Genomic DNA, 52,099 nt, shown 5'->3' with positions numbered 1-52,099 from the left:
TAGAGCATACAACACCTGCGGCAAGTTTATACTTCTTATACTGCCTTACCGCAAAGTGGTTCGGGTTCTTCTGCTCCAGCTCCTCAAACAGCAGGTCAACCGCATTTTTGAAATTCTCATCATCTTCCCTTGCTTCACTGGCATCCACCAGATCAATCAGCATGGAAAAATTCTGTTCTTCCTCCGGTGCTTCGTACCAGATATATGCGATCAGTGCCGTATAATAGAGCTTTTCGGCTTTCACCCAGAAATCCTCAGAGGCTTGCTGTCCTTCCCCTTTGGTATTTACAATGATTGTGTTTACGAGTTTCAGAATGTCCTTTTCGCTCCGGATGTAAGCGAAAGGGTTGTAATGCATTGATTTTGCAAAGTTAATGGTATTAAGCACCTTAATCCGGTAATCATTCTTAGACAGCATCCTGCCGCATTCGACCAGCACAGTGCCTTTCGGATCAGTGACCACATAGGAACTGTGCATCTGCATAAGGTTCGGCTTCACAAAAAAGCGTGTCTTACCGGAACCGGAACCACCGATCACAAGAATGTTTTTATTCCTTGCATACTTCGGCTGCTTTGGTCTGCCGGACATCATAAGACGCTCCGTTGCCGTTAAAAGCACGTTGTTTTCAAATACCGGATCGACATAAGGCTCTATGTCTTTGGCAGTTCCCCACCTTGCCGAACCGTATTCTACTCCCTGCCGGAATTTCTTTGCATTTTTCGCTTTATAATATACTACCATACGAAATCCTATCCCACATCCCACGCCAACCAGTAAATCTCTCGGCATAAAACTGGGAAACGGGTTTGCAAACGCACCTCCCATCCCATTGATCGTGTCCAACACCTTCTGTAACGTGTTATCTCCTGCCTGCTGTCCATACAGCCATGAAACCTTATTAAAGACATATCCAAATATCACATAGGGAGCACATTTGAGGGCAAACTGTTTCCCATTTACCCCTCTGCACTTTTCTTTGACAGTTTTCGGGATTGACTGCAAATCCTTTACAATCCCGTCAATGACCTTGCTTATAGGCTCTGTCCCCTGTCCTTGTTTTTCTCTCTGCTCCGCTCCCTGTTCTTGTTCTGTGCGATCATCTTCTGAAGTCCTTTCAGTTTCTGCCGTAACGACGGACGCTGTTGCTTTTTCTCATTAACTTTTACAAATTCCTTGAACGCCTGTGCAATCACATCGGCATCCTTACCCTTAAAAAATACAAGGTATTTTGGCGGCTCCGTGGTCTTATCCCGCTTTACAGCGAAATCTACATTGTACTTTCTCGCCACACGCTCAAAAGCCTTAATGTTATTATCCGTGACCTCTATGGACTTCGCACCCGCTCCCTGACCTACCAGCTTTTTCACCGGTATTTTCCCGTGGGAAGGCTCTTTATGTTTCTGATGCTCCAGATACATCTTCATCGCCTTCTGGAGAACACTTGCGGTCAGTTTGGATGTCTTGATTGCAAGGGCAATCGTTTTTTGTGTTGTTTCCTCCTGCACAGTGTACCTCCTTCCTTATCTGCACCGATTGGATTCAAGGTGGAACCAACAGCCTGTGGATCTGTATTTTCATTCCCATATCTACAATTCCTCTCCTTCCTCATGTTCCCTGTCCCACCAGTTCAGTTCTTCCTCATAAAAATCATCCAAAACAGATCTGATTTCTTTCTCCTGCTTTTTTGCCTTCATGACATCCCTCACTGCCTTTACGACAACTGCCCCTACTGCAATCGCAATCAACAAATTCTTTCCATTTTTTCTACTCATTTTTGTTCCTTTCCACTTCTGGACGTTGTGACCAGAAGTTGTTGCAATAAAAAAAGGCAGCTACAAAATCTTTCGATCTCATACCTGCCTTAACGCTGTTACTTTTTCACTATCCTATAAAAATTGTATAGAGCTTAGCTTCAATCTCTCCGTCCCGCAGCACCACATCATCCAATAACAGACAATGTGCCAACACCTCTACATCCTCCATATCCATAAGCCGATTAACCACCTCATTCCCTTTGTCCGGTACTTTGGCTGAACATACAGCAAAATCCCGCCTAGCTTCCCTGCAATACTTATATAACCCCAAAATATACTTGTTTGACATAATAAATCCAAACGCTTCATTCTTCTGATACGTCATCTTGTGTGTATTCCATTCTTCCTCCGGCAAAGAAAAGTAACACCTTGCCGTCTCGACATAGCAGTCTCCCTGATAAGTCGGCTGTAACTTTTTCTCCTGCCGCAGCATCTGATGATAGATTTTCTCCCTGTCAAAAACACTTCTTGCCCTTGTAAAATCCGGTGTTTTTCCTCTCATAAACGTATAGACATTATTGATTATGGTCTTGTCCGCCAATGCCTTATATTCCCCCACTCTATGGAGATACTGCAATACCTCTGTCAATTTCTCTTTTGATGCGATCTCCTGATAACAGGTTGCGTCCAGTTCAATCCTTTCAAATTGAAGCGGTGTACTGCCTTTCTTAATCTCCCGCTCCATAATCCGTTTCGTATCACGCATTGATTCCATTTTATTTCCTTTCCACTTCTGGACGTTGTGACCAGAAGTTATAAAAAGGCAGTTACAAATCTCTCGACTCATAACTGCCCTATTGCTATTTTTACCTAATACTTATATATTCCCTTTTCTTCTCTTTCGTCCAATTTTTAATTGGTGCCACCCGATTTAGTAATGCAACCCCATGTCCATGTTTCCCAGAAATATATTCTTCAAACCATTTTATACCTGGTGCCACACCATAACTTCCCTCTATTTGATAATCAATAAATCTAAGTTTATTAGGAATAAATTCATAATTGTTCCGATAATCTAACATAATTGAACGAGCATCATTTATAACAATTCTGTAATCAGCATCATATAATAAAAATGCCAGTTCCACCACTGCATCTCTTTCAAGTCCCTCCAACATTAACTTTGCAGGGTAATTAAAGAAAATGGTAATCTGTATCAATTCCGTTTGAAAATCCTTAAACATTTTTAATGCAATATACTCTGTATTCTTACACTCTATATCTAATGTGTTTCCTTTGGCTACATTCTCATTTCTTGAGAGAAAACATAGGTTATTTATATTACAGTTAAAACCATCTCCATCCATGTGGTCAACAACAAAATTATCTGCTGTCATAGTATCAAGAATTTCCTTTGTATACCACTTTTCCATAATATATCTATGCAAATATCCCAATTTTGCATTGTAAAAGTATTTTCCGTTCTTTCCCCATGTGACAGACATCAATTCATCACGATAATCATCCCGTATAGATGCAACCGCATGAAACATACCATCTGCAGTGTGTATTCTAACCAGATCACCACTTATATCAAAACTATTATTACTCATGAAATATTCTCCCAATCTTTTAAGATAAGACCAATTATAGCATAAACGGGCTATTTTTTACATCTTACAAAATTTAGTATTTCGATAAATATACTTGTAATCTTAATAATAATAATTCCTCCGCCTATCACACCTCCAATGATACAATTTAATGCCAGAATTCCTATATTCCCAGCAATACCAAAGTTCTTCGGCACAATAAACATACACATTTTTCGGATACCATAGGGGCATCCAATCATAATCCAGTAAAGGAAAAAATCAAAGCCATCTGCCCTTATGCAAATCCAATAACACATATTCATCCACGCTGCAATCACAAGCAATGGCAGTATCACCTTAAACAATACCCTTTTCATGCCAACCTCCCCCATACATATCATGCTGCACTTCCTGTTGATAAAAATGACTTATCGTAGTGGGTGCATTATAAAGTGCCGTAACCATATATGCCTTGATATTTGTGATTTTAGTGGTGGTATTCTGCATACAGCCAATCACATATTCCAAATGGCTGCTTTCCAGTTTCAAAAACCTTGATTTCACAAGCTCATACGGATATTCTTCTCCTGCTACCCTGATTGTTGGACGCTTCACGCAGACTACCTCACAGATTACCTGGAACAGTTCATCGTAAAGCTCTCTCTTTCCATAACCATCATAATGCATATGGTGATCGTAACTGATATTTTCTTTGATTAGCTCTATGTATGTCTGGACATCATCCATCACATCCATCGTATCCTTTTTCCCTGAATCAGATTGAATGATAGGATTGATATAACTCTCCTCAGTATAGTTTAAATCCGTCTGATTATAGTTAGTATAATTAGGGTTCGATTCTCCGACTTCTTGAGGTTCGATTTCCTGACTTCCAGAGGTCTGATTTTCCGACTTCTTGAAGTTCGATTTCCGGACTTCCAGAAGTTCGATTTTCCGACTTCTTGAAGTCTGATTTTCCGACTTCTGTGATTTTATCAGTGTTTCCAGACTTTTTTTCATCTACATTTTCTGCCAGAGAAGCAAAGTTCTTCACATATATGATGTCCGGTTTGCCCAATCCTCTACGCACTTTCTCTACCAGACCAATTCCCTTAACAGAATCCAGCTCTGCAAGAACCTTAACCGCCTTTTCCTTTCCACACCCCAAATCTTCCATAATACTGTCTATGGTGTATATGATATATGCCCGGTTATCCTCATCGAACCATTCATTTTTCATAGATAAGGACATACGATCAAGCATCAGACCATATAAAAGTTTTGCATCGCTGGATAATTTCTTAAATCTTTCATCCTTGATCAGTAGGCGAGGAACACGATAGAATGAAAACTGTTCTGCTTCTATCCCGTAATAATAATCCAGTTGTAATATTCCACTCATTCCCGGCTCCTCCTTTCTACTGCGTATTCTTCCAATTCTCCAATAACTGATAAATAATGTTCTCTATTTGCTCCCTGCTGTATGTCGCAGGAAAATAATTGTTAATGCGCTGTGCTTTTATGATAACCTTTCGCTCCACAGGTTTTTCTTTTTCCAACAGCATACGAACCATCGGAAAGGTAAGTTCCCCTTTTTTGTCACTTTCCTTGAGCATGGCACTCTGCTGAGTTGTGATAGCAATATTTGTTTCCTGTATTGCAACCAAAACCCATTGCTGCGCATCCTCTGATAAAAATGATAAATCAACCGCCTGCATGATACCGATTTTCTTTGCGTCCACCATATCAAGCAGCGAATCCGACAGGCGTGAAATCCATATATATCTCTGAACCGTCTTTGCACTCTCTCCCGCCGCTTCTCCCAGTTCTCCGAGTGTAAGTCCGCCTTCCTTACTTCCCTGATGCTTCATTGCATCATATTTCATTCTGTATGCCTTTGCTTTCTCACTCGGAAGAATATCCTCCCTCTGAATATTAGAATCTACCATGATAATCGTAGCTTCATCATCCGTATAATCACGGATGAACATCGGCATTGTAACAAGTCCGACAAGCTCACAGGCGTGTCTCCGGCGGTGTCCGGCAATAATCTCATAACCGCCATCTTTCATCGGTCTGGCGATGCCTGGCATCAACACTCCATGCTCCCTGACGCTTTCCACCGTTTCCTGCATCTTTTCATCATCCAGTACCTTAAACGGGTGTCCTTTGAACTCATGCAGTTCTGACAATGCGATTTCCTGTACCTGCTCTGTTCCTGTCTGTGGCTGCTCCGTTCCAAATAAATCATCAAAACTGCTCAGCTTTACCTTTGCGGCACTCCCTTTCTTATTCATCTGCAAGCACCTCCTCTGTCAATGACTGGTAGGCACTTGCCACTTTTCCATTCGGATCGTGCTGATAAATGCTCACACCTTCCGCAGAAATCTCAGCAGCTCTTACCGACATCGGGATACTTTCTTTGAATATCTTCACCCGGCTTCCATAGTTCTCGATCAGCAATATACTGATGTCCTTTGCATAATTGGTACGGTTATCAACCATTGTCAACAAAATACCCTCTATTTCCAGTTTCGGGTTGATCTGACGCTTTACCTTTCCAATCGTCTTAATAAGCTGCTCCAGACCTTTTACCGGCAGATATGCCGCCTGTACCGGAATCAAGATACTGTCTGCACAGGCAAAGGCATTTATCGTAATCATACCGAGTGATGGCATACAGTCAATCAGAATGTAATCGTAGCGGTCTTTCTGCTGTTCTATGTAAGTACGAAGTACCGTTTCCCTGCTCATAACATTTACGAGCGAGGTTTCCAAACCGGAAAGCTCAATATTTCCTGGCATGAAGTCTATCCCTTCCTCATGCTTTAAAATGCCATATTCAGGGCTTTCTTCTTCATCATTGATAATATTTGACATAATGGTGGCAAGCGTGATTTCCAGTCTGTCCGGCTCCTGTACCCCAAGACTTGCCGTAAGACTTCCCTGTGCATCTGCATCTATCAGCAAAACTCTCTTTCCCTGTTTTGCCAGTCCGATTCCTAAATTGCTTGTTGTGGTGGTCTTTCCAACTCCACCCTTCTGATTTGCAATTGCTATAACTTTACACATGATAAAATTCTCCTTATTCTCTACTATTGATTTTTCACATTACTTTTCTGTACTTCTGCATAAGCTCTGTAATATTTGCTTGTTCCTTTGTTGCTATAAAGCTCTGATATTTCTAATACTTCAATTTTAGGATGACGCTGTAAAATTTTCTGAAACCATACAATGTCATTCTTTGTTCCCATCAATCTGACTTTTAACATTAGTCTGTTCCTCCAAATAAGGCATACAGTTCTCGGTTATAGGTCGCATACTCCGGATAGCGGATCTGTATCGCCTGCCAAAAGAAAGGTGCATAGGCACAGCAGAACAAGTCCTCCACTGTATACTGCCTGCACTCGTTTACCTGTTCCTCTGTTTTTGTGTAATCATCTACACTCGGTGTGCCGTTGCAATACAGGTTAAATGCCATTCGCACCACCTTCATACTGCCACTGGTCTGCCAGCCTTCATGCAGACACTCAGTTTTTACACATCCCGTCTTAAAATCATAGATGCTATTGATATTTCTTCTCGTATCATCACTGATACCAAGGCAATAGCAAAGTGCCTTGTGGTACACATCCTGATAGCGTACCTCTTTTAATTTTTCATAGTAGAATTTTTCATGTGCTTCACTAATAAAATTGATTGTCTGTTTCTTTTTGTTTTCTGCTCCTAACGCTGTACTGTTCATAGTGAACCTCCTTTAAAAAATTTTTATTTTGCATATAAAAAAGGACTAAGTCCTTTTTAAGCCATAGCTTTAAGGATTTAGTCCTAATCGAGAGATATAAGAAAGGGAAGCATTACGCTTCCCTTTCGAGTTATATATAGATTTTGCAAACAATATCTTTAAATCGGTTCGCTTTCGTGTACTCAGCATGATATTTCATGTACTCATTCACATCATCCCTTGTAACAATCAGCGTTGTGAAGTAAAAATATTTACGCTCTTCTACTTTCCTGCATTGGCAATTGCAGCCTGTGCTGCAGCCAGTCTTGCGATAGGTACACGGAAAGGTGAGCAGGATACATAATCCAGACCAATCTTGTGGCAGAACTCTACGGAAGAAGGATCTCCACCGTGCTCACCACAGATACCAACGTGCAGCTTAGGATTTACAGGCTTACCAAGCTTGATAGCCATCTCCATCAGCTTGCCGACACCGGTCTGATCCAGCTTAGCGAACGGATCGTTCTCGAAGATCTTGGTGTCATAGTAAGCGTTCAGGAACTTACCTGCATCATCACGGGAGAAGCCGAAGGTCATCTGGGTCAGATCGTTGGTACCGAAGCAGAAGAAATCGGCTTCCTTAGCGATCTCATCAGCAGTCAGAGCTGCTCTGGGGATCTCGATCATGGTACCTACTTCGTACTTCATGTCGATGCCTGCTGCTGCGATCTCAGCGTCAGCGGTCTCTACTACGATCTTCTTAACGAACTTAAGCTCCTTCACTTCACATACCAGAGGGATCATGATCTCAGGCTCTACATTCCAGTCGGGATGTGCCTTCTTAACCTCGATTGCCGCACGGATAACAGCCTTGGTCTGCATCTTGGCAATTTCAGGATAAGTAACAGCCAGACGGCATCCTCTGTGACCCATCATAGGGTTGAACTCATGCAGAGAAGCGATGATGGTCTTGATGGTCTCTACGCTCTTGCCCTGTGCCTTAGCCAGCTTCTCAATGTCAGCTTCCTCGGTAGGAACGAACTCATGCAGAGGCGGATCCAGGAAACGGATGGTAACAGGGTTGCCCTCCAGAGCCTCATACAGCTGCTTGAAGTCGTTCTGCTGATAAGGCAGAATCTTCTCCAGTGCTGCTTCTCTCTCCTCTACAGTGTCGGAACAGATCATTTCACGGAATGCTGCGATTCTGTCCTCTTCGAAGAACATATGCTCAGTACGGCACAGACCGATTCCTTCAGCGCCCAGCTCACGAGCCTTCTTAGCGTCTGCAGGAGTATCTGCATTGGTACGAACTTTTAACTTACGATATTTGTCAGCCCAAGCCATTACACGGCCGAACTCACCGGCGATGGTAGCATCAACAGTCTTGATCTCGCCATCATAGATGTTACCGGTAGTACCATCGATGGACAGCCAGTCACCTTCATGGAAGGTCTTGCCAGCCAGAGTGAACTGCTTGTTCTCCTCATCCATAGCGATATCGCCACAACCGGATACACAGCAGGTACCCATACCACGAGCAACTACTGCTGCGTGAGAGGTCATACCACCACGAACGGTCAGGATACCCTGGGAAGCCTTCATACCGGTGATATCTTCAGGAGAGGTCTCCAGACGAACCAGAACAACTCTCTCTCCTCTTGCATGCCATTCTTCTGCATCTTCTGCGGTGAATACGATCTTACCACATGCAGCTCCGGGAGAAGCACCAAGACCCTTGCCGATAGGAGTTGCAGCCTTCAGAGCAGCGGTATCGAACTGAGGATGTAACAGAGTATCCAGGTTACGAGGATCGATCATTGCAACTGCCTCTTCCTCGGTTCTCATGCCCTCATCTACCAGATCACAAGCGATCTTCAGAGCTGCCTGAGCGGTTCTCTTACCATTTCTGGTCTGTAACATGTACAGCTTACCATGCTCAACAGTGAACTCCATATCCTGCATATCTCTGTAATGATCTTCCAGAGTCTTACATACTTCCTGGAACTGAGCAAATGCCTCAGGGAATTTGTCAGCCATCTCAGCGATCTTCATAGGTGTACGCACACCTGCTACTACGTCCTCGCCCTGTGCGTTGGTCAGGAACTCACCGAACAGGCCCTTAGCACCGGTAGCCGGATCTCTGGTAAATGCAACACCGGTACCACAGTCATCACCCATGTTACCGAATGCCATAGACTGAACGTTAACAGCAGTACCCCAGGAATAAGGGATATCGTTGTCACGACGATAAACGTTTGCACGAGGGTTGTCCCAGGAACGGAATACAGCCTTGATAGCGCCCATCAGCTGTTCCTTGGGATCATCAGGGAAGTCTACACCGATCTTAGCCTTGTACTCAGCCTTGAACTGGCCAGCCAGTTCCTTCAGATCATCAGCAGTAAGCTCAACGTCCTGCTTAACACCCTTCTTCTCTTTCATTGCATCGATCAGCTGCTCGAAGTACTTCTTACCTACTTCCATAACAACGTCGGAATACATCTGGATAAATCTTCTATAGCAGTCCCAAGCCCAACGAGGGTTGCCGGACTTCTCAGCGATTACGTTAACAACGGTCTCATTCAGACCAAGGTTCAGAATGGTATCCATCATACCGGGCATGGATGCTCTCGCGCCGGAACGAACGGATACTAACAGAGGATTCTCGTGGTCGCCGAACTTTTTGCCGGTGATCTCTTCCATCTTAGTAATGTACTCGTTGATCTGACCCTGGATCTCTTCATTGATCTCGCGTCCATCTTCATAATACTGTGTACATGCCTCTGTTGTAATGGTGAAGCCCTGAGGAACCGGCAGACCAATATTGGTCATCTCAGCCAGGTTCGCACCCTTACCACCAAGCAGTTCGCGCATGTTTGCATTACCTTCGGTAAACAAATATACCCATTTCTTCATACTTCTTTGTCTCCCTTTTTATAATATTTTTGACAAAACTTTGTAACCCAAACCATTACCGGAGCATTTCGGCCTCGGTTTTTAGTACTTTGATATTGTAACAATCTACCAATATAATATCAAGCCGAAATTGATAATTTTTTGACAGACTACCGATTTTCGTGCATAATGTTGAAAATAGCTATTGTGTTTTTGTTTGTTTTGTCTAGTACTTTGGTATTATGTAACCGCTTACATTTGTTCAACTTTCTTTACATGCTTTTTACAGAAGCTTTTTGCATAAAAAAGAATATCGCTTGCGAGATTCTCCGCCTGCGGCGGGTCGCTTTTGCGACATATTTCATAACCGCCGCAGTGCGAAGACTCCCACCGGATTTTTCCGGTGGGAGTCTTTGCACTTTTATTCCATATACAATTCTAATCCAGCATGCCGTCTTTGATCACATTGTGGTCACGCAGCAGTTTTTCCACTACAGTGCCCTTCACTACGCGAAGCAGCGGCTTCTTCAGTGCATTTAAAGGTCCGGGCAGTTCAATCTCCAGAGGAGACATGCCATCCATCAGCTTCACGCTGCTGTCCAATAACTCTCTGACATCATATACACTTCCCCATACCTCAGGCACACCTCTGTCTACACCTAACAGTCCGTAGACAGCCTCCATAGCGGTTCTCACGGAATACTCTGTGGTGAACACGGTGTCTCTCGGGGTCTCTGCAAACTGGCCTAAGAAAGCGAAGTTCACACAGCCGTCAGGAATGACATCGGGACGGTCACCCTTGGTTCTGGGCATGAAGAATGCGGTAATATAAGGCATCATGGTAGGTACGCAGACTGCGCTGTGCTCTGCCAGATCCTCGATATCTTCTACGGGCACACCTAAGTGATACAGCCACTCTTCGGTGATCTCTTTACCGGTACAATCCTTCATGGGCTTCTTAATATAATCGCCGGGTACGTCGGTAAACAGACCGTATACCCATACACATACCTGATTTTTGTCCTGTTCCTTGAACTGTCCCTGACGGTTGATTGTCCAGCTCATGAGCCACTTGGAATCCTGGCAGCTTACGATACCGCCGGTTACGACCTTACCGCTTCTGGGGTCTCGCTTGCAGATATTGGTGATATAAGGAATGATCTTGTCATCCAGTGTGGTCACGGTAGCGGATTCCCAGTTAGTCTTGGAGACATCAGAACAGAACTTCTCGGGATGTCCGAAGGAAGGATCCTGTTTTGCGATATTTTTCCACAGGCTCCATACGCCGCTGGTGCGAACCTCCGCGTCACCGTTGGGTGCATGGTTCTGGTCACCGTAGATAGTACCCTCGGTACAGCTTCCGTTGGTAACGAATACCAGGTCGTTCTCGGTGAGGACAATGCCCTTCTCTACACCTTTTACCTTGCACTCGATAGCCTTTGCCACCTTTTTGCCGTCATTGATATCAAAAATAACATTTGTCACTTCGGTGTTGAACTGGAAGTCCACACCTGCTGCCTCCAGATACTTCTTCATGGGAAGGATCAGAGACTCGTACTGGTTGTACTTGGTGAACTTCAGGGCACTGAAGTCAGGCAGTCCGGAAATATGATGGATAAATCTTTGGAAGTAAAGCTTCATTTCCAGTGCGCTGTGCCAGTTCTCGAAAGCGAACATGGTTCTCCAATATAACCAGAAGGTGGAGTTAAATACTTCATCATCGAAAACATCTTCAATGGTCTTGTCATACAGATCCTCGTCCTTTGTCATGAACAGCTTCATGATCTCCATGCAGCCCTTCTGGCTTAGATTGAATTTGCCATCGGTATGGGCATCCTGTCCACAATCCTTCGTTGCACGGCACAGAGAATAGTTGGGATCTTCCTTGTTCAGCCAGTAATACTCATCCAGCACGCTGGCTCCGGGTACTTCCAGAGAGGGAATGCTGCGGAATAGATCCCACAGACATTCAAAATGGTTCTCCATCTCACGTCCGCCACGCATGACGTAGCCTCTGGCAGGATCAAAAATACCGTCACAGGCACCGCCTGCGATATCCATTGCCTCTAAGATGTGAATATGGGAACCGGGCATCTGTCCGTCACGTACCAGGAAGCACGCTGCTGCTAAAGATGCCAGACCGCTGCCTACGATGTAAGCGTTCTTCTCGTCCACTCCTGCGGGCTTCTTAGGTCTTGCGAAGGCTTCGTAGTTACCGTTGGAATAATAGATGCCCTTACTGTTCTTGTCGTATCTTCCAAGCTCGGTATTGCGGTAGTCTTTCTTGGCTGCCTTGACAGCTGCCTTTCTCTCCTCTTTCTTCACCTCTGCCTTATGTCCCTTGGTTACTGCTGCCACTGCGCCTGCACCTACTGCCAGCGCTGCCAGTCCCAGTCCGATATTATTCTTTTTTGCCATAATGATTACCACCTTTCTTTGATGACTCTCAAATGTTTTTCTGTTTACAAATAGTATCCTACTTCTTTTTTATAAGAAAACCAATTTACAAAAGAGGATAAATGATAAAGTTTTTATCATCCTGCCCTTTTTGTAAAGTACTTATACTATTTCAGAATTTCTTTTCCGTGTGCTCAAAATTCTCGATGGAGCGGCTGATGTTTCCGTAAAGAGTGATTGCCAGTTCTTCAACGATCTTATGATAATCGTCCTTCATTCCCCGATCGATCCAGTCTAACATCACACCCACAAAACCGTATTTGTAAAATCCGGCAATGAATTCCTTGTGTTCCTCCGCTACCTGCATGCCGGTGCATTTTTCCTCCACCACGTCCGCAATGAGCTGGTAGGTCAACTTGTTTAAGTAGCTTTCGATCTTCTGGCGATCCACGCAGCGGTAGACATTCATAATGAAAGGTTTATTCTCCTGCACTGCCTCGAAAATCTGGCAGAAGCCTTCTTGCCAGTTCTCGTAGGTCTTCTTCCCCTGCAGTGCCTTCGTGCCGTCTTCCACGCAGACCCACTCTACCAGATCATAGATGTCCTTGAAATGATAGTAAAAAGCCATCCGGCTGATGCCGCAGTCCTCTGCAAGTTCGTTAATGGTGATCTTATCCAGAGACTTCGTGAGAAGTTCTTTTTTCAAAGCTGCTTCCAACGCCAGTTTCGTTGTATTGGCCATAACCTGTCCTCCACTGTTTTATGTATTATTTTCTGTTCTTCCTCGATATAGCTTATGTAATTCTATTATAAGCTCACGCGTACTCTACATCTTACATCACAGGATATTCATTCGCTAAGGTTGTCGTTCGTCAATCATGTAAACATGTTGACTTCCTTATACTCATTATATTGTACGACAATAGACTCAAAATGGGCAAATTAACTTTTTATAAAAAAACTCTTGCTTTTTGTAAAATTCCATGGTATTATCTTACTTGCGTTTCGGGGTGTGGCTCAGCTTGGTTAGAGCGCCGTCTTAGGGAGGCGGAGGTCGCGAGTTCGAATCCCGCCACTCCGATCCATGTATAGGCGTCAAAATCTTTTTACGAGGTTTTGACGTCTTTTGCTTTTGAAAATTGTAGAAAAAATTTGAAAAATTTAAAAAATGGCTTGCTTTTTATAAAATTCTATGCTATGATAGTTTTCGTTCCGGGGTGTGGCTCAGCTTGGTTAGAGCGCCGTCTTAGGGAGGCGGAGGTCGCGAGTTCGAATCCCGCCACTCCGATTCATTGTAAAGTCCTTGATTTTCAAGGACTTTTTTTGTTACATTTCATGTTGTATCATGGTACTTTTCTGATTTCCTCTATGTTTCCTTTTGGTGTTTCCCTATAGCCACATATGCGTATTGAATCTTTCTGCTTGGAAGTCATCGGGGTATACTGTAGAATTTTGGTAGATTACGCTCCACTATCGAAACACTAGCGGGGCTTATCTGAAACATTTTAAAGATTTACGCCCCGCTTTCAGAACGCCAACGGGGCTTATCTGAAACATTTTAAGATTTACGCCCCGCTTTCAGAACGCCAACGGGGCTTATCTGAAACATTTTAAAAATTTACGCCCCACTTTCTAAGTTTCAACGGGGCTTAGCACAAAGAAATTATAAATTAAGCCCTAGTACTCAAGATTTAGCGGGGCTTAACAAACACAATTTCAGCATGCTTATGAGCTCCACTTAATCATCCAGACACTCCTTTCCCATCTACCTCGCTGAAAAATTTTTCTATCAGTCTGTTTACTTCATCCGGTTGGTCAGTATTGGAATTATGACCGGCATTTTTTATCCATTTAAGCGGTAAACCGTCTCTCTGATGCCATTTCTTATTATAGCTTTTTGCTGAACCTGCTTTATCCTTTTCTCCACAGATAAGAAGTGCCGGACAACTGATACGATATGGCAGATCTGCTTTGATTGCCTCAGCAAGCATTCTGTAACCAAAACCGGCAAGCCTTGCATATTCTTTAGGCTCTGAATCATAGGACATCATCATCTTTTGCATAAGATTCTGACCATAATCCGTCTCTGCGCATCCTCTTGAACCAGCCCTAAGAAGTGCTTTCCATGGATATATCTTATATAATGGCTCTGCTCTTTCAAGAAGCCATATTTCCATTGCAGTCATATATGACTTTTGAAGCGGTGCAGAATCAATGGAGATAAAGCCTTTTATCTTATCCGGATATAATTCCATATACATTTGAGCCAGATATCCCCCCATAGACTGACCGATAATTATGGGATTATAAATTTCTTCTTTTACTAAGATTTCATAAAGCCATTCTGCCATGTCAGACAGACTGTAATTATTCGTAAATGGTCTGGATAATGCATGTGATGGTGCATCCCATACAAACACATTCTGTCTCTTCTCAAAATATTCTGTCTGCTTTTCAAAAAGCCTATGGTCTGCCGTAAGTCCCGGTAAAAACACTAACGTAATTTTCTGTTTATCTATTATATTTACAAAATAATGAATGCAGCCACAGGGTGTATTATAACTGTTTTCTGTCATTTCCCGTCCCCTTTCCATAAACCATTTCCCAATGATTTATCCTTCATATGCCACCTTCATTGACCGATTAACAGAAGACCTCATGGGATATCCCATTGACCTGCCTTAGCTTGTTTATAAAGCAGACCGCTTTTAATAAACAATAATAAGAACATTACGGTTATCGCATACGACTCTCTTGCCATAGCCAAAAACAAAACAGCAATTATACTAAGTCCTACAGACAAAGCGGTAATTATCTTTTTACCTTGTTCAAATTTGAAATAGACCATCAGTATTTTTACAATTCCTATAATCGTTAAACTAACAAACAATGCCCAATAACCACTGAAATGATGCTTAACTGAATGGCATTGGTCATTTCTTTATCCATGTGTTTTCTCCTCTGTTCTATACCTCATTGATTACTGATTTTTAAAATTCCGCAAACCTTTCCCGGCTTGCGGAATCTTCCAAACATATTATAATTTTTCCACGCACCGGATCAGTGCATCCACATTTTCTTCCTTCGTGGCCCAGCTGGTACAGAATCGCACGCAGCTGTGTGTGGCATCGATCCGCTGGTCATAGCTGTACTCGAACTGTTCTGAAATCTTCGCCAGGTGTGCATCCGGCACAATGACGAAGATCTGGTTCGTCCGGTTGGGTGCCAGATAGTTGTAACCCTTCGCCGTAAATGCCTCCCGCAGCTTCTCCGCCATGGCAATGGCATGGGCAGAGATCTCCTGATAGAGACCATCTGTGAAAAGCGCATCAAACTGCAGTCCTAGCAATCTCCCCTTGGCAAGCATGCCGCCATTCTGCTTGATAAGATACCGGAAATCCTGTGCAAGCTCCGGATTTTTGATCACTACTGCTTCTCCGAACAATGCGCCGACCTTGGTTCCACCGATGTAAAAGACATCACAAAGCGCCGCAATCTCCGGTAATGTCAGATCGTTGTCCGGCGCTGCCAGTCCGTAGCCCAGTCTTGCGCCATCTAAGAACAGATACAGTCCGTATTTGTGGCAGGTCTCGGAGAGAGCGGTCAGTTCCGCTTTGCTGTAAATGGTTCCCACCTCTGTGGGATTGGAAATATAAACCATTTTCGGCTGTACCATGTGCTCAAAGCTGTCGTTGTGAATATGGGCTTCGTAAGCCTCTGCTACCTGTGCTGCCGTGATCTTACCGTCGGGGCTTTCTAGTCCCAGTACCTTATGTCCGCAGGCTTCCACCGCACCGGTCTCATGGACATTGATATGTCCCGTGACAGCGCAGAGCACGCCCTGGTGCTTGCGAAGTGCTGCATTGATCACTGTGACATTGGTCTGGGTCCCACCTACCAGGAAATGGACTGCCAGGCTGTCATCCCCACAGGCCTTACGGATCTTCTCGCGCGCCTCTTCACAGTATTTATCCTCACTGTAGCCCGGTGTCTGCTCCATATTGGTCTGCACCAGGCGCTCCAGCACCTTCGGATGCGCTCCCTCATTATAGTCACACTGGAATAAAATCTTATCGCTCATTTTTTTATTGACACCGCCGTGACAGTGTATTTCCTCCAACGTTATTTATATTTTAGCTTTTTCAATTTGCTAACTCTTTACATTTTTCGATCGTTTCTATCTTATTTGCTTCTCTGGACTTCCTGTTACTCAAATTCAGTCAGTCCTTCGTCTCCAGAACCCTTACCAGATATTCCCATACTCTCTTCGTGGAAGATATGCTTAAGGTCTCCTCGGTCGTATGAATGTCCTTCATATCCGGTCCCATGGATACACAATCAAGGTCTGTGATCTTGCTGCCTAACAGTCCGCACTCCAGTCCTGCATGGATAGCCTCCACCTTGGGCTCAGTGCCGTACATTTCCGCATACAGCTTCACCATTTTTTCCCGCAGTGGAGAATGCACACGGTATTTCCAGCCGGGATAATCTCCGGTCACCACGTAATCGCCGCCTGTCAGTTCCACCAGTGCAGAAAGCTTTGCGATCAGGTTATCTTTCTCACTTTCCACGCTGCTTCTGACAGAATACTCTGCCCGTAAAACTTCCACATCTGCTTTCAGGATACCCAGATTCAGGGAAGTCTGTACCAGCCCCGGCATATCTGCGCTCATCGCCTGTACGCCGTTTGGAGTCGCCTGCAAAAAGGCTGCCACACGTTTTGTAGCTTCCGGCGCAGCACAGGTGATTGTCTCTGCAGTGTCTGCTAACCTTTTTGCGGTTACCTTTACGTCCGGATCCTTGGTGGCAAGTTCGTCCCCCAGTTCTGCTGCCAAAGCTGCTACCTGCTGCTCTAAGCTTTCCGCATCTTTCTCCTCTACTACGACTACTGCTTTCGTCTGTCTGGGGATGGCATTGTCTGCCAGTCCTCCGTCCGCAGATACCAGTCCTACAGGCATTTTCTCAGACAGCTTCCACAGAAGTCTTCCCAGGATACAATTGGAATTGCCCCTTTCCTTATGTATCTCTCCGCCGGAATGTCCTCCTAAGAGGCCGGAGACTTCCACCTCATAGCGCACGCCCGTAAGCTCCTGTTTTTTCATCGGGAAACGGCAGTTCACTCTGGCACCGCCAGCACAGCTGGTCAGGAAAATGCCTTCGTCCTCGGAATCCAGATTGATCATGCGATGACCCTGTAACATAGACAGGTCAATCTCTCTGGCTCCATCCATACCGACTTCCTCATCCACCGTAATGATGACTTCCAAACGGGGATGCCTGATGTCCTCGGAATCCAATAATGCCAGTGCATAAGCCACAGCGATACCATCATCGCCGCCGAGGCTGGTATTCTCCGCATAGACGCTGTCTCCGTCGATTCCTACCTTCAGTCCTTCCGTCTTCATATCCATGGTGCAATCCGGTGTCTGCACCGCTACCATGTCCATATGTCCCTGCAGGATCACCACCGGTTCATTCTCGTATCCGGGAGTTGCCTCCTTGACCATAATGACATTTTTCATAGCATCCTGTATATAGAAAAGCTTATGTGCTTTCGCAAAGTCCACCAGGAAATCGCTGATCTGCTCCACATTGCCGGAGCCGTGAGGGATCTTCGTGATCTCTTCAAAATAGTAAAATACTTTCTTCGGTTCTAAGTTCGATAAAACACCCATTTTCATTTCCTCGTTTCTGCGCTTTTATAGAGAACAAAGTGCACTTTCAGTATAAGTATTTGTCATTTTTCTGTCAAGGAAACAATCCGAAGCATTCGCAGAACGCAGTTTGCATGGCTCTGAATAGTTATGCATAATAATATTTTTTTCTCTTGGCGATCAGGAATCCTATTGTCACAAACAGTGCCAGGAACTCTGCCAGTACGATGGACAGCCATACACCGGTTATGCCGATCAGTTTCGGCAGGATCAGCACGATGACGATCTGGAACACGAAGGTACGCAGGAAAGAGATTGCTGCGGATACGGCTCCGTTGTTCAGGGCTGTGAAGAAGGAGGAACCCCACACGTTCATGCCGCGGACCATGAAAGCAATGGCATAGATCCGAAATCCCCAGGTGGTCATCTCCAATAACTCCTGATCGTAGTTTGCGAAGATTTTTACTAACGGTCCGGCCAGAATCTGAGAAGCGGTCAGCAGAATCACACCGCAGGCTGAGATAATGACCAGACTTTTCCGGCAAAGATTTTTCAGTTCCGCATGATTGCCCGCACCGTAATGGAAGCTGACGATAGGAGCAGATCCCAGGGAATATCCCAGATACAAGGTCATGAAAATAATGTCTACGTACATGATGATGCCGTAAGCCGCCACACCATTCTCGCCTGCTGCTTCCATCAGCTGGAAGTTATACAGGATGCTAACGATAGAGGTAGAGATATTTGTCACCAGCTCAGAAGATCCGTTGGTCACAGTCTGCCAGATGACTTTTCCATGCCACTTTGTCTTCCCTAGCTGCAGTAAGCTGCCGTTCTCTCTGAAAAAATAGATTACAGGGATGATTCCGCCGACGAGCTGTCCCGCTGCGGTAGCCAGTGCTGCTCCCACCAGTCCCAAAGGAAATACCACGATCAACACATAATCTAACACCGCATTGGTCAGTCCTGCGATCACATTTACTTTTAAACTCAAAGCCGGCTTCTCCGCTGCGATAAAAAAGCTCTGGAACAAATACTGCATAACAAATGCCGGGGAGGACAAAAACAAGATTCTGGAATAACGCACGCAGTCCGCTTCCAGTTCTCCGTCAGCCCCCAGTGCCAGTGCGATCTGCGGTGCCAGTGCAAAACAGATGAATCCCACCACGATTGATACCGCCAGTGTCACATATACGATCAGCGAAAAATATTCGTTAGCCAGTTCCTTTTTCCCTTCTCCCAGCGTCATGGAGACCACGGCGCTTCCTCCGGTACCTGCCATGAATCCAAGAGTTCCCACACCCATCAGCACCGGCATCACCAGATTCAGGGCGGCGAAAGGCGTCTTTCCCACATAGTTGGATACAAAAAAGCCATCGACGATACTGTACACCGAAGTACATAACAACATTAAAATGGACGGTGCCACGAAACGCAGCAGCCGTTTATAACTAAAATGATCAGATAACTGTATTTTCATAATAACCTCATGCCTTACTATTACCCGCATGCCTTCCGGCACTTTCTCAACAGATACTTCTGCGAATTATGCAGGCATCGTTTTCGTGTCATCATCGGAGGTTCCTGCGATCACGCGGGATCCCCTTGTCTTGTCAGTTCCTCTATTTCTTCCCGGAAAAATTCCGTATGTTTTTTCATAGTTTTCAGGAATATTTCTGCCTCCTGCTCTCCTATCGCCGCCAATGCCCGGCGCTCCGCATCCATCAGCGGAACCACGATCCTCTCCACAGTCTCTTTCCCCTTTTCTGTGAGATATATCCTCTTATTCTTGCGGTTGTCTTCCTCCGTCCGCAGAATAAGCAGACCTTCCTCCGTCATATTTTTCAGTGCGGAATTCACTGTCTGGGGCGTGTAGAACCAATAGTCGCAGATCTCCCTCTGGGTAAACGCCTCTTTTTCCCGTTCCCGGATACAATACAGAATCCAGAAAGCCGTCTCCGACAGATTACAGTTTTTTGCATAGACCCGGTACAGGTCATCCATCTCTTTGATCAGCTGATTGTACAATGTGATCTGCGCAAAAGATTTTCTGCTTTCCTCTTCCATATCGCTTTCCTCCTGTAACTACATCGTTGCATCTGTTTGTTTTTATCCGAAATCGGACTAAACGGTATTATAATCCGAAATCGGATTATTGTCAACCCATAAAAAAATACGCAAAACTGACACTTCCAATTGTGTCCTTCTGCGTATCGTTATATAATAACCTTGGCATCAGTTCCGGGAGGAGTGCGGTTCGCCCGTATCGCCAGTGTCTAGGTTCACCTTATTGAATATCCCGTAGAACACTCGGCGGCTGATGCTATTCTGAAATATTCTGTTTTTCAAAATTACTGTTTTATATTACCCCAACACACTACTATTACTTCTTTCTTTTTATATGTAATATTACGTATTATTTATTGGCATACGTAATATTACATATTACAATGGCTTTGAGGTTGAAAAGGAGATACCAAAGATGCCAATGACCTCACAGGAGATGATCAAACTCCTACTAAGAAACGGTTTTACGGTTACCAGCCAAAATGGCTCCCATGTAAAGCTGAAGAACACCGATACTCATAAAACCGTTATTGTTCCTTACCATTGCAAAGACATAAAAAAAGGTCTGGAACAGGCAATTCTGAAACAAGCTGGCTTAAAATAACAAATATTAACAAGGAGAACCAAAATGAAAAAACTTTTTTATCCGGCACTTTTTCATAAAGCAGAAGAAGGAGGCTTTTGGATCACCTTCCCGGATTTCCCCGAATGTATGACACAGGGGGAAAATATGCAGGATGCCTACGAAATGGCATGGGATGCACTTGGTCTTGCCGTAGTCTCCCGTATAGAGAATAGGGAATCTCTTCCCCCCGCCACAGAGCCCTACGCCATCACCGCAGTTTCCGATACCTTCTGTATAATTGTGCCCTTTGACCTCATAGCATACCAGAAAAAGCATAACTCCAAAGCCATCAAAAAAACTCTTTCCATTCCTGAATGGCTGAATGAAGCTGCTACAGACATGAATGTAAATTTTTCACAGGTATTGCAGGATGCTCTGATTCAGAAATTGAACCTGTAAGGCGTGTTGCATTTTTAGGCAAAAATGCTTTTGATTCGGAAATAATGAAAAGTGCGGGAATGCCGATAAATATTGGCTTTCCCGCACTTTCAACGAAATTTCAAATAAGCAGATAACGGGAATCGAACCCGCCTTTCCAGCTTGGGAAGCTAGCGTTCTACCGATGAACCATATCTGCAAAAGGAACATAAAATATTATACTCCATGTTCCTTTATTTTGCCAGTCCTAATTTTTACATTTTTACCATTTTACTTATTTGCTTATCCTTTTTACTTATCCAAGACTCCCAACCACTTCAGAGCGTTCCAAATGCCGTCTTTATCCACGTCCGTGGTGATATAATCTGCTGTTTCCAACACCTGTTTACTGGAATTACCCATAGCAATGCTGGTGTGGGCATACTTTAACATCGGCAGGTCGTTATTGCTGTCTCCGATGGCCACAGTGTCTTCCATGGGGATCTTCAAATAGTCCGTAATGTAACGGATTGCTGTTGCCTTGGAATATCCTTTGGGGACAATCTCGTAAAACCCTTGTTCTCTATCAATAAAATCCAGTATTTCCGACAGGTCACGCTTCATTCCGTCCATTCCCGCCGGAGTCTCTGCATAGGCATATAATTTATCGTAGTTGCCCGGTGCATTGGCATAGCGATCGTATTTTCGATTCTCAATCTCACGTGCCATATGACGGAAAGTCTCGGTAAATACTTCTTCTCCTCTGGGTGCATAGTCTTCCCTGCTGCCTTCCAGGACGGCATCCACATGATATTTTTTCATAGCTGTCAGAATTGCCTTAGACTCCTCCATGGAAAATGTCTTGTGCATCAGCTGTTTTCCATGATATTCAATCTCCGTTCCGCAGCCTAATAACAATCCGTCGAATTCCACCTGTCCGGTAAGATTTTCCCCTACCAGCCGTTTCGTACGCCCGGTATTGATCATGCAGATATGACCGTTGGCTCTGGCGATGCGGATGGCTTCCTTCGTGCTCTCCGACATCCGTTCACTTCCTCCGCATATTAAGGTTCCGTCAATGTCAAAAAATATTATCTTCATCTCAGATTCTTAAGCTCCTCTACCAGATCCAGATCGGATTTCTGTACCTTCAGATTCGTGGACACGGGCTCTTCACCGGGTCTTGTGATCGTGATCTCGATAATGGTTCCTTCCGTGATCGCTCCACCCATAAAAAATCTGCTTACAAAGGCTGCAAATTTGGGATGATTACTCTCGAAGGTATTCTTCGCATTCATCAGTTTCATCATCATTCCGGGATTTATCATAGTAGTCTCCTCTTCTAATCAGTAACTATTCTGTCGCCCTATAACTATCACATAATATCTTTACGAATGCAAGCATTCGATGAATATTTCGTGGTAGTTCCATGGTTCTGAATAGTTACAAAAAAAGAAAGGCTGTCCGCACCATCCGAAAACAGTGTGTCCAGCCTTAACAGTTGCTTTAATTATGCAATCTTGGACTTAGCCAGCTCTGCAAGAGTCTTGAAACCTTCTGCATCGTTAACTGCCAGGTCTGCCAGCATCTTTCTGTTCATATCAACGCCTGCAAGCTTCAGACCATACATGAATTTGCTGTAGGATAAACCGTTCATTCTGGCTGCTGCGTTGATACGAGCGATCCACAGCTGTCTGAACTGACGCTTTCTCTCTTTTCTACCTGCATAAGAACTGGTCAGAGCTCTCATAACAGACTGCTTTGCTACTCTGTACTGCTTGCTTCTTGCGCCTCTGTAGCCCTTTGCAAGCTTTAATACTCTATTGTGTTTCTTCTTGGCATTTAAGCCACCTTTAATTCTTGCCATGTCTTATTTCCTCCTCGCCTGAATTATAAATAAGGTAAAATCTTCTTCATATTCTTAACATTAGTTGCATCCGTAATTGCAGGCTTTCTCAGATTACGTTTTCTCTTGGTAGACTTCTTGGTTAAGATATGGCTCTTGTAAGCTTTAGATCTCTTTAACTTACCGGTTCCTGTTGCTTTAAAGCGCTTAGCTGCTGCTCTGCTTGTCTTCATTTTGGGCATAACGAGTTCCTCCTAAACTTTACTTAATCTATCGTGCCGGATCCCGGCACTTTTTAACTGTACGAATTAACGCTTCTCAGTTAAAAACATAGTCATGCTTCTGCCTTCTACCTTGGGAGCTTTTTCCACTACCGCAATATCGGACAGGCTCTGTGCAATATCATCCAAGATATGCTTGCTGTTGTTCATGTGTGCCATCTCTCTGCCGCGGAATCTCAGGGTGATCTTTACTCTGTCTCCCTTGGTCAGGAACTTTCTGGCTGCACCGATCTTGGTATTCAGATCGTTGGTGTCGATATTGGGGGAAAGTCTGATCTCCTTGATATCGATGACCTTCTGCTTCTTCTTTGCTTCCTTTTCTTTTCTCACCTGCTCGTATTTGTACTTACCGTAATCCACGATCTTACAAACAGGAGGCTTTGCCGTAGGAGCAATCTTCACCAGGTCGAGTCCGGCTTCCTCTGCCATCTTCAGAGCATCTCTGGAAGAAACGATTCCGAGCTGTTCTCCGTCTTCTCCAATCAGTCGTACTTCTTTGTCTCTGATCTGTTCATTAATCATTAAATCGCTAATGGTTGTGTACCTCCATAAGAAAATGTATTAAACAATAAAAAAAGCAGATAGCATAACTATCCACCTGTTCCCTTCACGGACTGCCATCATTCAAACAAATTCCAAACGAGTTCGCTGTCTATGAAAAATCTGAACGCTTACCAGCCTGCGCCGTAAGGTGAGAGTGGATACTCTGCTTGTTGTGCCGTGTTCTTCACACGCTCAAATAGAATACCACGAAGTTTTCCTGATGTCAACCCCGTTTTTACAATAATATTACATTTTTTCAGATTACTGTATTCTATGTACCGGCGGTCTCCCGCCGAATCCGATCACTTGCTCTATTATCCGCAGTTTCGGAACATTTGTCAAGCCGGAATACTGATTTTCTTTTCCGTGATTTACTTTTCCGTGATTTACTTTTCCGAAAAAGTAGCACAGGCGGTCTCTCTGCAGTCGCTGGCTCCGCAGCCCTTGATGTCCACATGCTCCGCCACACACTTATAATTACTATTATAAATGCACTTTACCGCCTCACAGTCGATACTGATGGTATGGCTTGGATGAGACAGCGAATTACTGAAAGACTCTCTTCCCTCTCTCTTCTGCGCAAAGCTCTCGCAGCAGGTGCCGTCACAATCACAGGCATGCTTACCTCCCACCATGATGTCTCCCTTGCTGCACAGACAGTCCTTATTATAGGTACAATTTTCCACAACACATTTTAAATCTGCCACGTTTCCCTCGCCTTCTGCCGCTTTCTGCGGCTTCTCGTCTTCTTTTTTGATTTTAAAATTTTAAAAGAGGACACGCGGCAAAAGAGCCGATGCAGTCCCGCCACGCGTCATGGATAGTCTGTGCAGATTTAAAAAAATTATTCATTTGCGGAAACTGCCGGTTTTGAAGTGGTTTCTTTCGAGGCACAGGCAAAAATGCGTGCCCATCTCGTTGCTCGTAAAAATTAATATCGAAATACTGTTTCTTGTCATACCATTCAAAAAATCGCCGTCTCCCTTTTTATTTTTATAAGGAAACGGCGATTCTCATATTTTCCTACTTGATTTTATCCGGCAATCAGCTTACTTGCTCAGCTTCTTGGTTGCGATCTCATCCTTTAACATAGCCAGGAATTCGTCTCTGGATACCGTAGTGGTGTTCTGCTGTCCGTGCAGACGATAGCTTACGGTGCCGTCCTGTGCTTCCTGTTTTCCTAAGATGATCAGGTAAGGGATCTTCTTCACCTGTGCTTCTCTTACACGATAACCCAGCTTCTCTGCTCTCTCATCGATGTCCGCTCTGATGTTATTGTCCAGCAGATAACCGTACAGATCATGGGCATAAGCATTCAGCTCTTCGTCATCGTTCTTGACCGGCAGGATCATAGCCTGTACGGGAGCCAGCCACAGAGGCAGGTTGCCCTTGGTCTCCTCAAGGATATAAGCCATGAATCTGTCCAGAGATCCCAGGATTGCTCTGTGCAGAACCACGGGAGTCTTCTTCTGACCGTCCTTGTCCACATAGGTCAGGTTGAATTTTGCAGGCAGGCAGAAATCCAGCTGACAGGTAGACAGGGTGTACTCATTACCTACAGCGGGCTTTACGTTTACATCCAGCTTCGGTCCGTAGAATGCAGCTTCACCGATCTCCTCGGTGTACTCGATGCCCAGATCATTCAGAACCTTACGCAGAGCATTCTCCGCATTGTTCCACATCTCATCATCATCGTGATATTTTACCTTGTCCTCCGGATCTCTCAGAGACAGGACACATCTGTAATCGGTAATACCGAAATCCTTGTAGGTATTGAAGATCAGGTCTACTACCTTGGAGAACTCGGACTCGATCTGCTCCGGTGTTACGAACAGATGGGCATCATTCTGGCAGAAATGTCTGCCTCTTTCGATACCCTTCAGGGTTCCGCTGGCTTCAAAACGGAAGTCATGGGCGATCTCACCGATACGGATAGGCAGATCCTTGTAGGAGTGCTGTGTGTTAGCGTAGATCATCATGTGGTGAGGGCAGTTCATGGGACGCAGTACGAAGGACTCTCCTTCCACTTCCATGGGAGGGAACATGTTCTCCTTGTAGTGATCCCAGTGACCGGAAGTCTTGTACAGATTCACAGTACCGACACAGGGGGTCATAACATGCAGATAGCCCAGTCTTCTCTCTTTATCCTTGATATAATTCTCCAGTTCCTGCCATACGGTGTAACCCTTGGGAAGGAACATGGGAAGTCCGCGGCCTACCAGATCATCAGTCATGAACAGTTCCATTTCCTTGCCGATCTTTCTGTGGTCACGCTCTTTGGCCTCTTCCAGCTCTTTCAGATGTGCTTCCAGTTCCTCTGCGGTAGGGAAGCAGACACCATAGATACGCTGCATTACGTGGTTGTTGGCATCGCCCTTCCAATATACTCCGGAGTGTTTTACCAGTTTGAAGTTCTTGCACAGCTTGGTGTTGTCTACGTGAGGTCCACGGCACAGATCGGTGAAATCACCCTGATCGTATACAGTGATGTTGCCGTCTTCCAGATTGCTGATCAGGTCCAGCTTGTACATATCATCCTTGAACATTTCCATGGCTTCTGCCTTGGAAACTTCTCTTCTGTAGATCTTCTTGCCTTCCTTACAGATCTTCTTCATCTCTTTTTCGATGGCAGCGATCACTTCATCATTGACCACATCGTTGCCGAGATCGATATCATAATAGAATCCTTCCTTTACCACAGGTCCTACCCAGAATTTTGCATGAGGGTACAGATGCTTGACAGCCTGTGCCATAACATGGGCACAGGAATGATTCAGAGTTGTCAGTCTTTCGTCTTCCTTAAAATTAACCATTTTTGTTCTCCTTTTTGTTGTTTTCTAAACTATTCAGCACCTTCATTCGCAAAATCGCATCTGCGATGCTACTCTGAATAGTCGCAAAATAAAAGTCCCTTGCAACGATCTGCAAGGGACGTATCACACGCGGTTCCACCCTGATTGCAATTATCTAAAGATAACTGCCACTCATTTGCTCGTAACGGGAGCTGCCGGACTGTATTAAAGCCACTCCGAGACGGTCTTCGTCCGCATCCGGCAAAACCGCTCACAGCGCCTGTCTCCGACAGGGCGGTTCTCTCTGGTGCCTTCACTGCTTCCTACTCTTCTCTTCAACGTTTTCTGATCTTAAATAATCATAAATTTCTGTTGCTTTAGGACTTATGTTGATATAATAGACCTTTTCACACGGATTGTAAAGAGGTATTTATATAGCTTTCCACATTTTCTCTGGACATATCCAGTGCCACCGCCAGTTCTCCGTACAACTGGTCCTCTGCGATTCGAAAATATCTGGCATCCACCGCCGTCTCCTTGCGTCCCGCCTCTTCTCTGGCCCGCTTGCGCAGGTAGATGGTCTTGATAATCCGGATCAGCTCCTGGCAGTTGCAGGCCTTCAGACAATTCTTATATTCCTGCTCCAGCAGTTTGTCATTGGCAATGGTGATCAGCGGGATCTCCGGAATCTGTCGGATCAGACTCTCCGCCTCCTCATGTGCAAGCACTTTCCGCATGGAACCTTCTGCCGTATCCACCGGAATATATACCGTACTGGAAGACAGATACAGAGGTTTTAAAATATAATACTCTCTCTTCTTGTCCACTCCTGCAATATCCAATGTCGTGATCTCTTCCACCACGCAAACGCCCTTACTGCCACATACTACACGTTCGCCCTTCTGAAACACCTTGACCTTCCTTTCCTCTGCCCATTGCAGAAAATTGAAAACACAATTTCCGTTTACTACCAATAGTATACCCTTATTGTACCAAAAGAAACGCCGAAATGTCAGTCTCTTTCGGCGTTTCTGATTATTTTCGTGAATATTGCTCATAGAAAATCGGTTCGGTATTGTGCATTATTTCTGATAAGCGATGCGAGGATCCCCATTTTTCAGGTAAATAATGCCTCTGCGTTCGAAGCCGTTCTTCTCTAATAAGTGCTGCATGGTGTGATTGTCAAAATGGGTATCCGCACGCAGGTAAGCTACTTTCTTCTCACAGAAGGCAACACATTTTGCAAACAGTCCCTTCACTTCTCCGTCTCCTGCCAGGCGATGGATTGTGCCGTAAGGTGTCTCCTCCCTCCAGCTGCCGTCCTCGATATAAGCATAGGTCGGTTCCTCCTCCAGCAGAAGCATGAATACCCCGTGGATGCGTCCGTCCTTTTTATACACATACAGCCGCTGTTTCTCCATATCTGTCCGCAGTGTCTCCGGATCCGGATAAGCGCCGTTCCACTGGTTCGGATTCCCGTTTGCCCGCATGTAAGCCTTGGCGATGTCATAGATCTCCAGGATTCTGGGCAGATCTGCCTCTTTTGCCGTTACGATCTCCTCCATCCCGTCGCCATCTTTCCTCTCTTCCACTGCCTCCGGTACCGTTTTCCCCAGAATGTCCCTCACGGCGGTCTCCATCCGCTCTGCCAGCTGTCTGTGGCCCTTCGCTGTCAGGTGCACATGATCCGCCTTCGTCAGTTCACAGCCTCCCGCATCTAAGAAATCCGCCCGCTCAGCCACTGCCAGAAAAGCATATTCTCTTGCCAGTGCTCTCGTTGTCTCCACGCTTTTTTCATTAAAATCAGGATAAATCACACCCTCTTCGATGGGAACCGGTGCCACGATCAGGATCTTCGGTCCATTCTTTCCCCAGCAGTGAACCGATTTCGCCTCTTCCAAGAGGATCTGCATGCCCTTTGCAATCTTCCGCGCATCCGTATTGAATTTCACCTTGGAATCATTGGTACCTAACATCAGGATCAGCAGGTCTAACGGCTCGTGGCTGTTCAACAGGGCATGCAATACCGGCAGCAGATTCACGGAATCCATGTCCGGATCATCATACACACAGGTTCTGCCGCTTAAGCCTTCCTCAATGACCAGGTACTCCGCTCCCAATGCCTTCTGTAACAGGCAGGTCCAGCGTTCCTCTTCATTATATCTGCTGCCGTGGTCGGCACTCTCCGACGGATCGGTGCAAAGCCCGTGGGTATTGGAATCTCCGATGCACAAAATATGTTTTTTCACTGTTTAACTCTCCGTTTTCTATTTCAGTCTGTAACCATCCAGGATCAATACGTCAGGCTTCAATATTAGGGAAAAATACAATAACATCATCCCCCTGGCATTCCACATACATGCCCTCCAGTTCCAGGTTCACATCATCCACATTGTGATCGTCGAAATATTTGGTCAGGTTCATGATCGTCTCCATATAGGAATTATCTCCCTTTACCAGGATCCCCAGACCCTTTTCCGGCTCCTGCTCATAGAACTCCAGACCTTCGGTTTCATTGACATATTCACGTATTGCTTCTGCTATGGTCATTTGATTTTTTCTCCTTCTACTGTTCCTTTGTTCATATTTGCTGCTTCTCTTTATTGTATCATAAGCTCACGAATTCGTGCTATCGCACTCTACATCCTGCTTCGCAGGATATTCGTTCGCTAATGAGCCCAGAAAAACAAATGTCTGCTTGCAGCCACTTGTTTTTCCTTGAGGCTCATTATATCATAAAAGGCGAACCTTGGCACCGCCAAAGTCCGCCCTTCATCATTTTCTTCTCTTATTCCTCATTCAACTGAACCAACTCAGCTGTATAACTTATGATAATTCCCGTTTCTACCTTTCGCACTTTCTGAAAGCGTAAAAAATCTATCTCTTATGTTAGTGTCATTTTAGAATCAAAGCAAACTCTTAAGAGTTCAAATGCTAAAAAAGAAATCGGAATTGTCCACAAATCGGGTTCATGAAATGTAACAATCGTAGAAAACCTTTCAGCTATATTTTCAAGTATCTGTGTTCCGGCAAGTGCACCGGTTCCGCTGATATAGAAATAAATATCTTTCATGGATATAACAGAGGCAATGCGATCCAAAAATCTGGTATACGACATCCCCAATACTACACCCAAGATCAGTATTGCCTGAAGTAATATTTTTCTCCAATTTCTTTGTAGTGTTTCCTGAATCTTTTTCAACTGTCCGACACGGAAGTCTTTTCCATGAGCTAACATACATAACACAACTGCTGTCAATGCAGTAAACAACAGTCCTGTTTTTCCCGGAATCTGAAAGAACCAGCTTTCCGGCATGGTAATCCAACTCCATTGTTGCTCATATAAATCACTTTCCGTTTGATGTGCCATGAAAATCCAAAACTCTATCATTTTACCAAACTCAGTTAACAAAAAATATCCTAAGATCACAGGCACACATTTAACAGCTTCCTTGATTTTCATCATAGGATTCTCCTTCCAATTTTGTAGACTTTTGTTACTCTTTCGTTCTTTTTAATAATAACTTATTTTTTTATTGTTATCATAATTTGTCCACAAAAAGCAGAAATCTGACCACCAATTATAGCACATCCAACAACATTTTAATACTTACCTGAACATCAACCCTGATTGTCAATTCTCCATGATATTTTTCCACGATTTGTTCAATAATCTTCATTCCCCAGCCATGTGCTAACGAACCTTGCTCTGTCTCAGACACAAAATGATTATTTTTAACCAATGGTTTTTCCTTATAGTCATTCTCCATTTCAATTACAAGGAACCCCGCTGCTATCGCAATATTTAATTTGATTTGCTCTTTTGCAGCTTTCAATGCATTATCCAATAAATTGGCACATAATACACAAAGTTCTCTATCTTCAATTTTTAGTTCTGACGGAAGAATTGGGGTTTCAACCTGTAAAAGGATATTACGCTGTTCTGCTTTCTCTTTTGCTTCATAAATTACGGTATCTACAATATCTACGCCTGTATGTACCGGAATCATTTTACACTGCAGCGGTTCCTGCACGCTCTCTATATATGCTAAAGCCTCTCTCTGATCACCATTTTGCAGAAGTCTCTCCAACGCTCGTAGATGATGTTTGATATCATGGTACAATTTAGCATTTTCTGCATAAAAATTCTGTGCTCTGACATACTGGCTCTCAATCAGATCATATTGTGTATCTAATACAGAAATTTGCATCTTCAGTTGCGATTGGCGGAAGCAAAAGCATACCATAAGAAGCAGACTCACCAGGCAGGACAGGAAAACGTAATTCTGAATTGCATTTCCATAAATCATATCCATGAAAAAATCACACAGAAATGCTGTACTGAAGAAAGCAATGCCAAATGTTTTCAACAGATTCAACGCTGTAAAAGTTTTTCCTATTCCTTTATGTCTTATAGCAGATATCAATATACTATTTAAAATCAGCCATCCTGCCTGTGCGCAAAATTCCGCATTTGTCAAGAAATGTTCCACCAGTCCCAGTAAAACAGTCCAGATAAAAACATAACTGACTACAAGGGATGCCACTTTTTCCACAGAGCCATTCCATAACAGGTATCCTAAAATAGTAAGAAGTAATAGTAACGGAATCCACGACAAATACTTTTGCAGACCATACCATAGCATTCCCGATAAAAATATTGTTAATATAAATTTTTTATCTGAATCTATGTATTTTCTCCGATCAAAAAGCATATCCATCCATATCAAAAGCCATGCCGAATTGTGTATGCTCCACAGAATTTTAATCATCTGCATTCTACTCTCCATTCATCGTACCTGCCTGCCAATATTCCATTATTCGATGTTTTAATTGTGCCAGCCGTCGTTCTCCTATGTACAATTGCTGCCCCGTAGATAAAACCATCTGGTTATCTTTGATCTGTTTCACATGATATAAATTACACAAATATCCCCGATCCACCCATACGAATTCATCTTCCGGTAATTTCTCCGATATCTTTTTTAAGGAACTTCTTACCTTACACCTGGTAGCATCTGTCTTTTCAATATATAAATACTTGCCTTCTCTCCAAATATATACAATTTTTCTAAATGGTATTTTTTCTATGCCCTGTTGGTTTTCTGCAATATAAACCTCTGAAATCCGTGATACAATTTCCCTGAATGCTGCCTCCAGTGCCTGTGTGATCATGCTTTCCATTTGTTGCTTCGGAATAAAACGAAATGGTCGGAATTCAAATGATTTATACACATAACTCTCGTAAGCTGACACAAAGATGATCAGAATATCCGGTGCTGTTTCCTGAATTTTAGCTGCCAGTTCAAAGCCATTTAATTCCTGCATTTCGATATCCAAAAACAACAGATCAAATGCTTGACCATCCTCAATTTCATACCACAATGCCTTACTGCTCTGATATACATTACATTCATAAGGAATGCTTTTTTTCATGAAATAATCTTTTATATGTTTTTCTATGAACGCCGCGTCTTCTACTGTATCATCGCATATTGCAGTTCTAATTTTCCATGCTGTATACTTTCCCATCGTTTCCCCTCTCCATTATAGTATAATTATGCCATAACTATGTTCCTTTTCAAATTACTTTTATTCATTAAAAGTATATATAAAAACGGTCTTTTGACTTATGCCAAAGACCGTTTCTTTTACAATATTATTCTTCATTCATCTTAGCCAGCTTGGCTGCCTGGTCGGCTGCGATGCAGGCGTCGATAATCTCTTCGATATCTCCGTTCATGATCTTGTCTAACTTGTACAGGGTCAGACCAATACGATGGTCGGTGACACGACCCTGGGGGAAGTTGTAGGTACGGATCTTCTCAGAGCGGTCTCCGGTACCGATCTGGCTGCGGCGCATCTCTGCTTCCGCATCGTGTCTCTGCTGCTGCTCGATGTCATACAGCTTGGACTTTAACAGTGCGAATGCCTTAGCCTTGTTCTGGATCTGAGACTTCTCAGTCTGACTGTATACCACGATTCCGGAAGGATAGTGGGTCAGACGTACTGCGGAGTCGGTGGTGTTGACACACTGACCACCGTTACCGGATGCTCTCATGACATCAATACGGATATCCTTGTCCTCGATGACGATATCAATGTCATCATCCACTTCCGGCATAACCGCCACACTGATGGTGGAGGTATGGATACGTCCGCCGCTCTCGGTCTCCGGCACACGCTGTACGCGATGTACGCCACTCTCATACTTCATCTTGGAGTAAGCACCCTGTCCGCTGATAGTAAACTGTACTTCCTTCATACCGCCGATACCAATCTCATCCACGTTGATCAGCTCTACCTTCCAACGCTGCTTCTCGGCATAATGCACATACATACGATAGATCTCCGCTGCAAACAGTGCAGCCTCATCGCCGCCGGCACCGGCACGGATCTCCACGATTACATTCTTGTCATCATTAGGATCCTTGGGCAGTAACAGGATCTTCAGTTCCTGCTCCAGCTCTTCCACGCGCTTCTTGCTGTCGTTTAACGTCTCCTTGATCATCTCGCGCATTTCTTCGTCTTTTTCCTCTTCCAGCATGGAAAGAGAATCTTCAATATCCTGCTTGCACTTTTTGTACTCTGTATACGCATCCACGATAGGTGTCAGATCACTCTGCTCCTTCATCAGCTTGCGGAAACGTTCCTGGTTATTCGTGACCGTGGGTTCATGCAGTTCGCCCATGATCTCTTCAAAACGAATCAATAAATCTTCTAACTTGTCAAACATAACTAATTCCTCTCAATATAAGTTGTAACAGTTCAGCCATGAACATATTGGAGAGCAAAAATCATGCTTGCATGATTTTGTGAACGAATATGTTCATGAACTAAGCGCCAGGTTTATGAGCAAAGGTAGTCACGAAGTGACGGAAAGCGTGTCAGCGCGACTTTGCGAATGGTGCGGGCTGAACTGTTACATACGTTCCAAAAACTACCCGGTCCAGACCGGCATAATCCTGCACCACTTGTACCTCGTGGTACCCTTCGGTGCGCATCAGTTCCGATACAGCCTGTCCCTGGTCATATCCGATCTCAAAAAAGAGCATTCCACTGCTCACCAGATGTTTTCCTGCTTCTTCGATGATACGGCGGTAAAAATGTAAACCATCCTCCGTACCGTCCAGTGCCATCCTGGGTTCATGATCCCGTACCTCCGGCATCAGCTTCTCCACTTCCGCACTGGCGATATAAGGCGGATTCGACACGATGATCTCGAATTTTCCCTCCACCTTGTCAAACAGGTCACTCTGTAAAAAATGAACCCGATCTGCGTTCGCCGCATCCAAAAGCGTCTCCGCATTTTGCTCTGCCACTTCCAGCGCATCTGCAGACAAATCCACACCCAGTCCTTCACAGGCATTGCTGTAATGCAGAAGGCTTAACAGAATACATCCGGATCCCGTACACATGTCAAGCACCCGCATTCCGTCATGGAGTTCCTTCAATACTTCCTCCACCAGAATCTCCGTATCCTGTCTCGGGATCAGTACGTGCTCATTGACGGCAAAGGTCAGTCCCATAAAGTCCTGCTCCCCGGTCAGCTGTTGCAGCGGAATGTGCTCCGCCCGCTGTCCGATCCAGCCAAAATATTTCTCTTCCGCTTCCGGTGTCACCAACTGTTCCCCGTGCACCAGCAGATCATTACGATTCGTACCGCATACCGCTTCCAGCAGAAGTCTCGCATCCAGTGTGGCTTCTTCGATTCCCGCTGTCTGCAAAGCCAGACAGCCCTTTTCATAGCATTCCCGATAGGTCATCTTAATCCTCTGGTTCTGCGGATGCATCGTCCTTCATCCAGCTCTCATCCACTTCGTAACCGAAGGTATCCTGTAAATATTTCTTCCAGTCGAACACAGCTTCTACGGAAGCGATGGCTACCTCTGCCATGCTCTCATCGGGCTCCCTGGTGGTCATACGCTGGATCCACATACCGGGAGCAGACAGGATCTTAATAAACACATTATCCGTGCGTCCGGCCAGACGGATGATCTCGTAGGAAATTCCGGCCACAACCGGCATCAACAGAATACGAAGGATCACTTTCTCCGCCACATTATCCACCTGGATAAAGAAGAACAGCACAATACTTACCAGCATAACAAAGAAAATGAAGCTGGTGCCGCAACGTTTGTGCAGTCTGGAGCTGCGCATCACATTGTGCACCGTAAGGGGTCTGCCCTTCTCGATACAGTTGATGCATTTGTGCTCCGCCCCATGATACTGGTACAGCCTGCGGATATCCTTCATGGCGCTGATGCCCCATACATACAGCAAAAACAGAGCAATACGGATCACCCCCTCAATAATCGCCATCAGGGAGCGGTTGCGGATAAAGCTCTCAAACAGAGAGGAAATGAAATACGGCAATACGATAAAGATGCCTACTGCCAACATAATGGAGATCACCGTCACAATACCGGACAGCAGCTTTTCTCCGTTGCCACCGCTCATCTTGTCCATTGCCTTATCGAATTTCGTTTCTTTGCCTTCCTCTTCTTCATAGAAGGAAGCGGAATAATTCAATGCTCTGGTTCCCAGGATCAGGGAATCCAGAAAATTAAAGATACCACGGATAAAGGGAAGCTCCTTGAACTTACTTCCGTGAGCCAGACCCTGATAGGTCTCCACTTCCACTTCAATCTCGCCGTCCGGCTTGCGGACCGCTACCGCATACTTCTCTTTATTTTTCATCATAACGCCTTCCAGCACGGCCTGTCCGCCGATACCGGAATAACGACTCTTTCTTCTAGCCATAAAACCTCATCCTTATAAATGCAGTATTAAATAGGAACATAGTTTCCTATACGACAAGAAAAGGTTGAGATAAGAATACCTCAACCTTTCGCTTGCAATCTTATTTAACACCGTATTTCTTATTGAACTTATCAATACGGCCATCGGTTCTTGCAGACTTCTGCTGGCCAGTGTAGAATGAATGACACTTGGAGCAAACTTCTACGTGAAGCTCGGGCTTGGTGGAGCCGGTTACAAATGTGTTACCACAGTTGCAGGTTACAGTTGCCTGGTAGTAAGCGGGATGGATTCCTTCTTTCATTTCTTTCACCTCTCTATAAAAATGTCGTGTATAAGTTCTTGTTCTCATCCTCACTGCTTATGGAACCACAAACAGCGGTATTATTGTACCATAAGAGTTTACACGACGCAAGACCTATTTTTACATATTTCTCCCCTGATATTGCACTGTAATGACATAAACTGTTTTTTCAGTCTCATTAATCTTATAAATTGCCATATAATTATCGACCAGAAGCTGTTTATACCCCTTTCCGGCATACTTACCCTCTAATCTATCCTGATGTGAACCGGGAAAAGTCTCCAGTTTTTTTATCGCTCTCCAAATTCTGTCTGTTTGTGCTTTTGCATTTTCCGGAACCTGTTTTTCTATGGCGATATACCTGTAGATTTCTTCCATATCACGATATGCTCTCGGATACAACTTTATATGGTATTTAACCATAATATTTTTTGTCTAGCCTTTCCATTGCGACATCCATATCCATCGTATCCGCACCCGCAGCAACTTCCTCTTCCGCCTCACAGATGGCCTGGTCGATTTTATGAATTCGTGCAAAACGCTCATAAAGTTCTGCGCTCATCACTACCAGATCGCTGTAGCCATTCTTAGTAATAAAAATCGGTTCCTGCTTTGTATGTGCTAATTCGGATATTTCACTTGTTTTTCTCAAATCTCTGATTGGCATGATCAATGGCATAATAGCACCTCCTTTATGTCATAATTGTAGCACAATTATGACACATCGTAAAGGTATATATTCTGCCATCATTTCCAATTTTTGTCATTTTCTATCTCTTGCCTAGATAAACCGGTTCTTCTTCACCATATTCACAAATTCCACATTATTGCGGGTATGGGAGAACATATCAAGGATGCGGTCGGTAGCTTCGTCGGGCTTTAAGCCATTCAGGGCCTTACGCATGATATTGATGGCTTCCAGTTCTTCCGGTGTCAGCAACAGATCCTCTCTTCTGGTGCCGGATTTTGCCAGATCGATAGCCGGGAAAATACGTTTCTCGGACAGCTTTCTGTCCAGAACCATTTCCATATTACCGGTTCCCTTGAATTCCTCGTATACCACATCATCCATCTTGCTTCCGGTCTCTACCAGTGCGGTGGCCAGAATGGTCAGGCTTCCTCCCTCACGCATATTACGGGCTGCACCGAAGAATCTCTTGGGCATGTGGAGTGCGGCGGGATCGAGACCACCGGACAGAGTACGTCCGCTGGGGGGAACCACCAGGTTGTACGCTCTGGTCAGACGGGTGATACTGTCAAGCAGGATCACGACATCCTTCTTATGTTCTACGAGACGCTTTGCACGCTCGATCACCATCTCTGATACTCTCTTGTGGTGCTCGGGAAGCTCATCGAAGGTGGAATAGATCACTTCCACATTGTCTCCGTGGATTGCTTCCTTAATATCGGTAACTTCCTCGGGACGCTCATCGATCAGCAGGATCAGCATGTGCATCTTGGGGTTACCGTTCAAAATAGACTTTGCCACTTCCTTCAACAGTGTGGTCTTACCAGCCTTGGGCGGGGATACGATCATACCACGCTGTCCCTTACCGACAGGGCTTACCAGATCCATGACTCTCATAGCCACGCTGCAGCCGGGAGTCTCCATCTTGATTCGCTCATCCGGGAAGATCGGCGTCATATCCTCGAATGCCATTCTCTTGGCTGACTCTTCCACTGTATAACCGTTGATGCTCTTGACGAACAGCAGTGCACTGAACTTCTCCTGCTGGGTCTTGATTCTCTTGTTGCCCTTCAGGATATCACCGGTCTTCAGTCCGAAACGGCGGATCTGGCTGGGAGCCACATACACATCGTTCTCACCGGGCATATAATTCTCGCAACGGATAAATCCGTAACCATCCGGCATAACCTCTAAGATACCGCTGGCTTCGATACCGCTGTCCAGTTCCTTGGGATACTGGCTCTCATCGTATGCCACGTTATTCGGATTGAAGGTACGCTCTCTGGTGTAAGCTTCACTTCTTACGCCGACCATCTCTGTACCGGTTTCGGAACGGTCAGTGCGTTCTGCACGATCCGTACGCTCGGTACGGTCTGTCCGATAGTTTCTGTCATTTCTATCCTGTCTATCATATCTGTCCTGTCTGTAATTCCTCTCCTGTCTGACAGGGCGTTCTGTTCTCTCCGGCTTCTCTGCCTCTTCGCTCTTAGCAGCCTCCTGTTTCTCTTCCGCTGCCTTAGCTTCTTCCTCTTTTTTCAGGCGCTCATCTTCTGCAAGCATAGCTTCTACCAGATCTGCCTTTTTCATTGTGGAAGTTCCCTTCAGGCCACGTACTTTTGCCAGCTCCTTTAACTGAACTAATGCAAGTGATTCATATTTTTCTCTCATATACCCTCCTATGGAAATAAGATTTACTATAAAACTGTTAACTAAGGGGAATTACATCCGATTTACATTCGACATGTCAGTTGAATAAAAAGATATTAAAACTGCATCTGAAGCCATTATAATACATTTCTTTCCAAATAGGAAGTCCCAAAATAAAAATTTTATTTTTTGTAAAAGTGGTGCTAAATCCTTGCGAAGATATCGATTCTATTATATCATTATGAATAGCGTCCGGATTTCGTATCCGGCAAATCATCCATGATTATATGAAGTAATGACCAAACAAAAAATAAGAGAGGTATTGTCATGACAACCAATGAAAAAGCGTTACTGATGCATGAAAAATGGAACGGTAAACTGGAGACCGTGTCCAAGACTCCCGTCAAGACCCGTGAGGATCTGGCTATTGCTTATACTCCCGGTGTTGCGGAGCCCTGCAAAGTAATCGCCCAGGACAAGGAAGCTGCTTACAAATACACCATGAAGGCCAACACCGTAGCCGTTGTCTCCGACGGAAGCGCGGTTCTTGGTCTTGGCAACATCGGTCCCTACGCAGCCATGCCCGTTATGGAAGGCAAGGCAGTCCTCTTCAAAGAATTCGGTAATGTAAATGCTGTCCCCATCTGTCTGGACACCCAGGATACCGAAGAGATCATCAAGGCTGTGACCTATCTGGCTCCCGGCTTCGGCGGAATCAATCTGGAAGACATCAGTGCTCCCCGTTGTTTCGAAATTGAGGAACGTCTGAAGGAGATTCTGGACATCCCCGTATTCCATGATGACCAGCACGGTACTGCCATCGTCGTTCTGGCCGGTGTCATCAACGCCCTGAAGGTAGTCGGTAAGAAAAAGGAAGACTGCCGCGTAGTGGTAAACGGTGCCGGAAGCGCCGGGGTGGCTATCACCAAACTGCTTCTGACCTACGGTTTCCCCAATATCATCATGTGTGACAAGGTAGGTATTGTCTCCAGAGATACCGAAGGCCTGAACTGGATGCAGAAAAAGATGACCGAAGTGACTAACTTAAACAACGAGACCGGCTCTCTGGCCGATGCTCTGAAAGGTGCCGATATCTTCATCGGTGTTTCCGCTCCGAACATTGTCACTCCCAAGATGGTAGCTTCCATGAACCGCGATTCCATCCTGTTTGCCATGGCGAATCCCATTCCCGAGATCATGCCGGATGTAGCCAAGGCTGCCGGTGCCCGTGTCGTAGGAACCGGACGCAGTGATTTTCCCAATCAGGTGAACAATGTGGTCGCTTTCCCCGGTATCTTCAAGGGTGCTCTGGAAGGTCGTGCTACCCAGATCACCGAAGAGATGAAACTGGCCGCTGCCGAAGCCATTGCCGGTCTGGTACCCGCAGACAAGCTCTCCGATGACAATATCATGCCGGAAGCATTTGATCCCCAGGTAGCCGAAGTTGTAGCAAACGCTGTAAAGAGCCACATCCGCTAATGTGTTCGGACAGCATTGTGAGAGACTGGCACGGCAAGCCCTACTACTCTCTGGATTCCTATTGCAAAAATATGTTTCACCATAAATGCTATAAAATAGCCCTGAATGCCCGGATGTCCTGTCCCAATCGGGACGGAACTCTGGACACTCGGGGCTGTATCTTCTGTAGCTCCGGCGGCAGCGGTGACTTTGCTGTGGACATTGCCGGGAAGACTATGGAGGAACAGATTGCGGAAGGCATGGCAAAATTCGGTGATAAAGTGACCGGTCATGACCTGATCGCCTATTTTCAGGCATACACCAACACTTATGCACCTCTCCCCTATCTGGAAGAGGTGTATCGTTCTGCCCTGAGCCATCCCAAAGTCTGCGGCATCTCCATTGCCACCAGGCCGGATTGTCTGGGGCCGGAAGTACTGGCTCTGCTTGCAAAATTAAAAGGCGAATATCCGGACAAATTCCTCTGGATCGAACTGGGATTACAGACAATCCACGAAGAGACTGCCCACTATATCCGCAGAGGCTATCCCCTGTCCTGCTTTGAGAAAGCCTGTACCAAGCTGAAGACACTCAAAATCCCTTTTATCGTCCATACGATTCTGGGACTCCCCGGAGAGACCGACCGACAGGTACTGGAAACCATGAAATACTTAAACCATATTGCTCCCTTTGGCATCAAGCTCCAGTTACTGCATATTTTAAAAAATACCGATCTGGCAAAGGATTATGAAAAGGGAATATTTGAGGCACTGACTCCGGAACATTATCTGGATCTGTTGGTCTCCTGCCTCGCCCACCTGTCTCCGGACATCGTGATCCACCGGGTCACCGGTGATGGGCCAAAAGATCTGCTGATTGCTCCGAAATGGAGTCTGGACAAACGAAAGGTACTGAACTCACTGCACCACCGTATGAAAGAGCAGGGCATCCGTCAGGGTGACCTTTATGAAGCAATAAATAAAGATAAACATTAGAAAGGCTGTTATCCCATTATGTTACAAGATCCGCTTACTTTATATAAACTTATCGTTCTCTACATGCTGAACCGTGTGACTTTCCCTCTCACGGCCGCACAGGTCAGCGATTTTATCCTTGGAAAGGAATACACGAACTTCCTGACCCTGCAGCAGGTCATCAATGAACTGACGGATGCCGGAATGATCGCCACCCAGTCGATCCGCAACCGGACCCACCTGTCCATCACTGCCGAGGGCAAGGAAACTCTGAATTTCTTCGAGAACCGCATCGGTGATACCATCAAGCAGGAAATTGACAGCTATTTTCAGGAAAACGAGTTCACCCTGCGCAACGAAGTCTCTGTGCTGGGGGATTATTATAAATCCACCTCCGGTGAATACGAGGCTCATCTGGTAGCAAAAGACCGCGGTATCAATCTGGTGGACATCACCTTATCCGTTCCCGTGGAAGAAACTGCGGCTGCTATCTGCGACAACTGGCAGAAAAAAAATCAGGAAATATACAAATACCTGATTACGGAGTTGTTCTAATCCCGCAATCAGGTACCTGATTTTATGATTCTTTGTTTTTAGAAGAAGCCTCTGCGGCTTCTTTTTTGATTCTCGCCATATGCTCTCTGATCTTCACCTCATAACCGTTACCCGAGGGCTGATAGAACTCCCTGCCACTTAATTCATAGGGCAGATACTGCTGTTCCACATAGTCATTCGGGTAATCATGTGCATATTTATATCCTGTTCCGTGTCCCAATTTTGCTGCTCCTTTATAATGTGCATCCTGCAAGTGTGCGGGGATCGGCAGATCTCCTGTGGCCTGTACTTCCTGCATCGCCTGAAATACCGCTTCGCAGCTACGATTGCTCTTGGGTGCTGTAGCAATATAAGTCACTGCCTGCGCCAGAATGATCTGCGCCTCAGGCATGCCTACCCGCTCCACCGCCAGAGAAGCATTCACTGCCATCACCAGTGCCTGGGGATCCGCATTGCCCACATCCTCCGATGCACAGATCATAATACGTCTTGCAATAAAAGTAACGCTTTCGCCAGCATTTAACATCCTTGCCAGATAATATACTGCCGCATCCGGATCTGACCCCCGCATACTCTTGATAAATGCAGAAATCGTATCGTAGTGGTTGTCACCGTTTTTATCGTATCTCGCCGCTCTCTTCTGGATACACTGCTGTGCCACGTCGAGCGTAATATGGATCTTGCCATCCGGTCCCGGTTCTGTGGTCATGATGCCCAGTTCAATAGCATTCAGTGCATGTCTGGCATCGCCGCCGGAGATATCTGCCAGAAAATCCAGTGCATCCTCGTCTATGGTGCCGTTGTAGGCTCCCATTCCCCGGTCTGTATCGTAGACTGCTTTTTTCAAAAGCTCTTTGATGGCTTCCCTCGGAATCGGCTTCAATTCAAAGATCACCGAGCGGGAGATCAGAGCGCCGTTGACTTCAAAATAGGGATTCTCTGTAGTAGCTCCTATGAGAATGATCGTACCGTCCTCCACATACGGGAGCAGATAATCCTGTTGTCCTTTATTAAAACGGTGGATCTCGTCAATGAACAGAATTGTACGCTTCCTGTACATTCCCTGCAGTTCCTTCGCCTTTGCCACCACTTCTTCCATATCCTTTTTGCCCGCCACTGTGGCATTAATCTGTTGAAATTCAGCACTGGTAGTATTGGCAATGACTTTCGCCAGCGTCGTTTTGCCGGTACCGGGCGGTCCATAGAAAATGATGGAGCTGATCTTGTCCGCCTTGATGGCACGATACAGAAGCTTGTCCTTGCCGATAATATGCTCCTGCCCCACGACCTCATCCAAGGTTCTGGGACGCATTCTGGCCGCCAGTGGAGCTTCCTTTTCCATATTGGTGCTTCTCATGTATTCAAACAAATCCATAATATTACATCCTCTGTTTCTATTGCAAAGATACCAAAAGACTGAAGCACATTCTAAGATATGCTCCAGTCAATTATAACAAAGTTTATCGCAGCTTGCAATTTTGCATCCAGATCTTCACACGCCGCTTCAATGCATTTGCTTCCAGCGGAGCCAGCAAAAGATCCTGGATTACTTCGGTCTCCAGGGCATTTTTCATCTGTTTCAGATTGCCTTCCCTACAGATTGCGATGGTCGGAAATGTCTGTTCCGTCTGTACTTTCCGAAGTTCCTGCCAGCGTGCCTGTCCCTGATCCTCTTCTTCCGATACATCCACCACAAGAGCCAGAATTCCCTCTTCCGCCGCTTCCTCCATACACTCTCTGATCATTTCCACGGAATCCACCTGTTTCAGCTGTACGGAATCCGGCAACGCAAATTCTATCATACTGGTGACATTTCGGGACCCGGACCACACTATAGCCAGCTGTTTTCTGCTCTGCTCATGGTTTTCTTCGCCATATACACTGTAGCGTCCTTTTCCCGACTTCTTGGATACATACAATGCCTGATCTGCTTTTGCCGAAAGATCATAGTAGCAATGATCCTCTGGATCGGAAAATGCTATTCCCACACTGATGGATATATTTTCCGGTATGGATAAGCTCTCTTTATATTTTACGAGGTTGACCAGATTCTCTGCCTTGATCAGTGCGATCTCTTTGGACGGAATGTCTCCCATCAATACTGCGAACTCATCTCCACCCATACGTCCCACATAATCTGTGCTGCGGAACTGTGAAGAAATGACTCCTGCAATGACGCTGATCACATGGTCTCCCATAGTATGACCGTATACATCATTTACGGATTTGAAATTATCGATATCTATCACCATAAGAGCATGCAGGCCATTCTCATGCTCTGTCAGAGTCTTCGTGATCAGCTTCTCTACTGTCATCTTGTTGAACAGACTGGTCATCTCGTCGATCTGCGACTTTGTCTTCCAGGCCTTCTGCTCATCTCTGCTATTCTGTAACCTGCGTTTTACCCCCAGTGTATTGTTGATGCGGGTAAGCGCTATCCGGGTATCTACCGGTTTGATAATGAATTCATCCGCCCCCAGTGCAAATGCTTCCGACTGGGAAGACACCGATTCCGTATTCGTCAGAACGATAACCGGCGTGTCCTTGAAGCCCTCCATATTCTGTCTGCGGCGCAGTACTTCAAAGCCGTCGATCCCCGGCATGACCAGATCCAGCAGCACCAGATCAATGGCATCGCTTTCCTTCTCCATGATCGTAAGACATTCTTCACCGGAAACAGCCTCTGCGAAGTTAAAATGCTCCCCGAGAGACTGTCTGATCACTACTCTTTGAAATTTTGAATCATCAACGATTAATAATGTTTCTTTCTTTTGTAAACTGCTCATGGCTGTCGGATCCTGCTTTCCGTATCACGTCGTTTAAAACGCGATACAGTTATAGTATATCCAACAGCCATGTGCTCGTCAATTTAAAAATATATCTACTTTTTACACAATCTTTATGTGGTTTTTCCCTTTAAAGTTGAATTTTACTACGTCTGCAGAGAAGTCCGCCGAATGTCACCAGACCTGCAGCTGCAAACAGCAGTACCTCGGGCATCCATCCCATCACACCTTCTCCGGTCTTGGGCACGCTGTCCAGCTCCGGCTGTGCAGCTGCGGTGTTTGCAGCTACTGTAAATGTGGTGCTGGCGGAATCATCGATCCACATGGTGTCCACAGTATGTTCACCCTCTGACAGGGATGCCAGGTAGGAAGGCTTCAGGGTCACGATAGTGGAACCTGATTTTGCTTCGTAGTGGGCACTGGGGATCCAGTTGCCGTCTACACGGACACCGGCGAATTTAGCAAAATCACCATCGCCGCGGATGGTCAGGCCTTCCGTGGTGCTGCCGTTCCAGGTGCTCCTGGTGCCTTCGATGATCTTATAGGGATCTTCCTGGCTGTCATCGGTACCACTGTCAGAAGCTGATGTATCTGTATTATCTGTAGTATTTGTAATCTCTCCCGTTGTAAAGGTATATTTCAATGTCAGATACCGTCCCTCAGCTAAGTCAATTGACGTATACTCCACTTGTGGATTTGTGACAATCCAGATGCTGTCATGATTGAATTTATAGCCACGTTCTGCAACCAAGGTCAGAATTGCATAATACGTTGTGTTCGGTTCAGCATTGCCGATTGCCGCCTCATTCTCATTTCCCTCTTTCAACCACAAAATACTGTTCTTCGTAACATCAGTAATTCCTTCCGTATTAATCTGCCATTTTTTAGGTAAGGGCTGTCCGGCTACCGGTGGGGTGACTACCATGTCCAGACTGGAGATTGTCCGATCAACTGTGCCAACATTAAACGACATTATATCTGTTTTCCTATGTTCATCCCCTTGTGGATCATCATATACTGCTTTTGCATACACCTTATATCCCGCCACTTTGGTACAGTTTTCTGTTTTATAGCTAATCTTCACTGTTGCAGTTCTGTTATCTTCACTATAATTTATGATTTTTGCATCAAAAATGTCATCTGCACGGTAACCCGCTCCATCATAGAAATTAAATGAAACATTTACTTTAGAAAAATCATAATATGAATTTATTTTTAAATCATACAAAAAATAAGATTTCTCATCATTTGAAACCAACTGTGCCGGTTCCGACAAGCTAGAATGAAATTCCAGATTGACTGCTTCACCTGTCATAACTATTTTACCTGTTCCATGATTTGGAAGCCGATAATAATAACATTGTTGAACGCTGTCATAGGTTGCACTTGCTTCTATTTCATTAACATCATCCGTAGAATATACAACTTTCGGTGCTGTCAAAAACCAATATTCTTTTCCATTATAACTGTCATCTCCCGGGTATATAGAAAAACAATCATACATTTTACTATCTATCATAGTACTTAGCATTATATGACAGTTTTTTAATCCGGTTCTATCAACTGTCCATTTTCCCGTATAATCGTCCGCCTTAGCATTCATCCCCTGCCAACCCCACAGCAGCAGCACCGCCGCTGCCAGCAGTCCGATTCTCTGTAATATCTTTTTCATCTGTTTCCTCAGAGGGATATTGTCAAGTGTGTAAGTAAGATTTTATGAAATTGCTTCTATTTTCATAAGAGAGCCTTCCATTACTTTTATACCATCTGTTAATTCAATATAGCTGATTACCTTTGTTTCTCAAAAAGAATAGTTTATACGCTTTAGATTTTAGTATCAAGTGTTGCCTGTGCAGGGGATTTTCCTGTCTCTGCAGTCTCTCTTGTAACATCATCAAGTGCTCCAGCTTTGATTGGCTTACCAATTTCCCAGTTAGGATCAGCCTTTTTTGCGGCATCATAAAAAGCCTGTCTGTAAATTCTCTCATATTTTTCAAGGGTGTACCCGGCAGCCAGCCTGTACTTTTTGGACATTTTGCGATACAAATTGTTATACACATCTGTTCGTTTTGTTGTATCACCATTGCATACACCATTTTCACGCAGAAATTCTTTTTTTGTCAGTTCATACATTTCTTCTTTGCTGCTATCCGGAATTGATATGATCCTTCTTCTCGAATTCTCGTTGTCATCTGTCACCAAAAGTCCTGCCAATCCATTTACAGGATTAATATAATCTCCATCCTTATCATAATGACTCATCAGATTTTTTATTCCCTGAATATTGCCATACATCGCACCATTTCCGGCAGACATCATCTTCTTAATAGCTGCTTTATACTGTTTACTGTTCGTATTAATTCCAGCAGCTTTTAGCTGTGATTGAACAGAACTGCTATTAAGCTGTGACAACTGAAAACTACCTATTGCATTTACTCCTGATGTTCCAAATGATTTCTGAAATAAAAAAGCATAATCCGTTATCCTTGACATAAAACAGCCTCCCTGTCTGTTTCCACATTGCAAATTTATTTTTGTCTATTTTATGTTCTAGCATAAGTCATTATTTTAATTGCACACCTTACGGTTTCATATCAAAGTTCCTATGCCAAAGCATCAAATGCCGAAACTCCATTTTCTGTCACTCCTATAGAAGTTGAAGTACCTAGCAATTCCACCATTTTTCCTGTCAGGTCATCTACATCTTTTCCATCAATTTTCAGATTATATTGCCGTTCTTCCTGCTCCTGTTTTTCGGCACGCTGTTTTTCCAGTCTTTCCTCTGTCTCTTTCTTTTCTGCTTTCCTTTTCTCGAGTCTTTCTTCAAGTTCTTTCCTTGCTTTTTCTGTTCCCGGATCAACCTCATCTGTTACCAGTACTTCTTCTGTTATGCTATCATATCCATTTATTGTATCCGTTACACTCAGTACCTTACAGCCACGAGCACTTTGAGCAGCTTTCAATTTTTCGATACTTTCCGGTATTAAAGATAGATTATACTCCAACCATTGTTTTGTCTTTTCATCTCCCATAGCCTCTGACAAAAGAGAACTGTTTATATTTACGGAATAATCCCTGCTTCGTAAACAATCGTATTTTTGTGTTAAATAGTTCTTATATTCATGGGCATTCTTATATGTCCTGCCCGTTTTGTTTCCAGCATTTTGTGTATTGCCATAACTATTCGTATATGACGCATATGTTCCTATTCCTGTAACTGCCATATTAACATATCTCCTTTCATTATTCGGAGTCCTTCCAACTATGCCACCTGTTGGATTTCTCTCAGAATCAATATAATATTGATCACACGCTAGCTTCAAATATACTTTGACTAATACCTTTCATCCACATATTCTGCGTTGCTCCATACCCTCTTTCCTGCCCTATATCATACAATCCACTGCTGTCAAATCCTATTTTCAATACTAAATCATTTTCTTTTTTCCAGCCATTCTTAGCATATTCCAACCATCTATTAGAATAAAGTTCATACCCTGCGCCATTTTTAGCCTTTTCCTTAAACAAGGCAAGTAAATCTGTGCCATCCTCTGCAATAAAAGTACCATTTCTATATGTCGCATTGCGTGCATCATACCCTGTTGTCTCATACACTTCATGCCATAAAGAATATTGGTTTGCCTTTGTCATATTTGCCTGCGAATTAACAATTTCATTGTCTGCATCATGCATACAAATCCACGCATGCGTCCAAATATTTTTTGCATTATCTCCTTCATTCAGCAATTTTTCTATCTGCGATAATGTGTCTCTATCTGCATTTCCTGACACAGTTAATTGATATGTATATGGATCAATAGAAAATGTCAAATCTGCTTGTTTTGATATTGATATTCCATTCTTTGAAAACAGATTTGAAATTTGCTGATTTACAACACTTCTGGCATACTGTTTTTCCCTGTCAGTATTGCGTACATAACCAACACTTCTTGAACCACCTGTATATACATCCTTGTAATTTCTTAATGCATAATCATACCGGGCAAATCCAGCCGAATATTTTCCTCCTGTTTGTAACATTCTTTTCTCATTGCGGTAAGCTATGGAACGCTGATCTTCTGTCATATATGAGCAAAAATTAGGTGAGGTCACATCACAATATTTTGATTCGATATATGCCATTGGATCAGAATGAGACAAATTTTCTTTGTACACTTTATCATAATGCTCCTGCAAAACTTTTTGTACGAAACGATCTTCCTCGGTAAGTCCATCATATTGATAACCTACAGTTGTACCTGCACTGGAAGTGTTTGGCAGATTATTTAAATCCCTGCCTACTGGTATATTGTTGTAATAATTATTTACCGTAACCATACTATCCCCTACCTTATATAAGTCTCATAACAACTGCCAACATTCTCTTACAACATTAAACAACCTTTCATGTCTCTAGAAAATATTTTTTTTAGCATTGTGATATATTGTTTTAGCAAATAACCTCTGAGTCGTTTCCATAAAGTTCTTATCGCTACTCATAATATCCCAAATTACACTCTTTGCAATTCCTGCTGTGTATTTCGGTTCTTCACGCATTTCTAAAAATCTTTTTTGTGCTTTCTCCATCATGGATACCGCAGTATCTATATATTCTTTTTGTTCTGCTGTATTCTTCTTCACATTAGTTGTTTGAAAGAATTTAGAACCGTCATTTGTCTGCTGACATACAATATATCCCGCCAGATTTGCTAATCGCTTATTATATGCCCTGTCTAAACCTGCCAAATCTTCATCAAGTGTTAATGAATTTTCTCCTGTGAGGTCATAAGAAACCTGACGTTCTCCATTCTCATGTTCTTTCACAATATAATTGTAACGTGTTTCATAAGCATCCATCATAGACTTCATCACATCTTCTAGATTGTATTTTCCGTCTTTTAACGTCAGTCCACTATATTCTCTCATTGAAGTATAATGTTCCCATTCAACCTCATTTGTATCTTGTATTGTTAATTCATATCCTATCGGTTCCTCAACTTTTGGCTTTACTTCTCTTAATTTTTCCCGCAATGCCCGCCTTCCTTCATTCGATATTTCTACATTGTCTATCTGCTTATTTTTATAAGCAACATTGTCATCCATACCTCTGAAATCTTTACTCTTTCTTTCCATTTCGAATAAACAAAACCTATCGTAAGAAGGTGTTTGAAATATTTTCATATCCGCTCCTTTCACATTTCGCAATCGCCTATTCACTTTCATGTTTACTAATTAGTGATATACATTTGCTCAAATTAGTCACTCATACAATATTCCTATACTTCCTTATCTATCTTACTTGACGTTAGAGAGGAATCCTTTTTAGAATATGTACCATTGTTTGTATAAGTCGCACTTGCGCGGTTCGCAGCATTTGATATACCAGTTGCTTTCTGGGCTGTTTTGCCTGCAAAGGAATTGTAACCTGTAAAAACCGTTTTCAATGAACTGATATCTGCTTTCTTCAATTCATCTTCATCCAGCTCCAGCTTATTCCCCTTTCCTATGGTAATACCTATTTTAGAAAGTAAATGACTGGTTTTGTCTGTCATGCCTGTCATCCATGAAGCATTTCTAAGGACATCTTTTGTATTGGATTCTCCTGCCTCCTTAACAACATCATTATAATCATCAATAAAAGATTTCACTTTTTTGGTAATTGCATCCCAGTCATAATCCTCTACCTCTGTTTCTTCCCCGGTCTTTTCATCCTTCTTTTTTATTTTCTTTTTTTCCCAGAGTGACGCATCGTTTAGTGCATCTGCTGATTTTTTCAGGGAATCCGCACTTGTTTTCATCAGTGTAAGCTTCTGTGAAGTATCGCCTTTCCCCGATAATTTTTCTGCATCCTGCTTTGCATAATATGCTTTCATAAGTTTTCCATAGCTTCCGTTTTTAATCGCAGCATAATCAGAAAGCATATTGGTGTTTCCTACGGATGAACTGTCGGAAGTTCCTCCAAATAATGCGGAATAATCTACATTGCTGTTATATTTACTTGTGTAATCACTAAAACTCTTAATCTCTGACATAATACCATTCTCCTTTACCAACTATAAACGAATATCAATCGGTGTATACACTGCCTGCTGTGTTGCATTCTGTGCATTTTCCAGAGTCGGTGTTTCTACTGTCACCTGTGTTTCCCCTTTGATATCCGTATTCTTTACGCTGTCTGTCTCCTCTGCCGCAGCCCCCGCAGATTCCTGTGTTTTCTCGGATTTATCAGTATTGTTCTTTGTTGCAGTGTCTTCTGTATTGCTGTTCTCCGCTTTTGCAGCTTCTTCTACTGATTTATTTGCATCTGCAAGTGTAGACATCTGTGCTGCTGTCGCAGACTGTGCCTTTGCCTGCAGCTCTGCCAGTTCTTCTTCCTTCTTCTCAGTATTTCCTTTTCCGGCATCCTGTTTGATTTCAGATTCAAGCACACTGGCACGTCCCTGTATCTGTGTTGCCATACTTCCCTGCACCTTTGCCTGTTTCATGGAAGAATCTGCGGAGATCATCGCCTGCATACTTGCCTGTGACAATCCGGTGTCTTTCTTTTTAGAAGTGTTACTTGTTCCAGCCACCATATCATCCATAGATGACGAATTTTTACTCTGCTGTTCCTTTCTCTGCTCAATAGTCACCCGAGTTTCCCGTTTTGTAAACGAGTTTCACATTTTGAAAGCGACCTTCAAATTTTGTACCCGACTTTCCACTTTTGTAATGACTTTCCCGTTTTTTTCCTTGCTTTTATGATATAATCACCTTATGGCAGAGTATTTTTTTGCACAAAAACCGGACGTCAGTTTTGGCTTACAAATTTTGCAAGCCATAATTCACGTCTTCTGCTGTTCCTATTTCAGCCAGCGGTCTGTGCTTTATTCTGTCTTCTGGTTACTTTTTGAGAAGTCTTGCGGTGAGGTTGATGTCTTTGGCTGCAACCTCGTGGCATCTAAGCCTCTCCGCCAGGTCTTCTCCATAATAAAAGCTGAACGCTTCATACGGACTTTTTCCGTTCAGTTTCTTTCTCCGGTAGGAATTGATATGGTTCATCATCAGCTCTACGTCTGCCTGCGTCAGTTCATCAAAGCTTCTTCCTTTCGGCAGGATCCTGCGTATAAATTCATGTCCCACCTCGATCTCTGCTTTCTGGTACGGCGCACTTGGATTGCAGTAATAGATCCTCGTCCTTTGAAATCCTTTTCCATCCGGTCCGTTCTCTATACACTTCGGATTGGAAAACTCACTTCCGTTATCCGTCAGGATGACCGGAAACAGCTTCCTAAAATCCTGCCCTCCCAGCCGGTGGTACAGTTCATCATAAATATCTATCACTGACTTTGAGGTGTTCGCTTCCCGCAGGAACCCCAGCATCAGTGACACATTTACAAAATATATCGTCAGCAGGACTTTCCCTCCCTTGCTGCCGATCACGGAATCCATCTGCACCACTGCTGTGTCCGGATGCTGTTCCATATATACTTCGTAATCATGATAATTCCTTCCCACACGGCATCCACGGTCTACTTTCAGCTCCGGTTTTTTATATCTCGGACGGTACTTTACCTTTCTTGGCAGGTCTATGTTCCTGATATCAAACAGGCATCCATCCACGTAGTTGTAGAGGGTCTTTTCACTGCACATCAGTTCATCCTTATGTGTCAGGTAGATCTGATGGATAGACTGCCCCTGTTTTACCAACGGCACCAGGATTTCATTGAGTCTGGCGATTTCCCCTTCCGTAGCAAGGATCCCGCTTCGGGATTCCGATATCTTATCCGTTGCCCGCCTCTGGGCTCCCAGAGCATCGTAAACAGTTTTTGTCAGCGTACACTTCTTTACTTCACTGCATCCGTTGCATACATATGGCGGTTTAAAGCGATGGGTACATATTTCTTCTTCATAATGCTCGCAGTAACGGTTGCATATGAGTTCACACTGTTTACAGACAGCTACCAGTGGATGCCTGCAGTCATTTGTCCCACATACTTTTTTCCTCTTACATGCTTTTCTGTACTTGCAGGTATTATGCGGGTAACTTCCATAACCGGTGTCCTGTTCGATGGAATAGTTCCTGATCTCCTTTGTGATGGTAGTCCTGTCCCTTCCCAGTTTCTCTCCAAGCTCTGTGAAAGTCATATGCTCCTTTAGTCCGCTTTCTATCTCCAGCCGGTCCTCATAATTTAAGAACTTTGCCATACTGTCTCCTTTCCCCGCCAGCTGCTGAAGTTCTGTTAAAAAACAGGAAGAACATTTCTGCTCTTCCTGCATTTGTATCGTCACTTTCACTGCTGTAATTTATTCTGTTTGTAATCAACTTTCCCCCTCACACGGGAATTTCAAAAAACTATTGAGGAGGTGCTTTTTGTCCTTATTCTACCTGTAACATAATACTTAGAACCACTTCCTGA

General features: G+C 44.2%; 54 protein-coding genes, 3 tRNA genes and 1 pseudogene. 7 read left to right on the top strand and 51 right to left on the bottom strand.

What is annotated here, in order from left to right:
• From ACLTOH_RS12920 to ACLTOH_RS12850, 15 genes are all read right to left on the bottom strand, one after another.
• On the bottom strand, positions 1–1,015 hold a 1,015-nt coding region (locus tag ACLTOH_RS12920), incomplete at its 3' end, for a type IV secretory system conjugative DNA transfer family protein (RefSeq protein ID WP_412224225.1).
• A 17-nt stretch (positions 1,016–1,032) separates the two neighbouring features.
• A complete protein-coding gene (locus ACLTOH_RS12915; protein ID WP_412224224.1) occupies positions 1,033–1,506 on the bottom strand; it encodes a PcfB family protein in 474 nt (157 codons plus the stop codon).
• A gap of 81 nt (positions 1,507–1,587) precedes the next feature.
• On the bottom strand, positions 1,588–1,773 hold the full coding sequence (locus ACLTOH_RS12910) for a hypothetical protein (RefSeq protein WP_118413480.1): 186 nt from the start codon (positions 1,771–1,773) through the stop codon (positions 1,588–1,590).
• Positions 1,774–1,882: 109 nt separating this feature from the next.
• Positions 1,883–2,530, bottom strand: coding sequence for a hypothetical protein (locus ACLTOH_RS12905; RefSeq protein WP_412224223.1), 648 nt, complete (start codon positions 2,528–2,530; stop codon positions 1,883–1,885).
• Between the two features lie 91 nt (positions 2,531–2,621).
• Positions 2,622–3,368 carry an HNH endonuclease gene (locus tag ACLTOH_RS12900; protein ID WP_412224222.1) on the bottom strand — a complete coding sequence of 249 codons (747 nt, stop codon included), beginning with the start codon at positions 3,366–3,368 and terminating at the stop codon, positions 2,622–2,624.
• 50 nt (positions 3,369–3,418) lie between these two features.
• The gene (locus ACLTOH_RS12895; protein WP_412224221.1) at positions 3,419–3,727 is read right to left on the bottom strand and encodes a DUF6050 family protein; all 309 of its coding nucleotides are present in this window, start codon (positions 3,725–3,727) and stop codon (positions 3,419–3,421) included.
• Positions 3,708–4,106: a DUF6017 domain-containing protein gene (locus ACLTOH_RS12890; RefSeq protein WP_412224220.1), complete on the bottom strand. Its 399-nt coding sequence runs from the start codon at positions 4,104–4,106 to the stop codon at positions 3,708–3,710. Before ACLTOH_RS12890 ends, ACLTOH_RS12895 begins: the two co-directional genes overlap by 20 nt.
• Before the next feature lie 91 nt (positions 4,107–4,197).
• Positions 4,198–4,752 carry a replication initiator protein A gene (locus ACLTOH_RS12885; RefSeq protein WP_412224219.1) on the bottom strand — a complete coding sequence of 185 codons (555 nt, stop codon included), beginning with the start codon at positions 4,750–4,752 and terminating at the stop codon, positions 4,198–4,200.
• A 16-nt stretch (positions 4,753–4,768) separates the two neighbouring features.
• Positions 4,769–5,647: a ParB/RepB/Spo0J family partition protein gene (locus tag ACLTOH_RS12880; protein WP_412224218.1), complete on the bottom strand. Its 879-nt coding sequence runs from the start codon at positions 5,645–5,647 to the stop codon at positions 4,769–4,771.
• Complete coding sequence (locus ACLTOH_RS12875) at positions 5,640–6,422, bottom strand: ParA family protein (RefSeq protein WP_412224217.1); 783 nt, start codon at positions 6,420–6,422, stop codon at positions 5,640–5,642. The genes ACLTOH_RS12880 and ACLTOH_RS12875 overlap by 8 nt, the downstream gene beginning before the upstream one ends.
• Before the next feature lie 23 nt (positions 6,423–6,445).
• Complete coding sequence (locus ACLTOH_RS12870) at positions 6,446–6,622, bottom strand: hypothetical protein (protein WP_022036316.1); 177 nt, start codon at positions 6,620–6,622, stop codon at positions 6,446–6,448.
• Positions 6,622–7,095, bottom strand: a complete 474-nt coding sequence (locus tag ACLTOH_RS12865; RefSeq protein ID WP_412224216.1) for a DUF6075 family protein — start codon at positions 7,093–7,095, stop codon at positions 6,622–6,624. The genes ACLTOH_RS12870 and ACLTOH_RS12865 overlap by 1 nt, the downstream gene beginning before the upstream one ends.
• A 261-nt stretch (positions 7,096–7,356) precedes the next feature.
• Positions 7,357–9,987 carry a pyruvate, phosphate dikinase gene (gene ppdK / locus ACLTOH_RS12860; protein WP_412224215.1) on the bottom strand — a complete coding sequence of 877 codons (2,631 nt, stop codon included), beginning with the start codon at positions 9,985–9,987 and terminating at the stop codon, positions 7,357–7,359.
• 417 nt (positions 9,988–10,404) lie between these two features.
• Positions 10,405–12,384, bottom strand: coding sequence for an oleate hydratase (locus ACLTOH_RS12855; RefSeq protein WP_118668238.1), 1,980 nt, complete (start codon positions 12,382–12,384; stop codon positions 10,405–10,407).
• Positions 12,385–12,535: 151 nt separating this feature from the next.
• Entirely contained in the window at positions 12,536–13,105 is a 570-nt protein-coding gene (locus ACLTOH_RS12850) for a TetR/AcrR family transcriptional regulator (RefSeq protein WP_118504311.1), read from the bottom strand.
• 263 nt (positions 13,106–13,368) lie between these two features.
• Here ACLTOH_RS12850 and ACLTOH_RS12845 point away from each other — a divergent pair.
• Positions 13,369–13,448, top strand: a tRNA-Pro gene (locus ACLTOH_RS12845).
• Positions 13,449–13,576: 128 nt separating this feature from the next.
• A tRNA-Pro gene (locus ACLTOH_RS12840) sits at positions 13,577–13,651 on the top strand.
• Between the two features lie 454 nt (positions 13,652–14,105).
• Here ACLTOH_RS12840 and ACLTOH_RS12835 read toward each other — a convergent pair.
• The 5 genes from ACLTOH_RS12835 to ACLTOH_RS12815 form a co-directional block, all read right to left on the bottom strand.
• Positions 14,106–14,939, bottom strand: coding sequence for an alpha/beta fold hydrolase (locus ACLTOH_RS12835; protein WP_412224214.1), 834 nt, complete (start codon positions 14,937–14,939; stop codon positions 14,106–14,108).
• 461 nt (positions 14,940–15,400) lie between these two features.
• Positions 15,401–16,444, bottom strand: a complete 1,044-nt coding sequence (locus tag ACLTOH_RS12830; RefSeq protein ID WP_227733653.1) for a threonine aldolase family protein — start codon at positions 16,442–16,444, stop codon at positions 15,401–15,403.
• 139 nt (positions 16,445–16,583) lie between these two features.
• A complete protein-coding gene (locus ACLTOH_RS12825) occupies positions 16,584–18,038 on the bottom strand; it encodes an aminoacyl-histidine dipeptidase (RefSeq protein WP_337415369.1) in 1,455 nt (484 codons plus the stop codon).
• Between the two features lie 127 nt (positions 18,039–18,165).
• On the bottom strand, positions 18,166–19,497 hold the full coding sequence (locus ACLTOH_RS12820) for an MATE family efflux transporter (RefSeq protein WP_337536364.1): 1,332 nt from the start codon (positions 19,495–19,497) through the stop codon (positions 18,166–18,168).
• Between the two features lie 110 nt (positions 19,498–19,607).
• Positions 19,608–20,084 (bottom strand): MarR family winged helix-turn-helix transcriptional regulator, encoded by a 477-nt coding sequence (locus ACLTOH_RS12815; RefSeq protein ID WP_227733656.1) that lies wholly within the window; start codon positions 20,082–20,084, stop codon positions 19,608–19,610.
• Positions 20,085–20,499: 415 nt separating this feature from the next.
• Between ACLTOH_RS12815 and ACLTOH_RS12810 the strand changes: the two genes are divergently transcribed.
• Positions 20,500–20,688, top strand: a complete 189-nt coding sequence (locus tag ACLTOH_RS12810) for a type II toxin-antitoxin system HicA family toxin (protein WP_337415372.1) — start codon at positions 20,500–20,502, stop codon at positions 20,686–20,688.
• A 24-nt stretch (positions 20,689–20,712) separates the two neighbouring features.
• Positions 20,713–21,108 carry a type II toxin-antitoxin system HicB family antitoxin gene (locus ACLTOH_RS12805; protein WP_262594767.1) on the top strand — a complete coding sequence of 132 codons (396 nt, stop codon included), beginning with the start codon at positions 20,713–20,715 and terminating at the stop codon, positions 21,106–21,108.
• Between the two features lie 107 nt (positions 21,109–21,215).
• On the opposite strand, the gene ACLTOH_RS12800 is transcribed toward ACLTOH_RS12805, so the two are convergent.
• The 21 genes from ACLTOH_RS12800 to rho form a co-directional block, all read right to left on the bottom strand.
• A tRNA-Gly gene (locus tag ACLTOH_RS12800) sits at positions 21,216–21,286 on the bottom strand.
• Between the two features lie 92 nt (positions 21,287–21,378).
• The gene (locus ACLTOH_RS12795) at positions 21,379–22,167 is read right to left on the bottom strand and encodes an HAD family hydrolase (RefSeq protein ID WP_337415154.1); all 789 of its coding nucleotides are present in this window, start codon (positions 22,165–22,167) and stop codon (positions 21,379–21,381) included.
• Positions 22,164–22,394 (bottom strand): hypothetical protein, encoded by a 231-nt coding sequence (locus tag ACLTOH_RS12790; RefSeq protein ID WP_022153563.1) that lies wholly within the window; start codon positions 22,392–22,394, stop codon positions 22,164–22,166. The genes ACLTOH_RS12795 and ACLTOH_RS12790 overlap by 4 nt, the downstream gene beginning before the upstream one ends.
• Positions 22,395–22,576: 182 nt before the next feature.
• A complete protein-coding gene (gene rplT, locus ACLTOH_RS12785; RefSeq protein WP_022153562.1) occupies positions 22,577–22,933 on the bottom strand; it encodes a 50S ribosomal protein L20 in 357 nt (118 codons plus the stop codon).
• A 23-nt stretch (positions 22,934–22,956) separates the two neighbouring features.
• Positions 22,957–23,154: a 50S ribosomal protein L35 gene (gene rpmI, locus ACLTOH_RS12780; RefSeq protein ID WP_022153561.1), complete on the bottom strand. Its 198-nt coding sequence runs from the start codon at positions 23,152–23,154 to the stop codon at positions 22,957–22,959.
• Between the two features lie 66 nt (positions 23,155–23,220).
• Complete coding sequence (gene infC / locus ACLTOH_RS12775) at positions 23,221–23,715, bottom strand: translation initiation factor IF-3 (protein WP_022153560.1); 495 nt, start codon at positions 23,713–23,715, stop codon at positions 23,221–23,223.
• Between the two features lie 407 nt (positions 23,716–24,122).
• The gene (locus tag ACLTOH_RS12770) at positions 24,123–24,443 is read right to left on the bottom strand and encodes a DUF1540 domain-containing protein (RefSeq protein ID WP_118668231.1); all 321 of its coding nucleotides are present in this window, start codon (positions 24,441–24,443) and stop codon (positions 24,123–24,125) included.
• Between the two features lie 342 nt (positions 24,444–24,785).
• Positions 24,786–26,549, bottom strand: a complete 1,764-nt coding sequence (gene thrS, locus ACLTOH_RS12765) for a threonine--tRNA ligase (protein ID WP_118668230.1) — start codon at positions 26,547–26,549, stop codon at positions 24,786–24,788.
• Between the two features lie 386 nt (positions 26,550–26,935).
• Positions 26,936–27,439, bottom strand: coding sequence for a CarD family transcriptional regulator (locus ACLTOH_RS12760; protein ID WP_337415155.1), 504 nt, complete (start codon positions 27,437–27,439; stop codon positions 26,936–26,938).
• Between the two features lie 171 nt (positions 27,440–27,610).
• Positions 27,611–28,777 carry a GDSL-type esterase/lipase family protein gene (locus ACLTOH_RS12755; protein ID WP_337631182.1) on the bottom strand — a complete coding sequence of 389 codons (1,167 nt, stop codon included), beginning with the start codon at positions 28,775–28,777 and terminating at the stop codon, positions 27,611–27,613.
• Between the two features lie 52 nt (positions 28,778–28,829).
• The gene (locus tag ACLTOH_RS12750; RefSeq protein WP_118538111.1) at positions 28,830–29,078 is read right to left on the bottom strand and encodes a hypothetical protein; all 249 of its coding nucleotides are present in this window, start codon (positions 29,076–29,078) and stop codon (positions 28,830–28,832) included.
• A 334-nt stretch (positions 29,079–29,412) separates the two neighbouring features.
• Positions 29,413–29,994 carry a hypothetical protein gene (locus ACLTOH_RS12745; protein WP_337415157.1) on the bottom strand — a complete coding sequence of 194 codons (582 nt, stop codon included), beginning with the start codon at positions 29,992–29,994 and terminating at the stop codon, positions 29,413–29,415.
• Between the two features lie 115 nt (positions 29,995–30,109).
• Positions 30,110–31,318: a sensor histidine kinase gene (locus ACLTOH_RS12740; RefSeq protein ID WP_412224213.1), complete on the bottom strand. Its 1,209-nt coding sequence runs from the start codon at positions 31,316–31,318 to the stop codon at positions 30,110–30,112.
• The gene (locus tag ACLTOH_RS12735; RefSeq protein WP_337415159.1) at positions 31,308–32,060 is read right to left on the bottom strand and encodes a LytTR family DNA-binding domain-containing protein; all 753 of its coding nucleotides are present in this window, start codon (positions 32,058–32,060) and stop codon (positions 31,308–31,310) included. The genes ACLTOH_RS12740 and ACLTOH_RS12735 overlap by 11 nt, the downstream gene beginning before the upstream one ends.
• A 127-nt stretch (positions 32,061–32,187) precedes the next feature.
• Positions 32,188–33,264 carry a peptide chain release factor 1 gene (gene prfA, locus ACLTOH_RS12730; protein ID WP_117465028.1) on the bottom strand — a complete coding sequence of 359 codons (1,077 nt, stop codon included), beginning with the start codon at positions 33,262–33,264 and terminating at the stop codon, positions 32,188–32,190.
• A gap of 151 nt (positions 33,265–33,415) precedes the next feature.
• Complete coding sequence (prmC, locus tag ACLTOH_RS12725) at positions 33,416–34,294, bottom strand: peptide chain release factor N(5)-glutamine methyltransferase (protein WP_337631183.1); 879 nt, start codon at positions 34,292–34,294, stop codon at positions 33,416–33,418.
• A 1-nt stretch (position 34,295) separates the two neighbouring features.
• Positions 34,296–35,291 (bottom strand): DUF1385 domain-containing protein, encoded by a 996-nt coding sequence (locus ACLTOH_RS12720; RefSeq protein ID WP_117465026.1) that lies wholly within the window; start codon positions 35,289–35,291, stop codon positions 34,296–34,298.
• 100 nt (positions 35,292–35,391) lie between these two features.
• A complete protein-coding gene (rpmE, locus tag ACLTOH_RS12715) occupies positions 35,392–35,592 on the bottom strand; it encodes a 50S ribosomal protein L31 (protein ID WP_022153877.1) in 201 nt (66 codons plus the stop codon).
• Between the two features lie 120 nt (positions 35,593–35,712).
• Positions 35,713–36,015, bottom strand: coding sequence for a type II toxin-antitoxin system RelE/ParE family toxin (locus ACLTOH_RS12710; protein ID WP_117465025.1), 303 nt, complete (start codon positions 36,013–36,015; stop codon positions 35,713–35,715).
• Positions 36,008–36,271: a type II toxin-antitoxin system prevent-host-death family antitoxin gene (locus tag ACLTOH_RS12705; RefSeq protein ID WP_022312769.1), complete on the bottom strand. Its 264-nt coding sequence runs from the start codon at positions 36,269–36,271 to the stop codon at positions 36,008–36,010. Before ACLTOH_RS12705 ends, ACLTOH_RS12710 begins: the two co-directional genes overlap by 8 nt.
• 102 nt (positions 36,272–36,373) lie before the next feature.
• A complete protein-coding gene (rho, locus tag ACLTOH_RS12700) occupies positions 36,374–37,948 on the bottom strand; it encodes a transcription termination factor Rho (RefSeq protein ID WP_118504273.1) in 1,575 nt (524 codons plus the stop codon).
• A 306-nt stretch (positions 37,949–38,254) separates the two neighbouring features.
• On the opposite strand from rho, the gene ACLTOH_RS12695 reads away from it, so the two are divergent.
• Genes ACLTOH_RS12695 through ACLTOH_RS12685 form a run of 3 tightly spaced genes read left to right on the top strand, consistent with a single transcriptional unit; the run spans position 38,255 to position 40,914 of the window.
• The gene (locus tag ACLTOH_RS12695; protein ID WP_117568617.1) at positions 38,255–39,406 is read left to right on the top strand and encodes an NADP-dependent malic enzyme; all 1,152 of its coding nucleotides are present in this window, start codon (positions 38,255–38,257) and stop codon (positions 39,404–39,406) included.
• Positions 39,406–40,380, top strand: coding sequence for a TIGR01212 family radical SAM protein (locus ACLTOH_RS12690; RefSeq protein ID WP_181968607.1), 975 nt, complete (start codon positions 39,406–39,408; stop codon positions 40,378–40,380). The genes ACLTOH_RS12695 and ACLTOH_RS12690 overlap by 1 nt, the downstream gene beginning before the upstream one ends.
• 18 nt (positions 40,381–40,398) lie before the next feature.
• A complete protein-coding gene (locus tag ACLTOH_RS12685) occupies positions 40,399–40,914 on the top strand; it encodes a DUF4364 family protein (RefSeq protein WP_022312765.1) in 516 nt (171 codons plus the stop codon).
• A 22-nt stretch (positions 40,915–40,936) separates the two neighbouring features.
• On the opposite strand, the gene ACLTOH_RS12680 is transcribed toward ACLTOH_RS12685, so the two are convergent.
• From ACLTOH_RS12680 to ACLTOH_RS12635, 10 genes and pseudogenes are all read right to left on the bottom strand, one after another.
• The gene (locus ACLTOH_RS12680; RefSeq protein ID WP_022312764.1) at positions 40,937–42,289 is read right to left on the bottom strand and encodes a replication-associated recombination protein A; all 1,353 of its coding nucleotides are present in this window, start codon (positions 42,287–42,289) and stop codon (positions 40,937–40,939) included.
• Positions 42,290–42,374: 85 nt separating this feature from the next.
• On the bottom strand, positions 42,375–43,700 hold the full coding sequence (locus ACLTOH_RS12675; RefSeq protein ID WP_262594756.1) for a sensor domain-containing diguanylate cyclase: 1,326 nt from the start codon (positions 43,698–43,700) through the stop codon (positions 42,375–42,377).
• A gap of 130 nt (positions 43,701–43,830) precedes the next feature.
• The gene (locus ACLTOH_RS12670; protein ID WP_337631184.1) at positions 43,831–45,372 is read right to left on the bottom strand and encodes a hypothetical protein; all 1,542 of its coding nucleotides are present in this window, start codon (positions 45,370–45,372) and stop codon (positions 43,831–43,833) included.
• Positions 45,373–45,524: 152 nt separating this feature from the next.
• A complete protein-coding gene (locus ACLTOH_RS12665) occupies positions 45,525–46,193 on the bottom strand; it encodes a DUF3879 family protein (RefSeq protein ID WP_412224211.1) in 669 nt (222 codons plus the stop codon).
• A gap of 110 nt (positions 46,194–46,303) precedes the next feature.
• Positions 46,304–46,924, bottom strand: a complete 621-nt coding sequence (locus tag ACLTOH_RS12660; protein WP_412224210.1) for a DUF6033 family protein — start codon at positions 46,922–46,924, stop codon at positions 46,304–46,306.
• An 82-nt stretch (positions 46,925–47,006) separates the two neighbouring features.
• Positions 47,007–48,038 (bottom strand): DUF4885 family protein, encoded by a 1,032-nt coding sequence (locus tag ACLTOH_RS12655; protein ID WP_412224209.1) that lies wholly within the window; start codon positions 48,036–48,038, stop codon positions 47,007–47,009.
• A gap of 75 nt (positions 48,039–48,113) precedes the next feature.
• Complete coding sequence (locus tag ACLTOH_RS12650; RefSeq protein ID WP_412224208.1) at positions 48,114–48,881, bottom strand: hypothetical protein; 768 nt, start codon at positions 48,879–48,881, stop codon at positions 48,114–48,116.
• Positions 48,882–48,976: 95 nt separating this feature from the next.
• Complete coding sequence (locus ACLTOH_RS12645; protein ID WP_227061396.1) at positions 48,977–49,732, bottom strand: hypothetical protein; 756 nt, start codon at positions 49,730–49,732, stop codon at positions 48,977–48,979.
• Between the two features lie 21 nt (positions 49,733–49,753).
• A pseudogene (locus ACLTOH_RS12640) lies at positions 49,754–50,329 on the bottom strand (hypothetical protein); the annotation flags it as partial.
• 253 nt (positions 50,330–50,582) lie between these two features.
• Positions 50,583–51,887, bottom strand: a complete 1,305-nt coding sequence (locus ACLTOH_RS12635; RefSeq protein WP_069432380.1) for an IS30 family transposase — start codon at positions 51,885–51,887, stop codon at positions 50,583–50,585.
• Positions 51,888–52,099 lie beyond the last annotated feature (212 nt).

Source organism: Waltera sp., assembly GCF_046969025.1.
In the GTDB taxonomy this organism is placed as follows: Bacteria; Bacillota; Clostridia; order Lachnospirales; family Lachnospiraceae; genus Acetatifactor; species Acetatifactor acetigignens.
The sequence above is the reverse complement of the archived record's forward strand: the minus strand, read 5'-3'. Positions and strand labels throughout refer to the sequence as shown.

Coding starts and splice junctions, on each gene's coding strand:
- ACLTOH_RS12740 (WP_412224213.1), bottom strand. CDS start 31,318: ATGGAGAGTAGAATGCAGATGATTAAAATTCTGTGGAGCATACACAAT.
- thrS (WP_118668230.1), bottom strand. CDS start 26,549: ATGGTTAATTTTAAGGAAGACGAAAGACTGACAACTCTGAATCATTCC.
- ACLTOH_RS12670 (WP_337631184.1), bottom strand. CDS start 45,372: ATGAAAAAGATATTACAGAGAATCGGACTGCTGGCAGCGGCGGTGCTG.
- ACLTOH_RS12695 (WP_117568617.1), top strand. CDS start 38,255: ATGACAACCAATGAAAAAGCGTTACTGATGCATGAAAAATGGAACGGT.
- ACLTOH_RS12805 (WP_262594767.1), top strand. CDS start 20,713: ATGAAAAAACTTTTTTATCCGGCACTTTTTCATAAAGCAGAAGAAGGA.
- ACLTOH_RS12660 (WP_412224210.1), bottom strand. CDS start 46,924: ATGGCAGTTACAGGAATAGGAACATATGCGTCATATACGAATAGTTAT.
- ACLTOH_RS12750 (WP_118538111.1), bottom strand. CDS start 29,078: ATGACCATAGCAGAAGCAATACGTGAATATGTCAATGAAACCGAAGGT.
- ACLTOH_RS12650 (WP_412224208.1), bottom strand. CDS start 48,881: ATGAAAATATTTCAAACACCTTCTTACGATAGGTTTTGTTTATTCGAA.
- rpmE (WP_022153877.1), bottom strand. CDS start 35,592: ATGAAAGAAGGAATCCATCCCGCTTACTACCAGGCAACTGTAACCTGC.
- rpmI (WP_022153561.1), bottom strand. CDS start 23,154: ATGCCCAAAATGAAGACAAGCAGAGCAGCAGCTAAGCGCTTTAAAGCA.
- ACLTOH_RS12795 (WP_337415154.1), bottom strand. CDS start 22,167: ATGAAGATAATATTTTTTGACATTGACGGAACCTTAATATGCGGAGGA.
- ACLTOH_RS12890 (WP_412224220.1), bottom strand. CDS start 4,106: ATGGATGTGATGGATGATGTCCAGACATACATAGAGCTAATCAAAGAA.
- ACLTOH_RS12685 (WP_022312765.1), top strand. CDS start 40,399: ATGTTACAAGATCCGCTTACTTTATATAAACTTATCGTTCTCTACATG.
- ACLTOH_RS12865 (WP_412224216.1), bottom strand. CDS start 7,095: ATGAACAGTACAGCGTTAGGAGCAGAAAACAAAAAGAAACAGACAATC.
- ACLTOH_RS12825 (WP_337415369.1), bottom strand. CDS start 18,038: ATGGGTGTTTTATCGAACTTAGAACCGAAGAAAGTATTTTACTATTTT.
- ACLTOH_RS12735 (WP_337415159.1), bottom strand. CDS start 32,060: ATGGGAAAGTATACAGCATGGAAAATTAGAACTGCAATATGCGATGAT.
- prmC (WP_337631183.1), bottom strand. CDS start 34,294: ATGACCTATCGGGAATGCTATGAAAAGGGCTGTCTGGCTTTGCAGACA.
- ACLTOH_RS12900 (WP_412224222.1), bottom strand. CDS start 3,368: ATGAGTAATAATAGTTTTGATATAAGTGGTGATCTGGTTAGAATACAC.
- ACLTOH_RS12675 (WP_262594756.1), bottom strand. CDS start 43,700: ATGAGCAGTTTACAAAAGAAAGAAACATTATTAATCGTTGATGATTCA.
- ACLTOH_RS12830 (WP_227733653.1), bottom strand. CDS start 16,444: ATGAGCGATAAGATTTTATTCCAGTGTGACTATAATGAGGGAGCGCAT.
- ACLTOH_RS12690 (WP_181968607.1), top strand. CDS start 39,406: ATGTGTTCGGACAGCATTGTGAGAGACTGGCACGGCAAGCCCTACTAC.
- ACLTOH_RS12895 (WP_412224221.1), bottom strand. CDS start 3,727: ATGAAAAGGGTATTGTTTAAGGTGATACTGCCATTGCTTGTGATTGCA.
- ACLTOH_RS12745 (WP_337415157.1), bottom strand. CDS start 29,994: ATGATGAAAATCAAGGAAGCTGTTAAATGTGTGCCTGTGATCTTAGGA.
- ACLTOH_RS12875 (WP_412224217.1), bottom strand. CDS start 6,422: ATGTGTAAAGTTATAGCAATTGCAAATCAGAAGGGTGGAGTTGGAAAG.
- ACLTOH_RS12665 (WP_412224211.1), bottom strand. CDS start 46,193: ATGTCAAGGATAACGGATTATGCTTTTTTATTTCAGAAATCATTTGGA.
- ACLTOH_RS12680 (WP_022312764.1), bottom strand. CDS start 42,289: ATGGATTTGTTTGAATACATGAGAAGCACCAATATGGAAAAGGAAGCT.
- ACLTOH_RS12835 (WP_412224214.1), bottom strand. CDS start 14,939: ATGACAGAAAACAGTTATAATACACCCTGTGGCTGCATTCATTATTTT.
- ACLTOH_RS12870 (WP_022036316.1), bottom strand. CDS start 6,622: ATGTTAAAAGTCAGATTGATGGGAACAAAGAATGACATTGTATGGTTT.
- rplT (WP_022153562.1), bottom strand. CDS start 22,933: ATGGCAAGAATTAAAGGTGGCTTAAATGCCAAGAAGAAACACAATAGA.
- ACLTOH_RS12820 (WP_337536364.1), bottom strand. CDS start 19,497: ATGAAAATACAGTTATCTGATCATTTTAGTTATAAACGGCTGCTGCGT.
- ACLTOH_RS12705 (WP_022312769.1), bottom strand. CDS start 36,271: ATGCCATTGATCATGCCAATCAGAGATTTGAGAAAAACAAGTGAAATA.
- ACLTOH_RS12720 (WP_117465026.1), bottom strand. CDS start 35,291: ATGGCTAGAAGAAAGAGTCGTTATTCCGGTATCGGCGGACAGGCCGTG.
- ACLTOH_RS12645 (WP_227061396.1), bottom strand. CDS start 49,732: ATGTCAGAGATTAAGAGTTTTAGTGATTACACAAGTAAATATAACAGC.
- ACLTOH_RS12810 (WP_337415372.1), top strand. CDS start 20,500: ATGCCAATGACCTCACAGGAGATGATCAAACTCCTACTAAGAAACGGT.
- ACLTOH_RS12905 (WP_412224223.1), bottom strand. CDS start 2,530: ATGGAATCAATGCGTGATACGAAACGGATTATGGAGCGGGAGATTAAG.
- ACLTOH_RS12855 (WP_118668238.1), bottom strand. CDS start 12,384: ATGGCAAAAAAGAATAATATCGGACTGGGACTGGCAGCGCTGGCAGTA.
- ppdK (WP_412224215.1), bottom strand. CDS start 9,987: ATGAAGAAATGGGTATATTTGTTTACCGAAGGTAATGCAAACATGCGC.
- ACLTOH_RS12790 (WP_022153563.1), bottom strand. CDS start 22,394: ATGATAAATCCCGGAATGATGATGAAACTGATGAATGCGAAGAATACC.
- ACLTOH_RS12880 (WP_412224218.1), bottom strand. CDS start 5,647: ATGAATAAGAAAGGGAGTGCCGCAAAGGTAAAGCTGAGCAGTTTTGAT.
- ACLTOH_RS12815 (WP_227733656.1), bottom strand. CDS start 20,084: ATGGAAGAGGAAAGCAGAAAATCTTTTGCGCAGATCACATTGTACAAT.
- prfA (WP_117465028.1), bottom strand. CDS start 33,264: ATGTTTGACAAGTTAGAAGATTTATTGATTCGTTTTGAAGAGATCATG.
- ACLTOH_RS12635 (WP_069432380.1), bottom strand. CDS start 51,887: ATGGCAAAGTTCTTAAATTATGAGGACCGGCTGGAGATAGAAAGCGGA.
- ACLTOH_RS12910 (WP_118413480.1), bottom strand. CDS start 1,773: ATGAGTAGAAAAAATGGAAAGAATTTGTTGATTGCGATTGCAGTAGGG.
- ACLTOH_RS12850 (WP_118504311.1), bottom strand. CDS start 13,105: ATGGCCAATACAACGAAACTGGCGTTGGAAGCAGCTTTGAAAAAAGAA.
- ACLTOH_RS12885 (WP_412224219.1), bottom strand. CDS start 4,752: ATGAGTGGAATATTACAACTGGATTATTATTACGGGATAGAAGCAGAA.
- ACLTOH_RS12710 (WP_117465025.1), bottom strand. CDS start 36,015: ATGGTTAAATACCATATAAAGTTGTATCCGAGAGCATATCGTGATATG.
- infC (WP_022153560.1), bottom strand. CDS start 23,715: ATGATTAATGAACAGATCAGAGACAAAGAAGTACGACTGATTGGAGAA.
- rho (WP_118504273.1), bottom strand. CDS start 37,948: ATGAGAGAAAAATATGAATCACTTGCATTAGTTCAGTTAAAGGAGCTG.
- ACLTOH_RS12655 (WP_412224209.1), bottom strand. CDS start 48,038: ATGGTTACGGTAAATAATTATTACAACAATATACCAGTAGGCAGGGAT.